General features: G+C 69.1%; 62 protein-coding genes (1 of these 62 cut by a window edge). 39 read left to right on the forward strand and 23 right to left on the reverse strand.

Annotation, left to right across the window (positions count from 1 at the left end; genetic code table 11):
• Positions 1-143: 143 nt before the first annotated feature.
• The 31 genes from rpsJ to PKE78_RS11305 all read left to right on the forward strand — a co-directional run bounded on the left by rpsJ (position 144) and on the right by PKE78_RS11305 (position 19,564).
• Positions 144-452: a 30S ribosomal protein S10 gene (gene rpsJ, locus PKE78_RS11155; protein WP_020178162.1), complete on the forward strand. Its 309-nt coding sequence runs from the start codon at positions 144-146 to the stop codon at positions 450-452.
• 25 nt (positions 453-477) lie between these two features.
• Positions 478-1,209 carry a 50S ribosomal protein L3 gene (gene rplC, locus PKE78_RS11160; RefSeq protein ID WP_271200980.1) on the forward strand — a complete coding sequence of 244 codons (732 nt, stop codon included), beginning with the start codon at positions 478-480 and terminating at the stop codon, positions 1,207-1,209.
• Positions 1,209-1,832, forward strand: coding sequence for a 50S ribosomal protein L4 (gene rplD, locus PKE78_RS11165; protein WP_271200981.1), 624 nt, complete (start codon positions 1,209-1,211; stop codon positions 1,830-1,832). The genes rplC and rplD overlap by 1 nt, the downstream gene beginning before the upstream one ends.
• Positions 1,829-2,122, forward strand: coding sequence for a 50S ribosomal protein L23 (locus PKE78_RS11170; protein WP_271200982.1), 294 nt, complete (start codon positions 1,829-1,831; stop codon positions 2,120-2,122). The genes rplD and PKE78_RS11170 overlap by 4 nt, the downstream gene beginning before the upstream one ends.
• Before the next feature lie 26 nt (positions 2,123-2,148).
• Complete coding sequence (gene rplB, locus PKE78_RS11175; RefSeq protein ID WP_271200983.1) at positions 2,149-2,985, forward strand: 50S ribosomal protein L2; 837 nt, start codon at positions 2,149-2,151, stop codon at positions 2,983-2,985.
• Between the two features lie 14 nt (positions 2,986-2,999).
• Positions 3,000-3,278, forward strand: coding sequence for a 30S ribosomal protein S19 (rpsS, locus tag PKE78_RS11180; protein WP_271200984.1), 279 nt, complete (start codon positions 3,000-3,002; stop codon positions 3,276-3,278).
• A gap of 2 nt (positions 3,279-3,280) precedes the next feature.
• Complete coding sequence (rplV, locus tag PKE78_RS11185) at positions 3,281-3,670, forward strand: 50S ribosomal protein L22 (RefSeq protein WP_271200985.1); 390 nt, start codon at positions 3,281-3,283, stop codon at positions 3,668-3,670.
• A 10-nt stretch (positions 3,671-3,680) separates the two neighbouring features.
• Entirely contained in the window at positions 3,681-4,388 is a 708-nt protein-coding gene (gene rpsC, locus PKE78_RS11190) for a 30S ribosomal protein S3 (RefSeq protein WP_271200986.1), read from the forward strand.
• Positions 4,389-4,411: 23 nt separating this feature from the next.
• A complete protein-coding gene (rplP, locus tag PKE78_RS11195) occupies positions 4,412-4,825 on the forward strand; it encodes a 50S ribosomal protein L16 (protein WP_271200987.1) in 414 nt (137 codons plus the stop codon).
• 11 nt (positions 4,826-4,836) lie between these two features.
• Positions 4,837-5,046, forward strand: a complete 210-nt coding sequence (gene rpmC, locus PKE78_RS11200) for a 50S ribosomal protein L29 (protein WP_271200988.1) — start codon at positions 4,837-4,839, stop codon at positions 5,044-5,046.
• 10 nt (positions 5,047-5,056) lie between these two features.
• Positions 5,057-5,329, forward strand: coding sequence for a 30S ribosomal protein S17 (rpsQ, locus tag PKE78_RS11205; RefSeq protein WP_271200989.1), 273 nt, complete (start codon positions 5,057-5,059; stop codon positions 5,327-5,329).
• 87 nt (positions 5,330-5,416) lie between these two features.
• The gene (gene rplN / locus PKE78_RS11210; protein WP_271200990.1) at positions 5,417-5,785 is read left to right on the forward strand and encodes a 50S ribosomal protein L14; all 369 of its coding nucleotides are present in this window, start codon (positions 5,417-5,419) and stop codon (positions 5,783-5,785) included.
• Positions 5,785-6,102: a 50S ribosomal protein L24 gene (gene rplX / locus PKE78_RS11215; RefSeq protein WP_271200991.1), complete on the forward strand. Its 318-nt coding sequence runs from the start codon at positions 5,785-5,787 to the stop codon at positions 6,100-6,102. The genes rplN and rplX overlap by 1 nt, the downstream gene beginning before the upstream one ends.
• Positions 6,095-6,652 carry a 50S ribosomal protein L5 gene (rplE, locus tag PKE78_RS11220; protein WP_271200992.1) on the forward strand — a complete coding sequence of 186 codons (558 nt, stop codon included), beginning with the start codon at positions 6,095-6,097 and terminating at the stop codon, positions 6,650-6,652. The genes rplX and rplE overlap by 8 nt, the downstream gene beginning before the upstream one ends.
• Positions 6,653-6,664: 12 nt before the next feature.
• Positions 6,665-6,970, forward strand: coding sequence for a 30S ribosomal protein S14 (gene rpsN / locus PKE78_RS11225; protein ID WP_271200993.1), 306 nt, complete (start codon positions 6,665-6,667; stop codon positions 6,968-6,970).
• A 13-nt stretch (positions 6,971-6,983) separates the two neighbouring features.
• A complete protein-coding gene (rpsH, locus tag PKE78_RS11230; protein WP_271200994.1) occupies positions 6,984-7,382 on the forward strand; it encodes a 30S ribosomal protein S8 in 399 nt (132 codons plus the stop codon).
• A 42-nt stretch (positions 7,383-7,424) separates the two neighbouring features.
• A complete protein-coding gene (gene rplF / locus PKE78_RS11235; RefSeq protein ID WP_271200995.1) occupies positions 7,425-7,958 on the forward strand; it encodes a 50S ribosomal protein L6 in 534 nt (177 codons plus the stop codon).
• Positions 7,959-7,970: 12 nt separating this feature from the next.
• Positions 7,971-8,333 (forward strand): 50S ribosomal protein L18, encoded by a 363-nt coding sequence (rplR, locus tag PKE78_RS11240; RefSeq protein WP_271200996.1) that lies wholly within the window; start codon positions 7,971-7,973, stop codon positions 8,331-8,333.
• Between the two features lie 27 nt (positions 8,334-8,360).
• A complete protein-coding gene (rpsE, locus tag PKE78_RS11245) occupies positions 8,361-8,930 on the forward strand; it encodes a 30S ribosomal protein S5 (RefSeq protein ID WP_271200997.1) in 570 nt (189 codons plus the stop codon).
• Positions 8,931-8,955: 25 nt separating this feature from the next.
• Positions 8,956-9,189 carry a 50S ribosomal protein L30 gene (rpmD, locus tag PKE78_RS11250; protein ID WP_271200998.1) on the forward strand — a complete coding sequence of 78 codons (234 nt, stop codon included), beginning with the start codon at positions 8,956-8,958 and terminating at the stop codon, positions 9,187-9,189.
• A 16-nt stretch (positions 9,190-9,205) separates the two neighbouring features.
• The gene (gene rplO, locus PKE78_RS11255) at positions 9,206-9,688 is read left to right on the forward strand and encodes a 50S ribosomal protein L15 (RefSeq protein WP_271200999.1); all 483 of its coding nucleotides are present in this window, start codon (positions 9,206-9,208) and stop codon (positions 9,686-9,688) included.
• Between the two features lie 52 nt (positions 9,689-9,740).
• Positions 9,741-11,078: a preprotein translocase subunit SecY gene (gene secY, locus PKE78_RS11260; protein WP_271201000.1), complete on the forward strand. Its 1,338-nt coding sequence runs from the start codon at positions 9,741-9,743 to the stop codon at positions 11,076-11,078.
• Positions 11,075-11,674 (forward strand): adenylate kinase, encoded by a 600-nt coding sequence (locus PKE78_RS11265; RefSeq protein ID WP_271201001.1) that lies wholly within the window; start codon positions 11,075-11,077, stop codon positions 11,672-11,674. Before secY ends, PKE78_RS11265 begins: the two co-directional genes overlap by 4 nt.
• Before the next feature lie 193 nt (positions 11,675-11,867).
• Positions 11,868-12,236 carry a 30S ribosomal protein S13 gene (gene rpsM, locus PKE78_RS11270; protein WP_271201002.1) on the forward strand — a complete coding sequence of 123 codons (369 nt, stop codon included), beginning with the start codon at positions 11,868-11,870 and terminating at the stop codon, positions 12,234-12,236.
• A gap of 84 nt (positions 12,237-12,320) precedes the next feature.
• Complete coding sequence (rpsK, locus tag PKE78_RS11275; RefSeq protein WP_020178186.1) at positions 12,321-12,710, forward strand: 30S ribosomal protein S11; 390 nt, start codon at positions 12,321-12,323, stop codon at positions 12,708-12,710.
• Between the two features lie 103 nt (positions 12,711-12,813).
• Positions 12,814-13,848 carry a DNA-directed RNA polymerase subunit alpha gene (locus tag PKE78_RS11280; RefSeq protein WP_271201976.1) on the forward strand — a complete coding sequence of 345 codons (1,035 nt, stop codon included), beginning with the start codon at positions 12,814-12,816 and terminating at the stop codon, positions 13,846-13,848.
• Positions 13,849-13,899: 51 nt separating this feature from the next.
• Complete coding sequence (gene rplQ / locus PKE78_RS11285) at positions 13,900-14,322, forward strand: 50S ribosomal protein L17 (RefSeq protein WP_271201003.1); 423 nt, start codon at positions 13,900-13,902, stop codon at positions 14,320-14,322.
• Between the two features lie 198 nt (positions 14,323-14,520).
• Positions 14,521-15,255 carry an acyltransferase gene (locus PKE78_RS11290; RefSeq protein WP_271201004.1) on the forward strand — a complete coding sequence of 245 codons (735 nt, stop codon included), beginning with the start codon at positions 14,521-14,523 and terminating at the stop codon, positions 15,253-15,255.
• 121 nt (positions 15,256-15,376) lie between these two features.
• On the forward strand, positions 15,377-16,780 hold the full coding sequence (locus PKE78_RS11295; protein ID WP_271201005.1) for a DegQ family serine endoprotease: 1,404 nt from the start codon (positions 15,377-15,379) through the stop codon (positions 16,778-16,780).
• 5 nt (positions 16,781-16,785) lie between these two features.
• Positions 16,786-18,090, forward strand: a complete 1,305-nt coding sequence (locus tag PKE78_RS11300; protein ID WP_271201006.1) for a replication-associated recombination protein A — start codon at positions 16,786-16,788, stop codon at positions 18,088-18,090.
• A 211-nt stretch (positions 18,091-18,301) separates the two neighbouring features.
• Complete coding sequence (locus tag PKE78_RS11305) at positions 18,302-19,564, forward strand: RluA family pseudouridine synthase (protein WP_271201007.1); 1,263 nt, start codon at positions 18,302-18,304, stop codon at positions 19,562-19,564.
• A 78-nt stretch (positions 19,565-19,642) separates the two neighbouring features.
• Here PKE78_RS11305 and glf read toward each other — a convergent pair whose 3' ends face one another.
• A complete protein-coding gene (gene glf / locus PKE78_RS11310) occupies positions 19,643-20,833 on the reverse strand; it encodes a UDP-galactopyranose mutase (protein WP_271201008.1) in 1,191 nt (396 codons plus the stop codon).
• The gene (locus PKE78_RS11315) at positions 20,826-22,112 is read right to left on the reverse strand and encodes a glycosyltransferase family 1 protein (protein ID WP_271201009.1); all 1,287 of its coding nucleotides are present in this window, start codon (positions 22,110-22,112) and stop codon (positions 20,826-20,828) included. Before PKE78_RS11315 ends, glf begins: the two co-directional genes overlap by 8 nt.
• A 229-nt stretch (positions 22,113-22,341) precedes the next feature.
• Here PKE78_RS11315 and PKE78_RS11320 point away from each other — a divergent pair, with 229 nt between their 5' ends.
• The gene (locus tag PKE78_RS11320; protein ID WP_271201010.1) at positions 22,342-23,517 is read left to right on the forward strand and encodes a beta-glucosidase; all 1,176 of its coding nucleotides are present in this window, start codon (positions 22,342-22,344) and stop codon (positions 23,515-23,517) included.
• On the forward strand, positions 23,518-25,341 hold the full coding sequence (locus tag PKE78_RS11325) for an ABC transporter ATP-binding protein (protein ID WP_271201011.1): 1,824 nt from the start codon (positions 23,518-23,520) through the stop codon (positions 25,339-25,341). It begins immediately after the preceding gene.
• Here the strand turns inward: PKE78_RS11325 and PKE78_RS11330 are convergent.
• From PKE78_RS11330 to PKE78_RS11360, 7 genes are all read right to left on the reverse strand, one after another.
• On the reverse strand, positions 25,329-26,057 hold the full coding sequence (locus PKE78_RS11330; RefSeq protein ID WP_271201012.1) for a Crp/Fnr family transcriptional regulator: 729 nt from the start codon (positions 26,055-26,057) through the stop codon (positions 25,329-25,331). The genes PKE78_RS11325 and PKE78_RS11330 overlap by 13 nt on opposite strands.
• A gap of 59 nt (positions 26,058-26,116) precedes the next feature.
• Positions 26,117-26,566: an RrF2 family transcriptional regulator gene (locus PKE78_RS11335; RefSeq protein ID WP_271201013.1), complete on the reverse strand. Its 450-nt coding sequence runs from the start codon at positions 26,564-26,566 to the stop codon at positions 26,117-26,119.
• A 175-nt stretch (positions 26,567-26,741) separates the two neighbouring features.
• Entirely contained in the window at positions 26,742-27,167 is a 426-nt protein-coding gene (locus PKE78_RS11340) for a PaaI family thioesterase (RefSeq protein ID WP_271201014.1), read from the reverse strand.
• Positions 27,168-27,170: 3 nt separating this feature from the next.
• A complete protein-coding gene (locus tag PKE78_RS11345; protein WP_271201015.1) occupies positions 27,171-28,691 on the reverse strand; it encodes a fumarate hydratase in 1,521 nt (506 codons plus the stop codon).
• Positions 28,688-29,839 carry a CaiB/BaiF CoA transferase family protein gene (locus PKE78_RS11350; RefSeq protein WP_271201016.1) on the reverse strand — a complete coding sequence of 384 codons (1,152 nt, stop codon included), beginning with the start codon at positions 29,837-29,839 and terminating at the stop codon, positions 28,688-28,690. Before PKE78_RS11350 ends, PKE78_RS11345 begins: the two co-directional genes overlap by 4 nt.
• A gap of 85 nt (positions 29,840-29,924) precedes the next feature.
• The gene (locus tag PKE78_RS11355; protein ID WP_271201017.1) at positions 29,925-31,244 is read right to left on the reverse strand and encodes an aspartate aminotransferase family protein; all 1,320 of its coding nucleotides are present in this window, start codon (positions 31,242-31,244) and stop codon (positions 29,925-29,927) included.
• A 28-nt stretch (positions 31,245-31,272) separates the two neighbouring features.
• Positions 31,273-32,256 (reverse strand): phosphotransferase enzyme family protein, encoded by a 984-nt coding sequence (locus PKE78_RS11360; RefSeq protein ID WP_271201018.1) that lies wholly within the window; start codon positions 32,254-32,256, stop codon positions 31,273-31,275.
• 45 nt (positions 32,257-32,301) lie between these two features.
• Here PKE78_RS11360 and PKE78_RS11365 point away from each other — a divergent pair, with 45 nt between their 5' ends.
• Positions 32,302-32,976 (forward strand): adenosylcobinamide amidohydrolase, encoded by a 675-nt coding sequence (locus tag PKE78_RS11365; protein ID WP_271201019.1) that lies wholly within the window; start codon positions 32,302-32,304, stop codon positions 32,974-32,976.
• 226 nt (positions 32,977-33,202) lie between these two features.
• Here the strand turns inward: PKE78_RS11365 and ggt are convergent, their stop codons facing one another.
• From ggt to PKE78_RS11405, 8 genes are all read right to left on the reverse strand, one after another.
• Entirely contained in the window at positions 33,203-34,792 is a 1,590-nt protein-coding gene (gene ggt / locus PKE78_RS11370) for a gamma-glutamyltransferase (RefSeq protein ID WP_271201020.1), read from the reverse strand.
• Between the two features lie 108 nt (positions 34,793-34,900).
• Entirely contained in the window at positions 34,901-35,899 is a 999-nt protein-coding gene (locus PKE78_RS11375) for an ABC transporter ATP-binding protein (RefSeq protein ID WP_271201021.1), read from the reverse strand.
• Positions 35,896-36,903: an ABC transporter ATP-binding protein gene (locus PKE78_RS11380; protein WP_271201022.1), complete on the reverse strand. Its 1,008-nt coding sequence runs from the start codon at positions 36,901-36,903 to the stop codon at positions 35,896-35,898. Before PKE78_RS11380 ends, PKE78_RS11375 begins: the two co-directional genes overlap by 4 nt.
• A gap of 3 nt (positions 36,904-36,906) precedes the next feature.
• A complete protein-coding gene (locus PKE78_RS11385; RefSeq protein WP_271201023.1) occupies positions 36,907-37,797 on the reverse strand; it encodes an ABC transporter permease in 891 nt (296 codons plus the stop codon).
• The gene (locus PKE78_RS11390; RefSeq protein WP_271201024.1) at positions 37,797-38,744 is read right to left on the reverse strand and encodes an ABC transporter permease; all 948 of its coding nucleotides are present in this window, start codon (positions 38,742-38,744) and stop codon (positions 37,797-37,799) included. The genes PKE78_RS11385 and PKE78_RS11390 overlap by 1 nt, the downstream gene beginning before the upstream one ends.
• Entirely contained in the window at positions 38,744-40,339 is a 1,596-nt protein-coding gene (locus PKE78_RS11395; RefSeq protein ID WP_271201025.1) for an ABC transporter substrate-binding protein, read from the reverse strand. Before PKE78_RS11395 ends, PKE78_RS11390 begins: the two co-directional genes overlap by 1 nt.
• Before the next feature lie 206 nt (positions 40,340-40,545).
• Complete coding sequence (locus PKE78_RS11400; protein WP_271201026.1) at positions 40,546-41,769, reverse strand: M20/M25/M40 family metallo-hydrolase; 1,224 nt, start codon at positions 41,767-41,769, stop codon at positions 40,546-40,548.
• On the reverse strand, positions 41,756-43,027 hold the full coding sequence (locus PKE78_RS11405) for an allantoate amidohydrolase (protein ID WP_271201027.1): 1,272 nt from the start codon (positions 43,025-43,027) through the stop codon (positions 41,756-41,758). Before PKE78_RS11405 ends, PKE78_RS11400 begins: the two co-directional genes overlap by 14 nt.
• Here PKE78_RS11405 and PKE78_RS11410 point away from each other — a divergent pair.
• A complete protein-coding gene (locus tag PKE78_RS11410) occupies positions 43,026-43,709 on the forward strand; it encodes an aspartate/glutamate racemase family protein (protein WP_271201028.1) in 684 nt (227 codons plus the stop codon). The two genes, PKE78_RS11405 and PKE78_RS11410, sit on opposite strands and share 2 nt — an antisense overlap.
• A gap of 11 nt (positions 43,710-43,720) precedes the next feature.
• Here the strand turns inward: PKE78_RS11410 and PKE78_RS11415 are convergent, their stop codons facing one another.
• From PKE78_RS11415 to PKE78_RS11435, 5 genes are all read right to left on the reverse strand, one after another.
• Positions 43,721-44,725, reverse strand: a complete 1,005-nt coding sequence (locus tag PKE78_RS11415) for an ABC transporter ATP-binding protein (RefSeq protein WP_271201029.1) — start codon at positions 44,723-44,725, stop codon at positions 43,721-43,723.
• Positions 44,726-44,888: 163 nt separating this feature from the next.
• Positions 44,889-45,941, reverse strand: a complete 1,053-nt coding sequence (locus PKE78_RS11420; RefSeq protein ID WP_271201030.1) for an ABC transporter ATP-binding protein — start codon at positions 45,939-45,941, stop codon at positions 44,889-44,891.
• Positions 45,938-46,828 (reverse strand): ABC transporter permease, encoded by an 891-nt coding sequence (locus PKE78_RS11425; protein WP_271201031.1) that lies wholly within the window; start codon positions 46,826-46,828, stop codon positions 45,938-45,940. The genes PKE78_RS11420 and PKE78_RS11425 overlap by 4 nt, the downstream gene beginning before the upstream one ends.
• A 4-nt stretch (positions 46,829-46,832) precedes the next feature.
• The gene (locus tag PKE78_RS11430) at positions 46,833-47,786 is read right to left on the reverse strand and encodes an ABC transporter permease (RefSeq protein ID WP_271201032.1); all 954 of its coding nucleotides are present in this window, start codon (positions 47,784-47,786) and stop codon (positions 46,833-46,835) included.
• A gap of 123 nt (positions 47,787-47,909) precedes the next feature.
• Positions 47,910-49,520 carry an ABC transporter substrate-binding protein gene (locus tag PKE78_RS11435; protein ID WP_271201033.1) on the reverse strand — a complete coding sequence of 537 codons (1,611 nt, stop codon included), beginning with the start codon at positions 49,518-49,520 and terminating at the stop codon, positions 47,910-47,912.
• 195 nt (positions 49,521-49,715) lie between these two features.
• On the opposite strand from PKE78_RS11435, the gene PKE78_RS11440 reads away from it, so the two are divergent.
• Positions 49,716-50,222, forward strand: coding sequence for an ureidoglycolate lyase (locus PKE78_RS11440; RefSeq protein ID WP_271201034.1), 507 nt, complete (start codon positions 49,716-49,718; stop codon positions 50,220-50,222).
• A gap of 17 nt (positions 50,223-50,239) precedes the next feature.
• Here the strand turns inward: PKE78_RS11440 and hydA are convergent, their stop codons facing one another.
• Positions 50,240-51,655 carry a dihydropyrimidinase gene (gene hydA / locus PKE78_RS11445; RefSeq protein ID WP_271201035.1) on the reverse strand — a complete coding sequence of 472 codons (1,416 nt, stop codon included), beginning with the start codon at positions 51,653-51,655 and terminating at the stop codon, positions 50,240-50,242.
• A 258-nt stretch (positions 51,656-51,913) separates the two neighbouring features.
• Between hydA and PKE78_RS11450 the strand changes: the two genes are divergently transcribed.
• From PKE78_RS11450 to PKE78_RS11460, 3 genes are all read left to right on the forward strand, one after another.
• Positions 51,914-52,348 (forward strand): Ros/MucR family transcriptional regulator, encoded by a 435-nt coding sequence (locus PKE78_RS11450; protein ID WP_271201036.1) that lies wholly within the window; start codon positions 51,914-51,916, stop codon positions 52,346-52,348.
• Positions 52,345-53,334 (forward strand): DUF808 domain-containing protein, encoded by a 990-nt coding sequence (locus PKE78_RS11455; protein ID WP_271201037.1) that lies wholly within the window; start codon positions 52,345-52,347, stop codon positions 53,332-53,334. Before PKE78_RS11450 ends, PKE78_RS11455 begins: the two co-directional genes overlap by 4 nt.
• A gap of 111 nt (positions 53,335-53,445) precedes the next feature.
• Positions 53,446-54,457 carry the 5' portion of a glycosyl transferase family 90 gene (locus PKE78_RS11460; protein ID WP_271201038.1) on the forward strand. 44 nt of this gene lie beyond the right edge of the window, so only the first 1,012 of its 1,056 coding nucleotides appear in the window; the start codon lies at positions 53,446-53,448; the stop codon falls past the right edge of the window.

A 54,457-nucleotide genomic window follows, 5' to 3' on the forward strand; every position in this document is an offset into this window, starting at 1 on the left:
CCATCCGCGAAGGCGGCCGCACCGTCGGCGCAGGCGTCGTCGCATCCATCATCGAGTGATCTCGAACTCTTTTTGAAGCTGCCGGGGCGGGCGCGCCCTGAACTCAACAGGGCGCCGCCCTTCCTCCGTGGAGACCGAGTAAAATGAACGGTCAGAACATCCGGATCCGCCTCAAGGCGTTCGATCACCGCATTCTGGACACGTCGACGCGTGAAATCGTGTCGACGGCCAAGCGGACCGGCGCTCAGGTGCGTGGTCCGATCCCCCTGCCGACGCGCATCGAGAAGTTCACCGTGAACCGCTCGCCGCACGTCGACAAGAAGAGCCGCGAGCAGTTCGAGATTCGGACGCACAAGCGCCTTCTCGACATCGTCGACCCGACGCCGCAGACCGTGGACGCGCTGATGAAGCTCGACCTCGCCGCCGGCGTCGACGTCGAGATCAAGCTCTGATCGGCGAAAGGGAAGGACGACGCAGATGCGGTCCGGAGTAATCGCACAGAAGCTGGGCATGACCCGCATCTTCACGGATGCCGGCGAGCATGTTCCGGTCACCGTTCTCAAGCTCGAGCAGTGCCAGGTCGTCGCGCACCGCACTCTCGAGGGCAACGGCTACGTAGCGCTGCAGCTCGGCGCCGGCGCTCGCAAGGCCAAGAACGCCACCCGCGCCGAGCGCGGCCATTTCGCCAAGGCGGAAGTCGAGCCGAAGCGGAAGGTCGTCGAGTTCCGGGTCTCCCCGGACGCGGTGATCCCGGTGGGCGCCGAAATCACGGCGGATCACTTCGTCGCGGGTCAGCGGGTCGACGTGACCGGCACCTCGACGGGCAAGGGCTTCGCCGGCGCCATGAAGCGCTGGAACTTCGGCGGTCTGCGCGCCACGCACGGCGTGTCGATCTCGCACCGTTCGCACGGCTCCACCGGCGGTCGCCAGGATCCGGGCAAGGTGTTCAAGAACAAGAAGATGGCCGGTCATCTCGGCGACGAGCGGGTCACGACGCAGAACCTCAAGGTGGTCTCCACCGACGTGGAGCGCGGCCTGATCCTGGTCGAGGGTTCGGTTCCGGGCGTCAAGGGCGGCTGGATCCTGGTCCGCGACGCGGTCAAGACCAAGCTGCCGGACGGCCTGCCGCTGCCGGGCTCGTTCCGCGAACGCGGCGCGGGCGCCGAGGCGCCGGCCGAGACCGCGGCCGTTGAGACGGAGAACGCGTGATGGTCGACATCGCAATCACCACCGCCGACGGCCAGGCCGGCGAGAAGATCTCGCTTTCGGACGAGATCTTCGGCCTGGAGCCGCGCGCGGACATCCTGCACCGCGTCGTGCGCTGGCAGCTCGCCAAGCGTCAGGCGGGCACGCATCAGACGCTCGGCCGCTCGGACATCGCCCGCACGGGCAAGAAGATGTACAAGCAGAAGGGGACGGGCCGCGCCCGTCACGCCCAGGCCTCCGCGCCGCAGTTCCGTGGCGGCGGCCGGGCCTTCGGGCCGGTCGTGCGCAGCCACGAGCATGACCTGACGAAGAAGTTCCGCGCCCTCGGCCTGAAGCACGCGCTTTCGGCCAAGGCCAAGGAGCAGCAGATCGTCGTGGTCGACACGTTCTCGCTCACCGAGGCGAAAACGAAGGCGCTGAAGGAGCAGATCGAGAAGCTTGGCTTCGCGAACGCCCTGATCGTCGACGGCGCCGAGGTCGAGAACAATGTGAAGCTCGCGGTCCGCAGCGTGCCTTACGTGGACGTGCTGCCGGTCCAGGGCATCAACGTCTATGACATCCTCCGTCGCGACACGCTTGTGCTGACGAAGGCCGCCATCGATGCGCTGGAGGCGCGCTTCAAATGACCGACGTGCGCCATTACGACGTCATCCGTTCGCCGGTGATCACCGAGAAGGCGACGTATGCGTCCGAGCAGAACAAGGTCGTCTTCCGCGTCGCGGACACGGCGACCAAGCCGCAGATCAAGGCGGCGGTCGAGAAGCTCTTCGACGTCAAGGTCGTGAGCGTCAACACGCTTGTCCGCAAGGGCAAGACCAAGCGTTTTCGCGGCCGCCTCGGCCAGCAGAGCGACGTCAAGCGCGCGATCGTGACCCTCGAAGAGGGCCATTCGATCGACGTGACGACGGGCCTCTGAGGCGCGCGGGATAGGGAGCCGAACAGATGGCGCTCAAGACATTCAACCCGATCACGCCGAGCCTTCGCCAGCTCGTGATCGTCGACCGCTCGGCCCTCTACAAGGGCAAGCCGGTGAAGCAGCTGACCGAGGGACTGACGTCCGCCGGCGGCCGCAACAACACGGGCCGGATCACCGTTCGCTTCCGCGGCGGCGGTCACAAGCGGACGTACCGCCTGATCGACTTCAAGCGCCGCAAGCTTGACGTGCCGGCCAAGGTGGAGCGGATCGAGTACGATCCGAACCGTTCGGCCTTCATCGCGCTGATCCGCTATGAGGACGGCGAGGTGAGCTACATCCTGGCGCCGCAGCGCCTGGGCGTGGGCGACACGGTCGTCGCCGGAGCGCAGGTCGACGTGAAGCCGGGCAACGCGATGCCGCTCGGCGCCGCGCCGGTCGGCACGATCGTCCACAATGTGGAGCTCAAGATCGGCCGCGGCGGCCAGATCGCGCGCTCGGCGGGCGCCTACGCGCAGATCGTCGGCCGCGACCAGGGTTACGTCACCCTGCGTCTGAATTCGGGCGAGCAGCGGCTCGTGCACGGCCAGTGCTTCGGCACCGTCGGCGCGGTGTCGAACCCGGACCACGCGAACATCAGCCTCGGCAAGGCCGGGCGTTCGCGCTGGCTGGGCCGCAAGCCCCACAATCGCGGCGTGACCATGAACCCGGTCGACCATCCGCACGGCGGCGGCGAAGGCCGCACCTCGGGCGGCCGTCATCCGGTGACCCCGTGGGGCAAGCCGACCAAGGGCAAGCGGACCCGTTCCAACAAGGCGACCGACAAGTTCATCCTGTCGAGCCGCCACGCCCGTAAGAAGAAGTAAGCGGAGAGCCGACAATGGCGCGTTCAGTTTGGAAGGGCCCGTTCGTCGACGGCTATCTGCTCAAGAAGGCGGACGCTGCTCGGTCGTCGACCCGGAATGAAATCATCAAGATCTGGAGCCGTCGCTCCACGATCCTGCCTCAGTTCGTGGGCCTCACCTTCGGGGTCTATAACGGGCAGAAGCATATCCCGGTCGCGGTCTCGGAAGAGATGATCGGCCACAAGTTCGGCGAGTTCGCCCCGACCCGCACCTTCTACGGGCACGCGGCGGACAAGAAGTCGAAGAGGAAGTAATCATGGGCAAGCAGGCAGCTCCCCGCGCGCTTCCCGAGAACGAGGCCAAGGCCGTGCTCCGCATGGTCCGGATCTCGCCGCAGAAGCTAAACCTCGTCGCGCAGATGATCCGCGGCAAGAAGGTCGAGACGGCGCTCGCCGACCTGACCTTCTCGCGCAAGCGCATCGCCGGCCAGGTGAAGAAGACGCTCGAGAGCGCGATCGCCAACGCCGAGAACAACCACGATCTCGACGTGGACGATCTCGTCGTGAGCCAGGCGTTCGTCGGCAAGTCGATCGTGATGAAGCGGTTTTCGCCCCGTGCTCGCGGTCGCGTCGGCCAGATCCAGAAGCCGTTCTCGCACCTGACGATCGTGGTTCGTCAGGTCGAGCGCGACGCGGCGAAGGCCTGAGGAGAAGACGATGGGTCACAAGGTCAACCCGATCGGGCTTCGGCTCGGCATCAACCGCACGTGGGACTCGCGCTGGTTCGCCGGCAAGGGCGAGTACGGCAAGCTGCTGCACGAGGACATCAAGATCCGCGACGCCCTGCTGAAGGATCTGAAGCAGGCCGCGGTGTCGAAGATCGTCATCGAGCGCCCGCACAAGAAGTGCCGCGTGTCGATCTACTCCGCCCGCCCGGGCATCGTGATCGGCAAGAAGGGCGCGGACATCGACAAGCTGCGCAAGAAGGTCAGCTCGATGACGGCCTCGGAAGTGCACATCAACATCGTTGAGGTGCGCAAGCCCGAGATCGACTCGACGCTGGTCGCGGAGTCGATCGCCCAGCAGCTCGAGCGCCGCGTCGCGTTCCGTCGCGCGATGAAGCGCGCGGTCCAGTCGGCGATGCGCCTCGGCGCTGAGGGCATCCGCATCAACTGCGCCGGCCGTCTTGGCGGCGCCGAAATCGCCCGCACCGAATGGTACCGCGAGGGCCGCGTTCCGCTGCACACGCTGCGCGCCGACGTCGACTACGGCGTCGCCACGGCGAAGACCGCGATGGGCACCTGCGGCGTCAAGGTGTGGATTTTCAAGGGCGAGGTCATGGAGCACGACCCCATGGCCCAGGATCGTCGCCTCACCGAAGATTCGAGCGGCGGCGGCCGTCCGAACCGTCGCGACGCGGCGTGATCGGGAGCCTCGGAGTCTAAGTCATGCTGCAACCGAAGCGCACTAAGTTCCGCAAGCAGTTCAAGGGTCGCATCAGCGGCGCCGCGAAGGGCGGATTCGACCTGAACTTCGGCGCCTACGGCCTCAAGGCCTTGGAGCCGGAGCGTGTCACGGCCCGCCAGATCGAGGCGGCCCGTCGCGCGATGACGCGCCACATGAAGCGCGCCGGCCGCGTCTGGATCCGCGTGTTCCCGGACGTCCCCGTCTCGAAGAAGCCGACCGAAGTCCGCATGGGCAAGGGCAAGGGCGCGAACGAGTTCTGGGCCGCCAAGGTGAAGCCGGGCCGCATCATGTTCGAGCTCGACGGCGTGCCCGTCGAGCTCGCCAAGGAAGCGCTTGCGCTCGCGGCCGCCAAGCTGCCGATCCGCACGCGCTTCGTCCAGCGCATCGCCGAGTGAGGGAGGACGTCATGGCGAAGGCTCAAGACCTGCGGACGATGTCCGTGGACCAGCTCGACGAAGAGCTCGTGAAGCTGAAGAAGCAGCAGTTCAACATGCGCTTCCAGAAGGCCACGGGCCAGCTCGACAACACCGCGCAGGTGCGGCAGGTGCGTCGCGACATCGCGCGCATCCGCACCGTCGCGACCGCCAAGCGCGCGGAAGCGCCGACGAAGGCCTGAGGAGGACACCATGCCGAAACGCGTCCTTCTGGGGACTGTCATTTCCGACAAGAACGCCAAGACCGTCGTGGTCAAGGTCGAGCGTCGCTTCACGCACCCGCTGCTGAAGAAGACCGTGCGTCGGACCAAGCACTACCACGCCCATGACGAGCAGGGCGTGTTCAAGGTCGGCGACCTCGTGTGGATCGAGGAGAGCCGCCCGATCTCGAAGCTGAAGCGTTGGGTCGTTCGTCCCGACGCGTCGGTCGATCCGGACGCCTCGGCGCCCGCTCCGACCGAGTGACGATCATCTGAAATCCAAGGCCCGCCGGGCGAGGTCCGCTCCTGCTAGCGGATACCGGTCCGGGCGAACGAGAAAGGCTTCAAGGCCATGATTCAGATGCAGAGCAACCTCGATGTCGCCGACAATTCCGGCGCCAAGCGAGTGATGTGCATCAAGGTTCTCGGCGGCGCCGGCCGTCGTTACGCCGGCGTGGGCGACATCATCGTGGTGTCGGTCAAGGAAGCGATTCCGCGCGGCCGGGTGAAGAAGGGCGACGTCATGAAGGCGGTCGTCGTTCGCACGGCGAAAGACATCCGTCGTCTGGACGGCTCGGTGATCCGTTTCGACCGCAACGCGGCCGTGCTGATCAACAATCAGAAAGAGCCGGTCGGGACCCGCATCTTCGGTCCGGTTCCGCGCGAGCTGCGCGCCAAGAACCACATGAAGATCATCTCGCTCGCGCCGGAGGTGCTGTGATGGCCGCGAAGATCAAGAAGGGCGACAAGGTCGTCGTTCTCGCCGGCCGCGACAAGGGCAAGACCGGCGAAGTGCTGCAGGTGCTCCCCAAGGACGAGCGCGCCCTGGTGCGCGGCGTCAACGTGGTGAAGCGCCATACGCGCCAGACCCAGACGACGGAAGGCGGCATCATCTCCAAGGAGGCCGCCATCCACCTGTCCAACATCGCGCTCGCCGACCCGAAGGACGGCAAGGCGACGCGCGTCAGCTTCAAGGTCCTGGACGACGGCCGCAAGGTTCGCGTCGCGGCGCGTTCGGGAGAGCAGATCGATGGCTGAGACCGCTTACGAACCGCGCCTCAAGAAGCACTACGCCGACGTCGTTCGGCCGAAGCTGATCGAGGAGTTCGGGTACAAGAACCCGTTCGAGGTTCCGACGATCGAGAAGATCGTCATCAACATGGGCGTCGGCGAAGGCGTCGCGGACTCCAAGAAGGTGACGAACGCGGTCGGCGAACTGACCAAGATCGCCGGCCAGAGGCCGGTCATCACCAAGGCCCGCACCTCGATCGCGACCTTCAAGCTGCGCGAAGGCCAGTCGGTCGGCGCCAAGGTCACGCTACGGCGCGCCCGCATGTACGAGTTCATCGACCGTCTGGTCACGATCGCGCTTCCGCGCGTCCGCGACTTCCGCGGCCTGAACCCGAAGAGCTTCGACGGCCGTGGCAACTTCGCCATGGGCATCAAGGAGCACATCGTGTTCCCCGAGATCGAGTACGACAAGATCGATCAGGTGTGGGGCATGGACGTCATCGTCTGCACGACGGCGAAGTCTGACGACGAGGCGCGCGCCCTGCTGCGCGCCTTCAACTTCCCCTTCAGGCAGTGACGGGAGGATCGCATGGCTAAGAAGAGCGCGATCGAGAAGAACAACCGCCGCCGGCAGCTCGTCGACCGCTTCGCTGCGAAGCGCGCCGAACTCAAGGCGATCGCCAACAACGAGAGCCTCGACCTCGAGGAGCGCTTCGCGGCGCGCCTCAAGCTCGCCCAGCTCCCGCGCAACGGCTCGAAGACCCGCATCCGCAACCGCTGCGAAGTCACGGGCCGCCCGCGTGCGTATTATCGCAAGCTTGGGATCTCCCGCATCGCGATCCGGGATCTGGGCTCGAAGGGCCTGGTTCCGGGTCTCCTGAAGTCGAGCTGGTGAGGAGGAGGGGTCCATGTCACTGATCGATCCCCTCGGCGATATGCTGACGCGCATCCGCAACGCGCATATGCGGAACAAGACCTCGTGCTCGACGCCGGGCTCGCGCCTGCGCCAGCACGTGCTGGACGTGCTGCAGGCGGAAGGCTACATCCGCGGCTACACGCAGACGGAGCTCGCCAACGGCCGCACCGAGTTCGAGATCGAGCTCAAGTACTACGACGGCGCGCCCGTCATCCGCGAGATTCAGCGGGTGTCGAAGCCGGGCCGGCGCGTGTACGCCTCGGTCAAGAACCTGCCGCGTGTGGCCAACGGCCTCGGCATCTCGATCCTCTCCACGCCCAAGGGCGTGATGGCGGATCACGACGCCCGCGACAACAATGTGGGCGGGGAGATCCTCTGCCGCGTCTTCTGACGCTGGGCAGGGGATTTCTCGGACGGATTTAGGAGAGCGATCATGTCGCGCATCGGCAAGAAGCCGGTCGACGTGCCGTCGGGCGTGACCGCGGCCGTCGACGGCCAGGACGTCAAGATGAAGGGACCGAAGGGCGAGCTCGCCTTTCGCGTCCACGACGATGTCGTCGTCGAGTTCAAGGACGGGAAGGTTTCCGTCCAGCCGCGGAACGAGACCAAGGGCGCGCGGGCCAAGTGGGGCATGTCGCGCACCATGGTGTCGAACCTCGTCGAGGGCGTCACCAAGGGCTTCGAGAAGAAGCTCGAGATCAGCGGCGTCGGCTACCGCGCTGCGGTGCAAGGCAAGGATCTGGTGCTCGCGCTTGGCTACAGCCACGACGTGAAGTACCCGATCCCGGACGGTATCGAGATCAAGTGCGCCAAGCCGACGGAGATCTCGGTCTCCGGCATCGACAAGCAGCGTGTCGGCCAGGTCGCGGCGGAGATTCGCGAGTTCCGCGGCCCCGAGCCTTACAAGGGCAAGGGCGTCAAGTACGCGGGCGAGTTCATCTTCCGCAAGGAAGGCAAGAAGAAGTAAGGGCCCGGAACCATGGCGAAGAATCTCGTTACCGAGGCGCGCCGCAAGGCGCGCGTCCGCCGGGCGCTCCGTTCGACCGCGAACGGCCGTCCGCGCTTGTCCGTCTTTCGCTCGTCGAAGCAGATCTACGCTCAGATCATCGACGACGCGAAGGGCGTGACGCTCGCGTCGGCCTCGACGCTCGACAAGGATTTCCGCGCGGAGAAGAAGACCGGCGCGGACATCGCGGCCGCTCAGGCGGTCGGCAAGCTGGTGGCGGAGCGCGCCGCCGCGGCCGGCGTCAAGGACGTGGTCTTCGACCGCGGCTCTTACATCTATCACGGCCGGGTCAAGGCCCTGGCCGAGGCCGCCCGCGAGGGCGGGCTCAATTTCTGACGCCCGCTCGGCTGGAGGATTTACATTATGGCTCGTGAGCCCAGAGAGAACCGCCGGAACGATCGCGAAGAGCGCGACAGCGAGTTCGTCGACAAGCTCGTGCACATCAATCGAGTCGCCAAGGTGGTGAAGGGCGGCCGTCGCTTCGGCTTCGCCGCTCTCGTCGTCGTCGGCGACCAGAAGGGCCGCGTCGGCTATGGCCACGGCAAGGCCCGCGAGGTGCCGGAGGCGATCCGCAAGGCGACCGAGGCCGCCAAGCGCGGTCTGATCCGGGTGCCGCTGCGCGAAGGCCGCACGCTGCATCACGACGTCGATGGCCGCCACGGCGCCGGCAAGGTCGTGCTGCGCGCGGCTCCGGCCGGCACCGGCATCATCGCCGGCGGCCCGATGCGCGCCGTGTTCGAGACGCTCGGCGTCCACGACGTCGTCGCGAAGTCGCTCGGCTCGTCCAACCCGTACAACATGGTGCGGGCGACGTTCGACGCCCTGAAGCACGAGGACAGCCCGCGCTCCGTCGCGGCCCGTCGCGGCCTCAAGGTTTCGACCCTGCAGTCCCGCCGCCGCGACGTCGACGCCGACGCCGTGGCCGAAGGCTGACGCCCGTTTCTGAAGGAGGCTGACCATGGCCGACGTTGAGAACAAGAAGGGCAAGGCCGCCCGCGCCGTGAAGGGCGAGAAGGTCACGGTCGTGCAGATCGGCTCTTCGACCCGCCGCCCGGCGGACCAGCATGCGACCCTCGTCGGCCTCGGCCTGGGCCGCATCGGCAAGCGCCGCGAACTCGCCGACACCCCGGCGGTGCGCGGCATGATCGACAAGGTGGCCCACCTTGTGCGCGTCGAAGACGACGCCCGCTGAGCGCTGGAGAGACGTGATGAAACTGACTGATCTCCGGGACAACCCCGGCGCCACCAAGGACCGGATCCGCGTCGGACGCGGCATCGGCTCCGGCAAGGGCAAGACCGGCGGCCGCGGCGTCAAGGGTCAGAAGTCCCGCACGGGCGTCCGCATCAAGGCGTTCGAGGGCGGCCAGATGCCGCTCTACCGGCGTCTGCCGAAGCGCGGCTTCAACAACCTGTTTGCGACCGACCTCAACGAGGTCAACCTCGCCCGTCTCCAGCAGGCGATCGACGCGGGCAAGCTCGACGCCGGCAAGCCGGTGACCGAGGCCGCCCTGATCGAGGCCGGCGTGCTGTCCAAGAAGAAGGACGGCGTGAAGGTGCTGGGCCGCGGCGAACTCAAGACCAAGCTCGACCTCGAGGTCTACGCCGTCTCGAAGGCTGTCGCGGACGTGATCGAGAAGCTCGGCGGCAAGGTGACGCTGCTCGCCCCGAAGAAGGATGCGGACGCCGCCTGAACCCCTTATTTAGGGGCGCGGATTCCGAACTTCCTGAATTACGAGGCGATCGATGGCGTCGGCGGCTGAGCAGCTTGCTGCGAACCTCAACTTCTCCGCTTTCTCGAAAGCGGGCGAACTCAAGAAGCGCATCTGGTTCACGCTCGGCGCGCTGCTGATCTACCGCCTCGGGACCTACATCCCGCTGCCGGGCATTAACCCGGCGGCGCTGGCGGAAGTCTTCCGCCAGCAGTCGACGGGCATCATCGGCCTGTTCAACATGTTCTCGGGCGGAGCGGTCGGCCGTATGGCCATCTTCGCGCTCGCGATCATGCCGTACATCTCGGCCTCGATTATCGTCCAGCTGATGACGACGGTCTCGCCGCACCTGGAGGCCCTCAAGAAGGAGGGCGAGCAGGGCCGCAAGATCATCAACCAGTACACCCGCTACGGCACCGTGCTGCTCGCGGTCGTGCAGGCGTATGGCATCGCGGTCGGGCTGGAGGGCCAGCCCAATGTGGTGGTCGATCCGGGCCTGTTCTTCCGGATCGCGACGGTGATCACGCTCACCGGCGGCACCATGTTCCTGATGTGGCTCGGCGAGCAGATCACCGCGCGCGGCATCGGCAACGGCATCTCGCTGATCATCTTCGCGGGCATCGTGGCCGAGCTTCCGGCCGCGATCGCGGGCACGCTCGAACTCAGCCGCCAGGGCGCGCTGTCGACGACGATCATCCTCGCGATCGCCGTGATGGCGATCGCCGTGATCGCCTTCATCGTCTACATGGAGCGCGCGCAGCGCCGCCTGTTGATCCAGTATCCGAAGCGGCAGGTGTCGCAGAACCGGATGACCGGCGGCGAGAGCTCGCATCTGCCGCTGAAGCTCAACACGGCCGGCGTCATCCCGCCGATCTTCGCGTCGTCGCTGCTTCTGCTGCCGACCACCATCGCGAATTTCTCGGCGCAGGGCGCCGGGTCCGGCTGGCTGGCGACGATCACGACCCATCTCGCGCACGGCCGGCCGCTGTACATGTTGCTGTACGTCGCGCTGATCGTGTTCTTCTGCTTCTTCTACACCGCGATCGTGTTCAACCCGAACGAGACGGCCGACAACCTCAAGAAGTACGGCGGCTTCATCCCGGGCATCCGGCCGGGCGAGCGGACGGCGGAGTACATCGACTACGTCCTCACGCGCATCACCGTGGTCGGCGCGGCCTACATGGCCCTGGTCTGCCTACTGCCCGAAATACTGATCTCCTACGCCGCCGTTCCGTTCTATTTTGGCGGCACCTCCCTGCTGATCGTCGTTTCGGTGACGATGGACACGGTCGCGCAGGTCCAGGGGCATCTGTACGCCGCGCAGTATGAGGGCCTCATCAAGAAGGCCCGCCTGAAGGGGAAAAGGCGATGAGATTGATCCTGCTCGGGCCGCCCGGCGCCGGCAAAGGCACGCAGTCGGAGCGCCTCGTGACGGCGCACGGGATCGTGCAGCTTTCGACCGGCGACATGCTGCGCGCGGCGGTCGCGGCGGGCACGCCGGTCGGCCTCGAGGCCAAGGACCTTATGGCGCGTGGCGAGCTCGTGCCGGACGAGGTCGTGGTCAAGATCGTCGCTGATCGGGTCGAAGAGCCGGACGCCAAGAACGGGTTCATTCTCGACGGTTTTCCGCGCACGCTGCGCCAGGCCGAGGCCTTGGAGTCGATGCTGGCCCAGAAGGGGATCAAGCTCGATTCGGTCATCGAGCTGTCGGTCGACGAGGACGCTCTGCTCGAGCGCGTCGAGCGTCGCGCGCGAGAGGCCGCGGCCGCAGGCAAGGCGGTCCGGTCGGACGACGCGCCTGAGGTCGTGAGGAAGCGGATCGGCGACTACAAGTCGGTCACCGCCCAGCTCAAGCCGTTTTATTCCGAGCGCGGCCTGTTCGCGGTCGTCGACGGCATGGCTCCGATCGAGAACGTGACGGCGGCGATCGACGGCATTCTCGCCGACACCCGCGCGTCCGCGTCCTGACGCGAACGCGGAATCGTTAAAAAGGCTTGACGCGGGCGCTACGAGGCGCTACGCGCAAACTCCTCACCGAAAGCGCCGCGATCAGCGGGGCGTCATCGCCTCGCGGTTTCGTTGTGTTTCTGTCAGCGCGCAAGGGCCGGCCTCCACCGGACGCGCGTCTATCCGGCTTCGAGCCGACATATGGAGACTGAACGTGGCACGTATCGCCGGCGTAAACATTCCGACGAATAAGCGCGTGATCATCGCGCTGCAGTACATTCACGGCATCGGCGCCCAGAAGGCGACGGAGATCTGCGAAAAGGTCTCGATCCCGGCCGAGCGGCGCGTCAACCAGCTGACCGACGCCGAAGTCATCCAAATCCGCGAGACGATCGACCGCGACTATCTGGTCGAGGGCGACCTGCGCCGCGAAGTGGCGATGAACATCAAGCGTCTCATGGACCTTGGCTGCTACCGCGGCCTGCGCCATCGTCGCGGCCTGCCGGTCCACGGCCAGCGCACGCACACCAACGCGCGCACCCGCAAGGGCAAGCCGAAGCCGATCGCCGGCAAGAAGAAGTAATCCGTTTTTTCGAACGCGCCGCGTGAGCGGCGCTTCATCCCGAGCGCCTGGCGATACGGGCGCGCCTGAAGGATAGAGAGCCATATGGCCAAGGAAGCCCAGCGCATTCGCCGTCGCGAGCGCAAGAACATCGCCTCGGGCGTCGCGCATGTGAACGCGACGTTCAACAACACCATGATCACGATCACCGACGCGCAGGGCAACACCGTGTCCTGGTCGTCGGCCGGCGCCCAGGGCTTCAAGGGCTCGCGCAAGTCGACCCCTTACGCGGCGCAGGTCGCGGCCGAGGACGCGGCCAAGAAGGCCGCCGAGCACGGCATGCGGACGCTCGAGGTCGAGGTTCGCGGCCCCGGCTCCGGCCGCGAGTCGGCGCTGCGCGCGCTGCAGGCTGCGGGCTTCATGGTGACGTCGATCCGCGACGTGACCCCGATCCCGCACAACGGCTGCCGTCCGCGGAAGCGCCGCCGCGTCTGACGCGCTTGTCGTCGCCTGCGCCCCGTCCGTGGGGCGCATGTTCGTTTCGAGGTCGGTCCATCGGGGCCGGCCGACGCGGAGAGAAGCGGACCTCCGCGTTTGACTGACGAAGGGTGCAGTCGTGATCCAGAAGAATTGGCAAGACCTGATCAAGCCGAACAAGCTTGAGGTCGCTCCGTCCGGCGACGGCAAGCGCACCGCCACGATGGTGGCCGAGCCGCTCGAGCGCGGCTTCGGTCTGACGCTCGGCAACGCGCTGCGTCGCATCCTGCTGTCGTCGCTCCAGGGCGCGGCCGTGACCTCGGTGCACATCGACGGCGTGCTCCACGAGTTCTCGTCGATCCCGGGCGTCCGCGAGGACGTGACGGACATCGTCCTGAACATCAAGGACGTCGCCATCAAGATGCAGGGCGAAGGCCCGAAGCGCATGGTGCTGCGCAAGCAGGGCCCGGGCCAGGTCGTGGCGGCCGACATCCAGGTCGTCGGCGACGTCGAGATCCTGAATCCGGACCTCGTGCTCTGCACCCTCGACGAGGGCGCCGAGATTCGCATGGAGTTCACCGTCGACACGGGCAAGGGCTATGTCCCGGCGGACCGCAACCGCCCCGAGGACGCGCCGATCGGGCTGATCCCTGTGGACAGCCTGTACTCCCCGGTGAAGAAGGTCTCCTACCGCGTTGAGAACACGCGCGAGGGCCAGATCCTCGACTACGACAAGCTGACGCTCACCGTCGAGACCAACGGCTCGATCACCCCGGACGACGCCGTGGCCTACGCCGCGCGCATCCTTCAGGACCAGCTCGAGGTGTTCGTCAACTTCGAGGAGCCGAAGAAGGAAAGCGTCCAGTCCGCGATCCCGGAGCTCGCCTTCAACCCGGCGCTGCTCAAGAAGGTGGACGAACTGGAGCTGTCGGTCCGTTCGGCGAACTGCCTGAAGAACGACAACATCGTCTACATCGGCGATCTGATCCAGAAGACGGAGGCCGAGATGCTGCGCACTCCGAACTTCGGCCGCAAGTCGCTGAACGAGATCAAGGAAGTGCTGGCGCAGATGGGTCTCCATCTCGGCATGGAAGTCGGCGGCTGGCCGCCGGACAACATCGACGAGCTCGCCAAGCGTTTCGAAGAACACTACTGAGGGTTCGGCCTCGTCAGCCTCTAGAGGCGCGGGCCTGAAGGAGAAGACACCATGTCCATGCACGGCAAGCGGGGCCGCCGCTTCAACCGTCTGCAAAGCCATCGTAAGGCGATGTTCGCGAACCTCGCGATCTCGCTGATCGAGCACGAGCAGATCGTCACCACCCTGCCGAAGGCGAAGGACCTGCGTCCGGTCGTCGAGAAGCTCGTGACGCTCGCCAAGCGCGGCGATCTGCACGCGCGCCGTCAGGCGATCGCCGAACTGCGGCACGTGCCCACGGTCCAGAAGCTGTTCGGCGCCATCGGGCCCCGTTACGCGGAGCGCAACGGCGGCTACCTGCGCATCCTCAAGGCCGGCTTCCGTCACGGCGACAACGCCCCGGTCGCGGTCATCGAGTTCGTCGACCGTGACGTCAGCGCCAAGGGCGCCGGCGATCGGGCGCGCGCCGACGCCGACGAGAGCGCCGCCGCCTGAGGCGGAGCGGCCCATTCCAACCTGATCGAAAGGCGGCCTCGGGCCGCCTTTCGTCGTTTCTGGCCCGGCTCCAGCCTGAGCCGGAGATCGGACCGTCGCGCCGCTGCTTTTCGCGGTGCGCATCCGTAGAACTGCAGTGCAGGGATGGGGCGTCGTCGTGCTATCTTGCACGCGGAACGGGGAGCGCGCGGGGGGAACGTGACGCCTCAGGCTATCGAAGCGGCGCAGGACGCCGATCTGTCCGATATCGTGACGGCGCTGGCGGGGTCGGCCGAAGCGCCGGTCCGGCGCGGCCGGGGCGGGTACCGCCTGCCGTTTCGCCCGTCGGGATCAGCGCTGCCGTTGCCGTTCGTGCTGCGCCGCGGCTCGGTGTCGTTCCGGGCCGGCGACTGGCGCGGAGCGCTCGCCGCGACCCGCGTCTTCGCCCACCGCAACGCCGCCGGCAACAGCGTCGTGATCGGGCGCAATTTCCGGTTTGACCGTCTCGAGGTCGTGTTCTGCGGCGTCGGCAACAGCCTCGTCATCGGCGACGACGTGAACTGGAGCGGCGCGATCCGCATTCGCGGCCACGGCGTGTCGGTGTCGATCGGCAGCCGGTGCGATTCAAAGGAGGGCCGCATCGTCGCGGCAGGCGCCTCGATCTCGCTCGGCACGGACTGCCTGATCGCCGAGGACGTCGAATTGCGCTCGTCCGACATCCACCGCATCTACGATCGCGAGAGCGGCGAACTGCTCAACGCGCCCGCGCCGATCGTGATCGGCCGGCGGACCTGGCTCTGCGGCGGAGCGATGGTGCTGAAGGGCGTGGAGCTAGCGGAAGGCGCGATCGTGGGTTCGCGCGCGGTGGTGGCGACCTCGGTCGAGGAGCCGCGCTGCGTGGTCGCCGGCAACCCGGCCAGGATCGTGCGCCGCGGCGTGATCTGGAAGCGATAGCGCGCTAGAACGGCTGGTCATTCGCTGCGAGGCGGACGGGCTCGCGACGCGCTTCGCTCTGTTGCGCCGCGGTCGATCACCTATCTGTCACGGCGAAAGCCCCTTTCGGACAGACGCCCCCATGCTCAATCCCCGCCAGCTTCTCGCCATCGCAGCGCTCATCGTGTTCGCCGCCGCGCCTGCCCATGCGCAGGAGCGCCGCCCGCCGGAAAGCGCCGCGCAGGTGAAGCTGTCGTTCGCGCCGGTGGTCGGTCAGGTCCGGCCGGCGGTCGTGAACATCTACGCCACCCGCACCGAGCGACGGCGTAGCGCCTTTCTGGACGATCCGTTCTTCCGCCAGTTCTTCGGCGACGGGCGCGGCCTGCCGCGCGAGCGCGTGCAGCGCTCCCTCGGCTCCGGCGCGATCGTCGGCGAGGACGGCCTCGTGGTCACGAACAACCACGTCATCGAGGGCATGACGGAAGTGCGGGTCGCGCTCTCGGACAAGCGCGAGTTCGAAGCCAAGATCCTGCTCAAGGACCCTCGCACCGACCTCGCGGTGCTCAGGATCGGGGACGGCTCCGAGCGGTTCCCGACCCTGCGGTTCGCCGATTCCGACGCCCTGCAGGTCGGCGATCTCGTGCTTGCGGTCGGCAATCCGTTCGGCGTCGGCCAGACGGTCACGTCCGGCATCGTGTCCGCCGTCGCGCGCACCCAGGTCGGGGTCGGTGACTTCCAGTCGTTCATCCAGACGGACGCGGCGATCAATCCCGGGAATTCCGGCGGCGCGCTGGTGGACCTCGACGGCCGTCTTGTCGGCATCAACACGGCGATCTTCTCGCAGTCCGGCGGCTCGGTCGGCATTGGCTTCGCGATCCCCGCGAACATGGTCCAGGTGGTTCTGTCCTCGGCGCGGAGCGGCGCCAAGGCGGTGACGCGGCCCTGGTTCGGCGCCTCGCTGCAGGCGGTCACGCCGGAGATCGCGGAAAGCCTTGGCCTCAGGCATCCGTCTGGCGCGCTGGTGGCGAACGTCGCCCCGAACTCGCCGGCGGCGAAAGCGGGCATCATCGCGGGCGACCTCGTCACGGCGGTGGACGGGCGCGACGTCGACGACGTCGAAGGCTTCACCTACCGCTTCGCCACGCGCCCGCTTGGCGGCCAGGCCGCCGTCACCCTCAGCCGCGACGGCAAGGCGCGGACCGTGCAGGTCGCGCTGTCTCCCGCTCCGGAGATCCCAGCGCGAGACGTCCGGGCGGTTCGCGGCTACTCGCCCTTCTCGGGCGCGACGGTCGCCAATCTGTCGCCCGCGCTGGCGGAGGAGCTTTCGCTGGTGGGGCCGAGCGCGGGCGTGGTGGTCATGGAGACGGAAGACGGCTCCCCCGCGCAGCAGCTCGGCTTCCAGAAGGGCGACGTCGTGCGCGAGATCAACGACTCGAAGGTCGCCTCGACCGCCGACCTCGCGCGCACGGCGGGCCAGAACCCGCGCTACTGGAAGGTGACGATCGAACGCGGCGGCCGCACCTTCACCAGCGTGTTCGGGGGCTGACGCGCGTGGCCAATCTGTTCGAGGCGGCGGGTCTTGAGCGCGAGGCACCGCGACCGCTCGCGGACCGGCTGCGGCCGACGACGCTCGACGAGGTCATCGGGCAGGACCATCTGCTCGGACCTGACGGCGCGCTCGGCCGCCTCGTCGCGGCGGGCTCGCTCGGCAGCCTGATCTTCTGGGGGCCGCCGGGCACGGGCAAGACCACCGTCGGTCGCCTGCTCGCGGACGCCACCAGCTTGGCCTTCGAGCCGATCTCGGCGATCTTCACCGGCGTCGCGGACCTCAAGAAGGTGTTCGAGGCCGCGCGCGGGCGGCGGGCGATGGGGCAGGGCACGCTGCTGTTCGTCGACGAGATCCATCGCTTCAACAAGGCGCAGCAGGACTCGTTTCTGCCGGTGATGGAGGACGGCACCGTCACGCTCGTGGGCGCGACCACCGAGAACCCGTCTTTCGAGCTCAACGCGGCCTTGCTGTCGCGCGCGCGGGTGTTGGTGTTCCGTTCGCTCGAACCGGAAGCGATCGAGCGGCTGCTTGCCCGCGCCGAGGCGATCGAGGGCCGTCCGCTGCCGCTCGACGCCGAAGCCCGCGCCGTGCTGATCCGGATGGCGGACGGCGACGGCCGCGCCTCCCTGACGCTGGCGGAGGAGCTGTGGCGCGCCGCCCGGCCGGGCGAGATCTTCGACGCGAACCGCGTTCAGGACGTGGTCCAGCGGCGGGCCCCGATCTACGACAAGTCGGCGGACGGCCACTACAATCTCATCTCCGCGCTGCACAAGTCGGTGCGGGGCTCCGACCCGGACGCGGCGCTCTACTGGTTCGCGCGCATGCTCGACGCCGGAGAGGACCCGCTCTATCTCGCGCGCCGCCTGATCCGCATGGCGTCGGAGGACATCGGCCTCGCCGACCCGCAGGCGCTGGTGGTGGCGATCGCGGCGCGCGACGCCTTCGAGCAGCTTGGGACTCCGGAAGGCGAGCTGGCGCTCGCCGAATGCGTCGTCCACCTCGCCACCGCGCCCAAATCAAACGCGGTCTACGTCGCCTACAAGCAGGCGCGGGCGGCGGCCCGCGAGCACGGCTCGCTGCTCCCGCCGCGCCACATCCTGAACGCTCCGACCAAGCTGATGAAGGCGGAAGGCTACGGGGCGGGCTACGCCTACGACCATGACGTGCCGGACGCGTTCTCAGGCCAGGACTACTTCCCCGAGACGATGGGCCGCCGGACGTTCTACGATCCGCCCGACCGCGGCTTCGAGCGCGAGCTCAGGAAGCGGATCGACTACTGGGCGAAGCTGAGGGCGGACCGCTCGTGATCCCGGCCCTCCCTTCTCCCTCGATGCGGTGACCCTTCGGGACCGCGGCGAGGTCGGCTCGCCCGCGGCTCACGCGCTCGCGTCGGTCGTAGTTTCGATCGCCGCGCTTGTCGGGGGCCTCGCGCTCGGGCGCGCGCTGGGTTAATTCAGGCGCAACGCTGGGTTAATCCGGGCGCGAAGTCCGGTTAATCCGCAGTCGAAAGCAACTCCCATGGCGCAACGCACCCCCCGCGGGCCGAAATCCACGACCGGCAACCGCCGATCCGCCGCGCCGGGGAAGCGCCCCGACGGCAAGCCGACCCGCGCCGCCCAGCGCAGCGCCGCGAGCGCGGCCTTCCGCAAGCCGGGTTCGGCCGCCGCCGGGACGCCCAAGCCGGCCGGGCATCGCACGCTGGTCGAAAAGAGCGTCGAGCTCGCCTCCCGGGTCCTGCCGGCGCTGCCCGGCAAGGCGGCGGGCGTTCAGTCGATCCCGGTGCGCGACGCCGAGGAGGGCCTCAGGCTCGACCGCTGGTTCAAGGAGCGCTTTCCGGCGCTCGCCTTCGGCCATCTGCAGAAGCTCTGCCGCACCGGCCAGATCCGCGTCGACGGCGCCCGCGCCAAGACCGCGACGCGGCTCTCGGCCGGCATGGTGGTCCGCGTGCCGCCGCTGAAGGACGAGAGCGACGGCGCTGTCGACGACGAGGGCGTCGCGGCGCCCGCCGTCCGGAAGCCCAGCGCCAGCGACAAGGACGCCGAGTTCCTGCGGTCGATCACGATCTACGAGGACAAGGACGTTCTCGTGCTGAACAAGCCGTTCGGCCTCGCGGTCCAGGGCGGCTCCGGCACGACCCGGCATGTGGACGGCATGCTGGCGGCGCTCACCGACCGCTCCGGCCAGAAGCCGCGCCTGGTCCACCGCATCGACAAGGACACCGCCGGCGTGCTGGTGACCGCGAAGACGCGGCTCGCCGCCTCCGAACTGGCGCGCACCTTCCGTTCGCGCGCCGCCCGCAAGGTGTACTGGGCGCTCGCGCCCGGCGTGCCGCGGGTGAAGCAGGGCCGCATCTCGACCTATCTCGCCAAGGGTGAGGGCGACGGACCCGAGGGCGAGCGCATGCAGGTCGCATCCCATGGCGATTCCGGCGCGAGCCACGCGCTGACCTACTACGCCGTCGTCGACCAGGCCGGGCAGAAGATGGCGTGGCTGTCGCTCAAGCCCGTCACCGGGCGCACCCACCAGCTCCGCGCGCACTGCGCCCATATCGGCCACCCGATCGTCGGCGACCCAAAATACTTCAACATCGAGAACTGGGAGCTGCCGGGGGGCATCCAGAACCGGCTGCACCTGCTCGCCCGCCGGCTCGTCATCCCGCTGCCGAGCGGCGACATGCTCGACGTCTCCGCGCCGCTGCCGCCGCACATGCAGCAGTCGTGGAACCTGCTCGGCTTCGACGCCAGCGAGTACGATCCGATCATCGACGCGCCGGAAGACTGAACCTGCCGCGTCGCCGGAACGGGAAACGGCCGCGTCAGCGCTGACGGGGCCGTTCTGGTGTTCGAAACGCGCCGCGCGTCAGCTCAGCACACGCCGATCGATCTCGACGGCGCCGGCGCCGGCGCCGGCCTCCGACTCGACGCGCTTTCCGTTCGGAGGCGCCGTCCACGCCGGCACGTTCTCCTGGATTCGGCGGAATTCGGCCAACGCCTGACCGACGACCTGGTCCATGTTGTAGTAGCGATAGGTCGCGAGCCGACCGACGAAGTGGACGTTCTCTTCCGCGATGGCGAGGGCCTGATAGCGGCGGTAGAGCTCCTGGTTCTCCGGCCGCGGGACCGGATAATAGGGATCGCCGGTCGCGGACGGATACTCGTAGGTGATGGTCGTGTTCGGGCTCGTCTGACCCGTCAGGTGCTTGTACTCGGTGATCCGCGTGTAGGCCTCCGTCATCGGATAGTTGACGGTGGCGACCGGCTGGAACGTCTCCTGCGCAAGCGACTTGTGCTCGAAACGCAGCGAGCGGTACGGCAGCTTTCCGAACCGGAACTCAAAATACTCGTCGATCGGCCCGGTGTAGATCAGCCGGCGGAACGCGGTGGTCTCCCGCACGTCGCGGAAGTCGGCGTCCAGCATGATCTTGATGTTCGGATGCGCCAGCATGCGCTCGAACATCCGGGTGTAGCCATGCTTCGGCATGATCTGGTGGGTGTCGGTGAAGTAGCGGTCGTCGGTGTTGGTGCGCGTCGGAACGCGAGCCGTCACGGACTTGTCGAGCTCCGACGGGTCGAGGCCCCACTGCTTGCGGGTGTAGCCGCGGAAGAACTTCTCGTAGAGCTCCCGTCCCACCTTGCTGACCACCACGTCCTCGGACGTCCTGATCTCCTCGACCGGCTCGGCGCGCGACTGCAGAAAGGCGTCGGCCTCCTCGTCGGTCTTCAGGTCGAGATCGTAGAGCGCGTTGAGCGTCGTGCGGTTGATGGGGATCGGAACGAGCTTGTCGTCGATCCGCGCCAGCACGCGGTGCTCATACGGCCGCCACTCCGTGAAGCGCGACAGGTAGTCCACGATCGCGTCGGAGTTGGTGTGGAAGATGTGCGGACCGTACTGGTGCATCAGCACGCCGGCGTCGTCGTAACGATCATAGGCGTTGCCCGCGATGTGCGGACGCCTGTCGACGACCAAGACGCTCTGGCGACGCTCGTTCGCTATGCGCTCGGCGAGAACGCTGCCGGCGAAGCCGGCTCCGACGATGAGCCAGTCATACATGGGCGGACTCCTTCCCGAGCGGCGCGTCGCCGCGCGCGGCCCGCTTGCGATCCGCAGCCTCGGCCGTCAGCTCATAGATGCGCGCGAAGGTCTGGTCCCACGAGTTCTCGGAGAGCTTGGCGTCGACGCGCGCCAGCCACGGCGCCCGGTCGGCGGCCATCAACCGTTCGAGCGCGGAGACCATTTCCTGCGCGTCGCCGGCGATCTCCACCAAGCCGGCCTCGCCATAGCTTCCGATAACGTCGACGATCGGCGTCGACGCCACCGGCACGCCGGCCGCCAGGAACTCGGGCGTTTTCGTCGGGCTGATGAAGCGGGTCGACTCGTTGAGCGCGAACGGCATGAAGCCCGCGTCCCAGCCTCCGACATAGGCGGGCAGTTCCGCGTAAGGCTTGCCGCCGAGCCAGTGCAGGTTCGGACGCTGCGGCAGCTCGGCCGGGTCGATCTTGACCACCGGACCCAGCATCACGAAGCTCCAGTCCGGCCTCAGGCGGGCGACCTCGCCGACCAGCGCCGTGTCCATCCGCTCGTCGATCACGCCGAAGAAGCCGATGCGCGGGCCGGGTATGCCCGCCTGATCGGCAGGCTCCGCGCCGCCATTTCGGCCCTGCCCGAAATGGGCCACGTCGATGCTGCTGGGGAAGGCGTGGATGTTGTCGTGGCGATGCTTCTTCGCCTCGTAGAGGCTGTGGCCTCCGGTGAAGACGACGTCCGCCTTGGCGAGCATCTCGTCCTCGAGCGCGATCAGTTCCGGCGGAGCGCCCCGAAAGGCCGACAGCTGATCCATGTTGTCGAACACGGTGACGTCAGCGTCGAGGTGGCGGCTGAAGAGCAGCGCCATCGGCGTGTAGTACCAAAAGATGCGTCGGGTGGTCGGGAGCCCGGCCAGCAGATTCTCGACCAGCTGGCGCTGAGCGAGGATCTTGGCGCTTTCGGAAAGGCCATGCGGGAGCACGGGCACGCCGACCTGCACGCCCTCGGGCCGCGGGCTGAGCCGAAGAACGGCCTCGTCCACATCCTCGAAAATCGGCTCCTCGATGAAAAAGACGCTATGGCGCCGAGCCGCGCGGCCGAGAAGGTGCTGCGGCCGCTGATAGACAAAATCCCAGCGAAGATGGGAAAAACAAACTATTGTCGCATCGTCGATTTCAGAATTCCCGGTCGAGGTGAGTTCAGTCGCACGGCTGGCCGACGTTCGCATGAGCTCTCCGTTTCTACTTCCGCAAAGTAAAATAAACTTGATTTTCACTGCGCTCCATAATCGGGAGAGGCTGAGCAATACGTGCAGAGTGCCTCATATCCACGGATCGTGGCGCGCCATCATTCAAACTGAAGCTAGGCGTTTCCGTTCCCTGAGAAGTGATTCAGTACGGGTCCGTACCAAAGTCTCGACGCGCGGGCCGCTTGGTCCAAACCGAAACCACGCCGGCTCGCTCGGGGGGCGAGCGCATCTGCTCGCCTTCAGGAATGAGCCGGCGCGCGAAAGTCGACATCAAAGGAGATATGCGTTGGCCGACATCACACTGCCGGACACCGCCGACCTCCGCAGTTTCTTCATTGGCGGGTTCGAGTGCGCGGCCCACCGGCGAGCCGACGGGGTCCGCCTCGATCTGATCGCCTCGACCCGCCACGACGCCTTCGCCGCCGCCGACTACGCTCGTCTGCTGCGCCATGGCGTGCGCGTCGCGCGCGACGGCGTTCGCTGGCACCTGGTCGAGCGCGCGCCCGGCTTCTACGACTGGTCAAGCCTGCTGCCGATGGCGCGATCCGCGCGCGAGGCCGGCGTCCAGGTCATCTGGGACCTCTGCCACTACGGTTTCCCAGACAAGCTGAACATCTGGTCGCCGCAGTTTCCGGAGCGGTTCGCGCGCTTCGCCAGGGCGGCCGCTGAGGTCATGCGCGCAGAGAGCGATGAGGTCCCGTACTACTGCCCGATCAACGAGATGTCCTATTGGGCCTGGGCCGGCGGCGACATGCGCCTGTTCAATCCGATGGCGCGCGGCCGCGGAGCCGAACTCAAGCGGCAGCTCGTTCGCGCGGCCATCGCCGCGATCGACGCGGTCCGGTCGGTCGACCCCCGCGCCCGGTTCATCGTCGCCGAGCCGGCCATCCACGTCGCCCCAAGCGGCTGGAGCGACGAGGCTGTCGCTGACGCGGAAGAGTATCGGCTGTCGCAATTCGAGGCCCATGACATGCTGACAGGACGGCGGGAGCCCGAACTCGGCGGATCGCCCGACAAGCTCGACATCGTCGGCGTCAATTTCTATCCCGACAATCAGTGGACGCTCGGCGGCGGAACGATCCCGCTCGGCCACCACGACTATCGGCCGTTCCGCCACATCCTGCGCGAGACGGCGGAGCGCTACGGCCGACCGGTCATCGTCTCGGAGGCCGGGGCCGAAAGCACGGCGCGGGCGATCTGGCTGCACTACGTCGCGGACGAAGTGGCGGCGGCGCGCGACGCCGGCGCGGCGGTGGAGGGCGTCTGCCTCTATCCCATCCTCGACTATCCCGGCTGGGACAACGGACGCCTGTGTGAGGTCGGCCTGTTCGGTCCCGCCAACGACGACGGCGACCGCACCACCTACCAGCCGCTCGCCGACGAGCTGCGACGGCATCTCCCGAGGTTCAACAGTGGCGCGTTGCCGGACGGGGTCGTTGCGCTCAAGCGCGGAGGCCGCTGAGTGAGCGAGGCGCCGATCTCGTTCCGCACGGACACGCGCGAAGAGACGCGCGCGATCGCGGAGTCGCTGCGCAGCCCGTCGGCCTTCCTGATGCGCTACGTCCGACGCTGGCCGGGGCATTTCGGAGGACTCATGGCGGTGGTCGTCGCCGGGTCCTGCATGATGGTCGCCACGCAATACGGCATGAAGCTGCTGGTGGACGCCATGGCGGCGCCTCCGCCCGCCAGCACGGCGGTGTGGTGGGCGCTGGCCTTCTTCGTCGCGACGACGGCGCTGGAAAGCGCGCTCTGGCGCGTCAGCGGCTGGCTTGGATGCCGCACGACCGTCGGCGTCGGGGTCGACATCCGGCTCGACCTGCTCGACCACGTGGCCGGCCACCCGATGCGCTACTTCCAGGACCAGCGCGCCGGCGCGCTTGGCCACCGCATCACCTCGACCGCCGGCGATTTCGGCGTCCTGACCAACAACATGACGTGGAACGTCATGCCGCCGATCGTGAGCTTCATCGGCGCGGTGGTGATCTTCTTCACCATCAACGTCGGCATGGCGCTCGCGCTTTCGGTGTTCGCGGCGCTGATCACCATTGGCCTGGTCGTGTTCGGCCGGCGCGGCCGGCCGCTCCACCAGCGTTACGCCGAGCAGGCCGGTCAGGTCGGCGGGGAGCTGATCGACGTCATCACCAACATCTGGGCGGTGAAGGCTTTCGCCGCGAGCGCGCGCGAGCGCTTCCGCCTGCGCCGGATCTTCGACGGCGAGGCGAGGGCGCAGCGCCGGAGCTGGATGTTCACCGAGAAGGCCCGCGTCATGCACGACGTGCTGCTCTGGTTGATGGCCGGCTCGATGATGATGTGGGCGGTGTCGCTGTGGTCGCGGGGATCGGTGACGACCGGCGACGTCGTCGTGGTGTCGACGCTGGTGTTCCGCATCCTCCATGGCTCGCGCGACCTCGCCATGGCGCTGGTCGATATGGAGCGCCATCTCAGCTACATCGCCGAGACGCTGAAGGTCATCGGCAAGGCGCACGAGGTGGTCGATCTCGACGACGCGCGGCCGTTCCAGAAGCGCGGCGGCTCGATCGTGTTCGAGGACGTGACCTTCGGCTACGACGACCGCCGCGCCGTGCTGCGCGGCTTCAACTTCGCGGTGACGGCGGGAGAGAAGGTGGGCATCGTCGGGCCGTCCGGCGCCGGCAAATCGACGCTCATCCATCTGGCCCAGCGGCTCCACGACGTCGAGAGCGGCCGCGTCCTGATCGACGGCCAGTCGGCGCGCGAGCTGACGCAGGAATCGCTGCGCTTCGCGATCGCGGTGGTGCCGCAGGAGATTTCGCTGTTCCACCGCAGCGTGATGGAGAACATCCGCTTCGCGCGGCCCGAGGCGACCGACGAGGAGGTTCATCAAGCCGCGCTCGATGCGCAATGCCACTTCATCGACGATCTCCCGGACGGCTTCGACACGCTGGTCGGCGAGCGCGGCGCGAAGCTTTCGGGCGGCCAGCGGCAGCGCATCGGCATCGCCCGCGCGATCCTGAAGAACGCGCCGATCGTCGTGCTGGACGAGGCGACCTCGGCGCTCGACACCGAGTCCGAGCTCGCGGTCCAGAAGGCGCTGAACCGCCTGACGCGCGGCCGGACGGTGCTCGCGGTGGCGCATCGCCTGTCGACGCTGGCGGAGTTCGACCGCATCGTCGTGATGGTGGACGGCCAGGTGGTCGAGGACGGCTCCGTTCAGGAACTGATGGAGGCCGACGGCGCGTTCGCGCGCATGTGGCGGCTGCAGTCGCGCGGGATATCGGTGGACGAGGCGCTGGATCAGGCCGTGTGAGAGCGCCGCTCGCTGGCCGACAGGCGCTCGCAGCCGCAGGAGCGCCGCGCGAGCCCGTCCATGTCGCGGATCTCGATCTGGCCGCGTCGGCAGCGGATCGCCTGTTCGCCTTCAAGCACGTGCAGGCCCGAGGTGATGCTGGCTCGACGCACGCCGAGGAGATTCGAGAACTGCGCGTGGGTGACGTCGAGCGGACCGCCGCCGCACAGCGCGGCTGCCTCCAGCAGCCAGCGCGCGATCCGCTGCTCGACGGTGTGGAGCGCCGCGCACACGCACAGGCGCGCGGTCTGGTCGTGCCGGTGGCCGGCGTAGGCGGAAAGGTCGCGGCGCACTTCCGGATAGAGCGCGACCACATGCTCGAGCGCCGTCACGTCGATGGCGAGGGTGCGCGCGGCCGACAGCGAAACGGCGTCGCGGCTCGCGATCCTCGATAGGCCGAGCGTCGCCGCGACGCCGATGAGGCCGCCGGGACCCACGAGCCCGGCTTCCGCCGAGGCTCCCGCCGCATCGCGCCCGACGATCGCGATCAGCCCGTGCTCGACCAGATGCACCAAGCGTATCGGCTGGCCGATCTCGGTGAGCAGCGCGCCGCGGCGATGCTCGACCGCCCGCAGGTGCGCGACGACGCGCGAACGGCCGTCTGCGTCGAGCCGCGCGAGGAGAGGGTGAAGGGGTTCCGCCTTCTGCCGTCCGATCGAGCGCATGACCGACAACATGGCGCACGGCTCGAATAAGGCAAACTACCTATCCGGTCGCGGCCTTCGCTCGATCCCGCCTAGATCTGGTAGACGAACCCGGCCATGGCGTGATCGCCAAGATCGCGCATCTCGGCCAGCGACCTCTTGTCGAGAATGGCGGAGATCGCGTCGCGGACCTCGACCATCATCTGGCGCACCTGGCAGGCTTCGATGTCCTCGCAGTCGTCGCACGGCACGAAGGCCGAGCGGCTGGCGCAGGAGATCGGCGCGAGCGGGCCGTCCAGCGCGCGCACGATCGAGCCGACCGTGATGTCTTCCGCCGGGCGGGCCAGCATGTAGCCGCCGGCCTTGCCCTTCTTGCTTGAAAGCATGCCGGCGTTGCGCAGTTCGCCCAGGATCGCGTCGAGAAACTTCTTCGGGATCGCGTTGCGTTCCGCGACCTCGGCCACGAAGGTCGACTTGCCCGGTTGCAGTCTCGCCAGATCGACCATGGCCTTGAGGCCGTATTTGGCTTTCTTCGTCAGCATCTCTATGTCCCTGCGCGCGGCGCACCGATACGCGGCGCCCCGCGCCGGAACAATATGTCGAGTCGCTTACTAGATTGCGAGAGCCGCCTGATTTTTCACGCCGGTACCGGAAGATCGCGGGCAACCTTTGCGGGCGCCTGGTTCCGAGGCCAGGGATCTTTGGAAGTCGGCGAGGTCACCGCTCCAGGATCTTCCATATCCCGCTCGCCGCCGCCACGAGCCGGTCGTCGACCTGAAGCGATCCCTTCATGAACACGAGCGTGCGGGTCAGCCGCACCACTTCGGGAGCGACGGAGACGAAGTCGCCCATCTTCGCGCTCGACAGGAACTGCATGTCGAACTGGATCGTGACGGAGGGCTTGCTGCCGGCGGCGTCCCACGCGCTGACGCCGAGGGCGCGGTCGGCGAGCGTCATCAGCATGCCGCCGTGCACCACGCCGATGAGGTTGGCGTGCTTGCGCTCCGCGACGAAGCCGAACGACCGAAGCGGTCCGTCGGCGCGGCGCGTAAAGATCGGGCCGACCAGATCGATGAAGCCTTCGTCGGGAAAGCGCTCCCAGCCCTGCGCGAGCGGATCGGGGAGAGGCGGCGCGTCGTTCAAGGTTCAAACCCTTCGCCAGAGATCGGGGCCGAGGAGGTGGATCGAAGCCCCGCCGGAATCCACGGCGACCGTGACCGGCATGTCCGAGACCTCGAATTCATGGATCGCCTCCATGCCGAGGTCGGCGAAGGCCAGCACGCGGGACGAGCGGATCGCCTTCGCCACGAGGATGGCGGCCCCGCCGACCGCGATGAGCGACGCGGTGCCATGGCGGCGGATCGCCTCGATCGCCGCCGGTCCGCGTTCCGCCTTGCCGATCATCGCCAGCAGCCCGGTCTGGCCAAGCAGGGCGTCCGTGAACATGTCCATGCGGCTGGCCGTCGTCGGGCCCGCCGGCCCGACCGCCTCGTCGCCCACCGCCTTCACCGGTCCGACGTAATAGATGACCCGGCCGTCGAGCGGGACGGGCAGGGGCTCGCCGCGGGCCAGCATCTCGACCATCCGCTTGTGAGCGGCGTCGCGGCCGGTGAGGAGCTTGCCGGACAGCAGCAGCCGGTCGCCGGCGCGCCAGCCTCGCACTTCGTCGCGCGTCAGCCGGTCGAGGTCGACCCGGCGCGCGCCCTCCGCGCTCCGCTCGACGACGATCTCCGGCCAGTCCGCGGCTTCCGGCGGGTCGAAGCGCGCCGGGCCTGAGCCGTCGAGCGTGAAGCGGACATGGCGGTTGGCGGCGCATTGCGGCATGAGCGCGACCGGCTTCGAGGCCGCGTGGGTGGGAAAGGTGCGGATCTTCACGTCGACGACGGTGGTCAGCCCGCCAAGCCCCTGAGCGCCGATCCCGAGCGCGTTGATACGCTCGTAAAGCTCAATCCGAAGCTCCTCGAGCTTCGACGACGGGCCGCGGCGGATCAGGTCGAGCATGTCGATCGGCTCGAACAGGGCTTCTTTCGCCAACAGCATCGCCTTGTCGGCGCTGCCGCCGACCCCGAGCCCGATCAGCCCCGGAGGGCACCAGCCGGAGCCGAGCGTCGGCAGCGTCTCGACCACCCAGTCCGCGACCGACGAGCTCGGGTTAAGTTGCGTGAAACGCGCCTTGTTCTCCGAACCGCCGCCCTTCGCGGCGACGATCGCCTCGACCACGTTTCCGGGCGTCAGGTCCACATGGACCATGGCGGGCGCGTTGTCGCCGGTGTTGGTCCGGTCGAACAGCGGATCGGCCACCATGGTCGCGCGCAGCGGGTTGCCGGCGTCGAGATAGGCCCGGCGCACGCCCTCGTTGACGAGCTCCTCGATCCCGCGCGCGGTCGCGAAGCGCACGCCGACGCCGACCTTCAGGAACACGGCGGCGACGCCGGTGTCCTGGCACATCGGGCGCCGGCCGAGCAGCGCCATCCGCGAGTTCACGAGGATCTGCGCGATGGCGTCGCGCGCCGCCGGGCTTTCCTCGCGCTCGTAGGCCGCGCTCAGGTGCCGGATGTAGTCCGCTGGGTGGACGTGGCTGACGAACTGCAGTGCGTCGGCGACGCTCTGGATGAAGTCGTCCTCGCGGATGACCGTCTGCGGCGCGAGGGCGGGCAGGGCGGTCACGCCGCGCCGCTCCGGACCTCTCGGACGGCGCGGAACTCCGCCCGGAGCGCGTCGTCGTGCTCGCCGAGGGCCGGCACGCGGCCGAGCGCGGGCCGGCGTCCGTCGACGATCGCGGGCGGGGCCAGAACCTCGGCGACGCCCGCCGGCGTCTCGACGGGAAGCGTGGTCGCTGCCGGATGCGCGATCAGGTCGCCGACGGTCGAGACCATGCCGTAGGCGATCCGGGCCCGGTCGAGCGCCTCCGCCGTCTCCGCGGAGGTCCGCTCGATCAGGATGCGCTGGATGTGGGCGTCGCAGGCGGGCCGGTGGCGCACGCGCTCGACATTGACGTGGAAGCGGGGATCGTCGGCGACCGCCTCGTCGCGCAGGATCTCGCGGCAGAAGATCCGCCATTCCCGCTCGCTCTGGATCGAGATCACCACCTCGCCGTCGGCGAGGCGGAACACGCCGTAGGGCGCGATCGACGGGTGCGCGAGGCCGATCCGCGGCGGCTCGACGCCGCCGTAGCGGCGGGTGAGGTAGGGGACGTTCATGAAATCCGCGAGCACGTCGAACAGCGACAGCTCGATATGCGCTCCCCGCCCGGTGCGGCCGCGGGCGATCAGCGCCTCGAGGATGGCGGCGTAGGCGGCCTGTCCGGTGGCGATGTCGCAGAGCGACACGCCGACCCGGCTCGGGCCGGACTCCGCCGTGCCGGTGATGGCGGAAAGCCCGGTCTCGGCCTGCACCAGCAGGTCGTAAGCCTTGCGCTCGTGATGGGGCGTGCCCGGCGCATAGCCGGAGATGTCGCAGCAGATCAGCTTCGGGTGGCGAAGCCTGAGCTCCGCCGCGCCGAAGCCGAGGCGCGCCATCGCGCCCGGCGCGAAATTCTGGATGAAGACATCGGCGTCGGCGATCATGCGCTCGACCAGCGCGTGGTCCTGCCGGTCCTTCAGGTCGACGCGGCAGCTCTCCTTGCCGCGGTTGATCCACACGAAGTAGCTCGATTGCCCCAGCACGAAGGCGTCGTAGCCGCGCGCAAAGTCGCCCTCCGGCCGCTCCAGCTTGATGACGCGGGCGCCGGCGTCGGCGAGCCGGGTGGTGGCGATCGGCGCCGCGACCGCCTGCTCCATCGCAACCACGAGAACGCCGTCCAGCGCGCCGGCCATGATGCCTCCGAAACCCTTGTGCCTGGCGCATGTTAGGCCGCGCCGCGGGTGTCTTAGTCAAATCGACCTTCGGGGCAGGCGGCCGTCAACCGGCGTCGAGCACCGCCTCCAGCGCGCCGACCAGCATGTCGGCGTGCTCACGGGCGAGCGTCAGCGGCGGCCGGATCTTCAGCGCCTCGCCGCGTCCGCCTGCGGCCCCGATCAGGACGCCGCGGTCGCGCAGGCCGTTGATCGCGCGCGTCACCGCGGCCGGGTCGGGCGCGCCGTCGGCGTCGGCGAGCGTCACGCCGAGGTAGAGTCCCGAGCCGCGCACCTCGTGAATGACGGGGCGGTTCCTGCGCAACGCTTCGAGGCGCGATTTCATGTGGCCGCCGACGTCGGCGGCGTTCGCGACGAGGCCGCGGTCGGCGATCTCGTCCAGCACGGCGAGACCGGCCGCCGCCGCCACCGGATTGCCGCCGAAGGTGTTGAAATACCCCACGCCCGCCGCGAAGCGCGCCATCAGGTCGGCCCCGGCCACGACGCCCGCGACGGGGAAGCCGTTGCCCATCGGCTTGCCCATGGTGGCGATGTCCGGCGTCACGCCGTGGCGCTGGAACCCCCACATGGCGGCGCCGGTGCGGCCGAAGCCGGGCTGCACCTCATCCGCGATGAACAGCCCGCCGGCGGCGCGCACGGCGTCGACGGCGGGCGCGAGGAAGCCGGCGGGGTCGGCGAACACGCCGTCGCTGGAGAAGATCGTGTCGACCAGCAGCGCGGCGACGCCGTAGCCCTCGCGGGTCAGTCTCGCGATCGCCTCCTCGACCGCGGCGGCGAAGCTCCCGCCGACGTCGCCCTCGCCGCCGGGCGCCGGCACGGCGCGCACATGCGGCGCGAGCGCGGCGGAGGGCCGGGACGACGGCGAGACCTCGGTCACGGCGGCGGTGTTGCCGTGATAGGCCGCCTCGGTGACGATCACGCCGCGCGCGCCGGTGGCGGCTCCGGCGATCCGCAGCGCGAGGTCGTTGCTCTCGCTGCCGGTGCAGGTGAAGACGATCCGATCCAGTTCTGCGGGGAAGGTCGCCAGCAGCCGCTCGGCGTAGTCGTGCGTGATCTCGTAGAGATAGCGGGTGTGGGTGTTAAACCTCGCGGCCTGCGCGGCGATCGCGGCGGCGACGCGCGAGTTAGAATGCCCGACCGAGGGCACGTTGTTGTAGAGGTCGAGATAGCGCCGGCCGTCGGCGGTCTCGATCCAGACGTCGTCGGCCGCGACCACGTGCAGCGGCTCGTCGTAGAACAGCACCGAGGTCGGCCCGAACGTGCGGCGCCGGCGTTCGACCAGCGCCTGCGTCGCCGGCGGCAGGGCGCCGGGCGCGGCGGCGTCGAAGGCGTTGAGGGCGAGGATCTGGCGGCTCGAAGCGGTCATCGCGGACGTCCTTCGCCTTGGCGCCGGATCAGGCGTGGCGGGTCAGATAGCGCTCGGCGAGCGCGAGCGTGCCATGAGTGTAGGGAACGCCCATGCTCTGCGCGGTCGGCGTCTCGGCATGGGAGGCGATCCACGCCGTCAGCAGCATCCGCCGCAGCATGAGGAAGGCCGGCATCATGGCGACGTCCTCCGCGCCGACCGGCGCTGCGCGGGCGTAGGCCGAAAGCCAGGCTTCCTGCAGCTCCGGAATGAACGGCTCGTGCTCCATGAAGGAGACGGAGGCCGCGAAGTCGTACATGAACCAGCTGAAGCCGCAGTCGTCGAAGTCGATCAGGCCGAGCCGCTCGCCGTCCACGAGCAGGTTCGCAGGCCTGAGGTCGGCGTGGATCAGCCCGAAGCGCTCGGGGGCTGCGCCATAGGCCCCGACGCGGCGCTTCAGCGCCTCCGCCGTCCGCTCGAGCAGCGCCCGGCCGGGCCCGTCGAGGCCGAGCCCCGCGCGCCAGTCGCCCCAGAGCGGGCGGTCGCCCAGCATGGCGTCGAAGTCCCACGTCTTGCGCCGGAAGCCGTCGGGCCGCCCCCAAACCCGGGCGTGGCCGTGAAGCCGCGCGGTGATCTGGCCCAGAGTCGCGTACCACGACGCGAGATCGTCCCCGGGCTCCGGCTCGCGGCCGCTCATGAAGGCGAAGGCCGCGACGTGCCGGACGGCGCCGTCGTCCTCGAACCCGCCGAGCAGGCCGCCGTCAACGGTCCGGATCGGCTCGGGCGTCGGCGCGACGCCGTCGGCGCGCAGCGCGTCGACCCAGGCGAGCTCGGAGCGAATCTCGTCGCTGGTGTGATAGTCCGGCCGGTGAACCCGCAGCACGACGGCGTCGCCCGAAGGGGCTTCGGCGAGGAAGGTGGCGTTTTCGGAGATGGTCAGCAGCCGCAGCAGCGCGTCAGCGGCGAGCCCCCAGAGCGGCAGCGCGCTCCGCAGCCCCGCTTCGAGCCGATTCAGGAAGGCGTCGTCGTACATCGGGGCCTCGCCGGGGACGCGCGGAAGGGTTTCACGGGGGCGGCCATGACGCAACGGACGGACGACGCCCTGTTCGCGGTGACGGTCGCACGGCCCTGGCTCGTGGCGGCGTTCGCGCGGCCGCAGGCCATGCTGAGCTGGGCGATGGAGAAGCCGGGCTTCCGCACCGCGCGGCGGGTGGCCTGGTTCGAGGTGCGCAACGCCGACCTGCCGCCAGAGGTGGACGCCTTCGCGCTGCTGAAGGGAAGGCTCGCGGACGAGGGGCTCGGCGACGCGGTCGCGATGATGACCTCGCGCGACGTGCGCCGCGCCCATGTGGGCGAAGCGGCCTTCGAGGACGTCGCCGCCCGTTCGCTCGCGACCGTCGGCCTGTCGAACGCGGCGCGGGTCGGCGAGGCGCCGGGGCCCGGCCATATCGGCACCATCAACCTGCTGACGGCGGTGTCGACACCGCTGTCGCAGGCCGGGCTGGTCGAGGCGCTGTCGATCGCGATCGAGGCCCGCACCGCGGCGGTGATGGATCTCGGCTGGCGCGTGGCCGGCGGCGTCGCCACCGGAACCGGAACCGACTGCGTGGTGATCGCGGCGCCGGCGGAGGAGGGCGAAGGCGCGCGTTTCGCAGGCCTCCACACCGACATCGGCGCGGCGATCGGCGCAGCTACATACCGCGCCATCTCCGCCGGCGGCCGCGAATGGCTCGCGGAACGCGCGGCCGGATAGTTTTGGATGCCTGACGGTTCCGGATCGCTCACGCCGTCAGACCTCGCGCCCCAACGAGGCCGTACGGCTCATGGTGGCGCCCCGTTGCGATCGACAAGGCGCAGCCCAATCCGTTCGTCGTCCTCCGGCTTGACCGGAGGACCCATCGTCGACGTAGCGCCCGACGTACGGCATGGATGGTCCGGTCAAGCCGGACCATGACGCCGTGTTTCGACGAGATCCGACGCTAGAACCCAAGCGCCAGACCGTCCTTGCGCGGGTCGGAGCCGGCGTGGAGGACGCCGGCCTCGCGGTCGATCCAGATCGCTTGCGCGCCGCCGATCGGGCCCGCGGCCGGCTCGACCGCATGGCCGAGCGCCTCCAGCTCGCCGACCGTCTCGCGGTCGATGGTCGGCTCGACCTCGAGCACGCCGTCGAAGGAGAACGAGCGCGGCGCGTCGATCGCGGCCTGCACGTCGAGGCCGCGGTCGATGATCCCCGACAGCAGCGCCGCCTGGCCGGCCGCCTGGTAGTGGCCGCCCATGACGCCGAACGGCGCGACGGTCTCGCCGTCCTTCCGCAGCATGCCCGGAATGATGGTGTGCATCGGCCGCTTGTTGGGGCCGATCGCGTTGGGATGGCCCTCGATCAGGCGGAAGGACGAGCCGCGGTTGTGCAGCAGCACGCCCGTCTTCGGATCGTGCCGCGCCGACCCGAACGACTTGAAGACTGAGTTGATGAACGAGACGGCGTTGCCGTCGCGATCCACGACGCAGAGATAGACCGTGTCCTGATGCTCGGGCTCGGTCCAGAGCGTCGCCTCCTGCGCGGTCTCGCGTGAGACGCGGCGGCGCAGGCTGGCGATGGTGTCGGCGGCGAGCAGCGTCGCGGTCGGGTGGGGCAGGTGGTCGATATCGCCGATGAGGTGATCGCGATGGTGGTAGGCGAGCTTGGTCGCCTCGGCGTGCAGATGCACGCGTTCGGCTTCGGAGATGTCCGGGCCGAGGTCGAAGCCTTCGAGGATGTTGAGGATCATCAGCGCGACGACGCCCTGGCCGTTGGGCGGGCATTCGTAGACGTCGTAGCCGCGGTAATTGGCATGGATCGGCGTCACGTAGTCCGCGACCGTCTCGCCGGCGGCGAAGTCGTCGAGCGTGTGCAGGCCGCCGAGCGCCTTCAGCCGGGCGACGAGGCTTTCGGCCACGGCGCCGGCGTAGAAGGCGCTGGCGCCGTCCTTCGCGATCGCCTTCAGCGTCGCGGCCAGCGCGGGGTTCGCCACCTTCGCGCCGGCGCGCGGCGCGGCGCCGGCGAACAGATAGGCCGCGGCGGCGCCCTCGTCCTGGCTCAGCGCGTCGACGCTTTTCGCCCAGTCGTAGGCGACGCGCTGGGTGACGGGGTATCCGCTCTCGGCGTAAGCGATGGCGTCGCGGAAAAGCCGGTCGAGCGGCAGCGAGCCGTGGTCGGCGTGCAGCTTCGTCCAGGCCGAGATCGCGCCCGGCACCGTGACGGAGTGCGGGCTCATCTGGGGAATCTCATCGGTCAGGCCGGCGCTCTTCAGCGCCTCGACGGTGGCGGCCTTCGGCGCGCGGCCGCTGCCGTTCAGCGCGATCACCTCGCCGCCGGCGGGCGCGTAGAGCACGAAGCAGTCGCCGCCGATGCCGGTCATCGCCGGCTCGACCACGCATTGGGTCGCGACCGCGGCTATGGCGGCGTCGACGGCGTTGCCGCCCTCGCGCAGCACGGCGAGGCCGGCCGCGGTCGAAAGCGGATGCGAGGTCGCGATGGCGGCGTTCGGGGCCAGCATCGGGCTGCGGCCGGGGCGGAACAGGTCTCTCATCGCATGGTCCTTGGGCGTCTGGTCCGGAGGGCGGGCTCCGGCGGCAGGTAAAGGCTATTGGTCCGGACGCCAAGGAAGGCGCCGGACGCGCTCGACCGCAAGCGTCGATCAGCCGAGGGCGCGGGGCCGGTCGAGCGGATGCAGGCAGGCGAAGGCGCGCGCGCCGTCGGCCCGGAGCGCCGGATCGGTCAGGCGGCAGTCGTCCCGCGCCTCGACGCAGCGGCCGGCGAAGCGGCAGCCCTTCGGCAGATCGATCGGGCTCGGGATCTCGCCGGGCAGCGGCTCGGCGATCGGCGCGAAGAACTTCGGCGAGGCGTTTAGCAGGGCGCGGGTGTAGGGGTGGGCGGGCGCGGTCAGCACCTCGCGGGTCGCGCCGGTCTCGACGATGCGGCCGAGATACATCACCGCGATGCGCTCGCAGAGATAGGCGGCGACGCCGAGATCGTGGGTGATGAAGACGAGGCTCACCCCCATGTCGCGCTGCAGGTCGCGCAGCAGCTTCAAGAGCTGCGCCTGGGTCGAGACGTCGAGCCCGGACACCGCCTCGTCCGCCACCAGCACGGAGGGGTTCGACGCCAGCGCGCGGGCGATCGCTACGCGCCGCACCTGCCCGCCCGAGAGCGCCGAGGTGTAGCGGCCCATCATCTCCGCCGGCAGCCCGACGCGCTGGAGCAGCGCCGCGACGCGGTCGCGCCGCTCGGCACGGGGGCAGAGCCCGTGATGGTCGAGCGGCTCGGCCACGAGGTCGAGCACGGTCATGCGCGGGTTCAGCGAGCCGCGCGCGTCCTGGTAGATCAGGGCGACGTCACGGGCGAAGCGGTCGCGGTCGTCGCCCTTGAGCTCGGCGATCTCCTTCTCGCGGAACAGCGCCCGGCCGTCGGTGGGCGCGGTGAGGCCGAGCAGCACGCGTAGCAGCGTGGTCTTGCCGGAGCCGCTTTCGCCGACGAGCGCGAGGCTCTCGCCGGGCTTGACCGTCAGGCGGACGCCGTCGAGCGCGGCGAGCTTGCGGCGCTTGCCCGCCCCGAACAGCGAGGCCGAGGCGCGGCCGATGTCGTAGGTCTTCTCGACGTCGAGCAGCCGGAAGATGTCGGTCGAGGTCGCGCTCATGCCACGGGATTCCAGCAGGCGAGCCGGCGCCCGCGCGTCTCTATGAGCGGCGGCTTCTCGCCGGCGCATTTCTCGAGCGCCGAGGCGCAGCGCGGCGCGAAGCGGCAGCCCGGCCGCTTTGAGGCGAAGGACGGCGAGCCGCTCGGCAGCGGCTCGAGCTCCTCGGTGTCGATCTCGAGCACGCAGGCCTTGAGCCCGACGGTGTAAGGGTGCAGCGGCTCGCGCAGCACGGTCTCGGCCGGGCCGGCCTCCATCACCTGCCCGCCATAGAGCACCACGATCTCGTCGCAGGCCTGGCTTGCCAGCGCGAGATCGTGCAGCACGAAAATGCAGGACGCGCCGCGCTTGCGCGTCTCGTCGAGGATCAGGCGCACGATCTGCGCCTGGATGGTGACGTCGAGCGCGCTGGTCGGCTCGTCGGCGAGCAGCAGCTCCGGGTTGGTCGACAGCGCGATCGCGATCATGACGCGCTGCTGCATGCCGCCGGAAAGCTGGTGCGGGTAGGCGTCGAGGCGGCTCTCGGCGTCGCTGAGGCCGACGCCTTCGAGCAGCTCGACCGCGCGCTTGCGGGCCTGCGCCTTCGACAAGCCGAGCAGGCGGCGGAGCGGCGTCATGAGCTGCGCGCCGACCGTGAAGCAGGGGTTCAGCGCGGAGGAGGCGTCCTGGAAGATCATGGAGATCCTCCGACCGCGCAAACGAAGCCAGTCGCGTTCGCTGCTCGTCGCGAGGTCGGCGCCGTCGAACAGCATCCGGCCGTCGAGCCCGACCTGCGGCCGCGCGAGCAACCCGATCAAAGCGAGCGCGATGGTCGATTTGCCGGCGCCGGATTCGCCGACGAGCGCCAGCGTCGCGCCCCGCTTCAGCGCGAAGGAGACGTCGTCAAGGATCAGCTTCTCGCCGCGCGTGAGCGACAGGTTCTCGACCCGCAGCAGGGCGTCGGCGGGCGCCGCGGCGGGGGTCGCGCCGGCGGGGTCGGACCGGGGGATGGCGAGGGCGGCGGCCATCGGTCACGCCTCCTTCTTGAGCTTGGGGTCGAACTGCTCGCGCACGCCGTCGCCGACGACGCTGAGCGCGATCAGAAGGATGGCCAGCGCCGCGCCGGGCACGCCGGCGATCCAGGGCGCGAAGCTGACGAAGCTGCGGCCTTCCGCGATCATCAGGCCCCAGTCCGGCGTCGGCGGGGTCACGCCGATGCCGAGGAAGGACAGGCCTGACGACACGAGGATGGCGTAGGACACGCGGATGGTGGCCTGCACCGCGAGCGGGAAGATGACGTTCGGCAGCACGTGCCGCCACACCACCATGAGGCGCTTCACGCCCATGAGGCCGGCGGCCTCCACGAAGGCCTGCGCCTTCACCTGCAGCACGTCGCCGCGCACGGTGCGGGAGAACGGGCCGATCAGCGCCACGCCGACCGCGAGCACCACCTTGTCGACGCCCTGGCCGAGGATGGAGATGAAGGCGATCGCCATGATCAGCGAGGGCAGGGCGAGCAGCGCGTCGACGAAGCGCATCAGCGCCCATTCGACGGCGCCGCCGGAGAGTCCCGCCGCCATGCCGATCACGAGCCCGCCGAACGCGCCGATCGCCACCGCGCCGAGGCCGATCGCGAGCGCGTAGCGCGCGCCGTAGATGGTGCGCGAGAGCAGGTCCTGCCCGAAGCTGTCGGTGCCGAGAAGGTGCGGCCCCCAGGCCGGCGGCGACATGAAGTTCATCATGTCCTGGTCCGTCGGCGCATGCGGCGCGACCCAGGGCGCGAACGCCGCGGCGAGAACGTAGGCGAGCGCCACCGCGCAGGCGATCAGGAACCACACATGCGAGCGGGCGTAGGCCCAGACCCCGGCGAGGGTCGCCGGCCGGCGGCGGAGGCCGGCGGCGGGAAGCGTGACGTCGGCCATCAGCGGGGTCTCAGGCGGGGATCGAGATAGGGATAGGCGAGATCGACCGCGAGGTTGGTCAGCACGAACAGGCAGGCGGTCATCATCACGCCGGCCTGCACCACGCCGTATTCGCGGTTGAGCACCGCGCTCGTCATCATTTGCCCGACGCCGGGCAGCGAGAACACCGTCTCGGTCAGCACCGCGCCCTGCAGCAGCGCGCCGAGCTGGAGCCCGAGAATGGTGACGAGCGGGAGCATGACGTTGCGCAGGCCATGGACCCACACCACCCGCCAGCGCGGCTCGCCGCGGGCGCGGGCCGCCGCGATGTAAGGCTGCTCCAGCGCCTCGATCAGGTTGGCGCGGGTGAGCCGCACGATCATGGCGAGGAAGTAGGTGGAGAGCGTGATCGCCGGCAGCGTCATGTGCACGATGCCGCCCCAGAGGTCGTTCCACGGCGCGACGAAGCCGAGCGTCGGGAACAGCGCGAGCTTCACGCCGAAGATCCAGATCAGCAGGATGCCGAGGTAGAAGCTCGGGAACGAGGTGCCGGTCAGCGTCAGAGTCGCGACCGCGGCGTCCCAGCCGGTGTCCTTGCGGGTCGCGGACAGCACGCCGAGCGGAACGCCGATCAGCACCGCGAGCGCGAGCGCGGAGGCCGCGAGCGTCAGCGTGACGGGCAGCGCCTCCATAAAGGCGTACTGGAAGATCGGCGCCTTGCTGATGAAGGACGTGCCCCAGTCGCCGACGAGGAACCCGCCCAGCCAGCGCAGATATTGCTCCGCGACCGGGCGGTCGAGGCCGAGCTGCGCCATCAGCGAAGCGTGCGCCTCCGGAGAGTACTCCGAGCCCAGCATGAGCTGCACGGGATCGCCCGGCGCGAGCTTCAGCAGGCTGAAGCTCGCGACCGAAACGATCAGCAGCACCATGAGGGTCTGGAGGACCTTCCTGGCTGCGAACCAGGCCATCAGGCCAGGCTCACCGTGTGCAGGTTGAGGCTGTCGACCGGGATGTACTTGAAGCCCTTCACCTTCTTGGCGAAGATCTTGAACACCGGCATGTGCGAGGTGATCGCGATCGGCGCCTCGTCCATGATGATGTCGCAGGCCTCGTTGTAGAGCGCCTTGCGCTTCTCCACGTCGAGGACGATCTGGGCCTCGTCGACGCACGCGTCGAAGCGCGCGTTCGACCAGCCGGGATAGTTCCAGGCCTGGCCGGTGCGGAACTCGGGGAACAGCGTCTCGTCCGGATCGAGATCGGCCCACCAGTTGAAGTCGAACATGTCGAAGTCGCCGGAGTTGCGGCGGCTGACCCAGTTCGCCCGCTCCACGAGCTGCAGCTTCGGCTTGATGTCGATCTGCGCCAGCATCGGCAGCACGGTCTGGGCGAGGCGAGTGCCGTAGGTGCCCTCCTCGGTGACGACGAAGATCGGCTCGATCACGCCCTTGGTCTCGGACTTGGCGCGGTGCTCCTTCGCCTTGGCGAGGTCGAAGCGCTGGCCGCGGCCGGATTCTGCGATGTTCTTGTCGTAGAAGTCGGTCATGGGCGGGGAGATCGGCGTGTAGGCCGGGATGCCCTGGCCGAAGAACGCCTGGCGGATGATCTGCTCGCGGTTCAGCGCGAAGGCGACCGCGCGGCGCAGGTTGATGTCCGCGAACGGGCCCTTCTTGCAGTTCATGGCGATGTAGACGTAGTTGCCCTCGATCTCGCCCAGCACCTGCAGGTTCGGGTTCGCCTTGAGCTGCGGGATGAACTGCACCGGGCTGTCGCTCATGCCGTCGACCTGGCCGGACATGACGGCGGCGATCGCGGCGGAGGCCTCCTTCATGATCAGGATGGTGACCTTGTCGAGCTTCGGCAGGCCGGGCTCGAAGTAATCCGCGTTCTTCTCGAGCACGATCGAGTCGTTCTCGCGCCAGCTCACGAACTTGAACGGGCCGGTGCCGACCGGGTTGCGGCCGAAATTCGCGCCGTGCTTCTGCACGGCCGTCGGCGACACGATCGTGCCCGCGCGGCCGGTGGATCCGGTCAGGGCGACCGGAAGGAAGGCGTAGGGCCGGCTGAAGATGAGCCGGACGGTCAGCGGATCGACCACCTCGACCTTCTCGAGCGCCTTGAATTTCCAAGCGTGCGGCGACTTCGGCTCGCCCTTCCACACCCGCTCCACGCTCCACTTCACCGCCTCGGCGTCGCAAGGGGTGCCGTCGTGGAACTTGACGTTCGGCTTGAGCTTGAAGACGTGGACCTTCTCGTCGAGCACGTCCCAGGTTTCGGCGAGGTCCGGCACGAACGAGACGCGCTCGCCGTCGTACTCGACCTTCAGCAGCCCGTTGTAGATGTTGTTGTGGACCTTCACCGCGCCGAGGAAGCCGGTGAAGTGCGGGTCGAGCGTGTCGATATGGTCGACCCAAGCGAGGCGGATTTCGCCGCCGGCCGCTTTCGCGCGCGTCGAGAGGCCTGCTCCGGCCGCGATGATCGCGCCGGCGCCGAGACCCTTCATCAGGTCGCGCCGATTGAGCCCTCCGAGCACGCGCTCGGTCAGGATCGCCTTGTGGTCAACCATCGTTTCGCCGTCTCCGATTCGAAATCCCGCGGCCCCGCCGGAGCCGTTCGCGCTGCATGGCAGCAAATGGCATGCCACGCCACGGACGCTGTGTTTCTTCGGAGGAAAATTTCGATCCGTCCCAATGCGTGGGCGCCGGGCGTAAAAACTAAGCACAATGACGTAGGACGGAGCGCGGATGCGCGCGGAGGGCCTGGCGACGGCCCTCAGGCCAGCAGGTCGGCGATCGCCAGCGCGACGACCTTGGTCGCCTTGTTGAGGTCGTCCAGCACCAGCTTCTCGTCGGCGCGGTGGCCGTTCGCTTCAAGCAGCGAGCGCGGGCCCGCGCCGTAGAGCACCGTGGGCACGCCCACGCCGGTGTAGAGCCGGGCGTCGGTGTAGATCGGGACGCCGTTCGCCGGAATGTCCTCGCCGAGGATCTCCCGCGCGCGCGTGCGGATCGTGTCGACGAGGCGCTCTTGGCCGGGAAGCGGCTGGAGCGGGCGCGCGAGCAGGATGCGCCGGACGGTCACCTCCACGCCCGGAAGCTCAGCGCCGGCCTGCTCGATGAAGGCGGTCAGGTCGCGCTCGGCGGCTTCGGGGCTCTCGTCCGGGATCATGCGGCGGTCGATGCGGAAACGGACGAGGTCCGGCACGACGTTGGTGTTGATGCCGCCTTCGATCAGGCCGACGACCAGCGTCGGGCTCTCGATGCCGTCCACCGCCGAAACCGTGGCCTTGTAGGTCTCGCGCAGCGCGTAGAGCTTCGACAGCAGGCTGGTCGCGGCCTCAAGCGCGTCGACGCCGGTGTCGGGGCGGGCGGCGTGCGCCGAGCGTCCCTTCACCTCGACCTCCAGATGGAGGCAGCCGTTGTGGGCGACCACGACGTTGTAGGAGAAGCCTGCGCTGATCGCGAGGTCCGGCTTGCTCAGGCCCTGTTCGAGAATCCAGCCCGGCCCGACGAGGCCGCCGGTCTCCTCGTCATAGGTGAGGTGCAGCTCGACCGTCCCGTTGAGCGGCGCCTCCGTTTCGATCAGCGCCTTCAGCGCGAAGGCGTAGGTCGCGAAGTCCGACTTCGAGACCGCGACGCCGCGGCCATACATCACGCCGTCGCGGATCTCGGCGCCGTAGGGGTCGGCGGTCCAGCCCTCGCCGGGCGGCACCACGTCGCCATGGGCGTTGAGCGCGAGCGTCGGGCCGGGGCCGAAGCGGCGTCGCACGATCAGGTTCGTGGCCGAGATCATGCCGGCCGCCCGCACCGTCGCCGCCGGCACGGGATGGCGCTCGACCTCGAAACCCAACGCCTCCAGCGCCTTCGCCGCGACCTCGGCGTGGGCGGCGCAGTCGCCGGGCGGGTTGTCGGAGGGCGTTTTCACGAGCTCCGCCAGGAAGGCGGTCTGCGCGTCGCGCAGGGCGTCGATCCGGGCGATCACGGTTTCAGTCGAGGACATCAGGACGGGTCTCGAAACTCTTCAGGACGCGGAAAAGGGTGACGGCCCCGGCCTCGACGTCCGCCGGCTCGGCGTGTTCGGCGGGGTTGTGGCTGATCCCGTCGCGGCAGCGGACGAAGATCATGCCCATGGGCGCGATGCGGGCCATGACCATGGCGTCGTGGCCGGCGCCGCTCGCGAGCCTGAGCGGCTCGAGGCCGAACTGGGCGATGGCGGCGTCGATGCGGTTCTGCAGGTCGCGCGAGCAGGCCGCCGCGGGCTCGTCGTGGATGCGCGCGATCGACACGCCGAGGCCGCGCGTCGAGGCGATCGCCATGATGGATTCCTCGATCCGGCGCAGCGTCTGCAGCCGCTGGCCGTCGGTCGGCGCCCGCACATCGACGGTGAAGGCCGCGAGCCCGGGCACGACGTTCGCGCCGCCGGGCTCGATCGCGAGCTTGCCGACGGTCGCCACCAGCCCGCGGCTCGCCGTCGCCGCCTGCTCGACGGCGAGCACGCTCGCGGCGGCTCCCGCCAGCGCGTCGGCGCGGTGGTTCATGGGAGTCGTGCCGGCGTGGCTCGCCGTGCCGGTGAGCGTCACCGCAAGCCGCGTCGCGCCGCAGATCGATCCGACGCAGCCGACGGGCAAGCGGTAGGCCTGCAGCGTCGGGCCCTGCTCGATGTGCAGCTCGAGATAGGCGACGAAGTCCTCGGCCGAACGCTTGGCCTCGCCGATCCTGTCGGGGTCGAAGCCCCGCGCCCGCATGGCGTCCGCCATGCTGATCCCGTCGCTGTCGCGCAGCCGCAGCAGCTCGGGCGCGAAGTCGCCGACGAGCGCGTGGCTGCCCAGCATGGTCGCGCCGAAGCGGGTGCCTTCCTCGTCCGAGAAGCCGACCACCTCGATGGCGTAGGGCAGGCGCACGCCCTCCGCCGAAAGCGCCGCGACGCATTCGATGGCGGTGACGACGCCGAGAATGCCATCCCACCGGCCGGCGTTGCGCACCGTGTCCAGATGCGAGCCCACGAGGATGGCCTTCGCGGCCGGGGTCGCGCCCTCGTAGCGGCCGATGACGTTGCCGATGGCGTCCACGCGGGTCGTCATGCCGGCCTCCGCCATCCAGCCGAGCGCGAGCTCGGTGGCGCGCGTCTGCTCCGGGCTCATGAACACGCGCGTGATCGCGCCGACGTCGGCGGAGATCGCCGCAAGCGCGTCCACGCGTTCGCAGATGCGTCGCGCCATGCCGGCGGGCGCGGGAGTCGTGCTAGGTGCTGTGGGCATGGAGAAATCGGGAAGGGACGTCGTGTCGGGCCAAGCGCGCATCCTACTCGTCAATCCCAACACTGCGGAAGCGGTCACGGCGCTGCTGGCCGCGGAAGCCCGCCGTCACGCGGGCGAACGGGCCGCGATCGTGGCCGTCACCGCCGCCTTCGGCGCCCCGGGAATCCAGACGCCTGAGGAGGCGCAGGTCGCCGCGCGCGCCGTGGCTGAGGCGGTGGACGCCCACCGGACCTGCGACGCCGCGATCGTCGCGGCCTTCCTCGATCCGGGCTTCGAAGAGGCCGAGGCGCTGCGGATCATGCCGGTGGTCGGATTCGGGCGCGCGGGCCTGCGGGCTGCGGCCGCGGGAGGCCGGAGGTTCGGCCTCGTCACCGCCGGCCCCGCCATGGAGGACGCCGTGCGGACGCGGATCGGCGAACTTGGGCTCGCGCCGCAGCTCGCCGGCATGCGGCTCGTCAACGCCGGCGTGCGCGACCTGATCGCCGACCGCGCCCGCCACCGGGACGAGGTGCTCGCCGCCGTCCGAGCCTGCGCCGTCGAAGACGGCGCGGAGGCGGTGCTGCTCGGCGGCGCGCCGTTCGCAGGCTTCGCGGCCGAGATCGCGAACGCGGCGGACGTCGCCGTGCTCGACGGCGTCGCGGCCGCTGTCGACGCGGCCATCGCGGCGGCGCGCGGCGGCTGAGCGGCGGATCATCACGCGGTTACGGATTCGAACGCCTCCGCCGCGCGGCGCGTGCGGATGCAGCGCGCGAAGTGGGCGGGGCCGACGTCGGCGGCGGGCGGCGCGGCTTCCGCGCAGTCGTCGATCGCATGCCCGCAGCGCGGCCGGAACGCGCAACCCGGCGGCAGGTCGCTGAGGTCCGGCGGCGCGCCGGGAATCGCGGCGAGCCGTGCGCCCGGCGTCGGCGCATGGCTCGCCCGCGACAACAGCAACCCCTGCGTGTAGGGGTGCCGCGGATCGCGGATGACGTCCCGGCACGGGCCCATCTCGACGATGCGGCCGGCGTACATGACGGCGATGCGGTCGGCGACCTCGACCGCCACACCGATGTCGTGCGTCACGAACACCACCGCGAGGCCGAGCTCGCGCTGCAGCTCGCGCAGCAGAAGCAGGACCTGGATCTGCACCGTGGCGTCGAGCGCGGTGGTGGGCTCGTCCGCGAGCAGCACCTTGGGGCGGCAGACCAGCGCGAGCGCGATCATGGCGCGCTGGCGCATGCCGCCGGACATTTCGTGCGGGTAGTTGTCGAGCCGCTTGTCGGGCGAGGGGATGCGCACCCGCTCGAACAGCTCGAGCGCGCGCTTGCGCGCCTCCGCCTTCGACAGCTTCTCGTGGCGCCGCACGGCTTCGACGATCTGGTCGCCGATCCGGTAGACCGGGTCGAACGCCAGCCCCGGATCCTGGAAGATCATCGAGACCACGGGGCCGCGGAGTCCCGCGAGCTCGCGCGATCCCATCTTCAGCACGTCGCGCCCGTCGACCTCGACCTTGCCGCCGATCTTCGCGGAGGAGGGGTGGAGCCGCATCAGCGAGCGCAGCGTCACGCTCTTGCCGGAGCCGGATTCGCCCAGCAGCGCCACGGTCTCGCCGCGCCGGAGATCGAGATCGACGCCGTCGACGGCGCGGATCGGGCCCTTCGGCCCCTTGAAGTCCACGGTCAGGCCCTGGACGTCGACCATCTTCGCCGTCGCATTCATGCCGCGATCCTCTTTCTTTCACCTCTCCCCGGCGGGGAGAGGTCGCGAGGCGAAGCCGAGCGGGTGAGGGGGAGCGAGGTTGGTTTGAGAGGGCGCGGCCCCCTCACCCGGCGCTGCGCGCCGACCTCTCCCCACAGGGGAGAGGTGAAGTTGGCGTGGTGCCTCATGCCGCGATCCTCGGATGGCCGGAGGCGGGGTCGACGAGCCAGCAGGCGGCCCGGTGGTCCACGCCCGCGTCGAGCAGGGTCGGCTCCTTGTGCCCGCACAGCGCCGCGCTTTTGGCGCAGCGCGGGTTGAACCGGCAGCCCGGCGGCGGGTTGATCGGGTTGGGCGGATCGCCGGTCAGCGGCGCGGTTTCGGTGCGCGCGTCGGGGTCCATGGAGGGCATCGAGGCCAGCAGCGCGCCGGTGTAGGGGTGCTTCGGCGTCTCGAACAGCGCCTCGGACGGCCCGAACTCGGCGACCTTGCCGAGATACATCACCATCACCCGGTTCGACATGAACCGCACCACGTTGAGGTCGTGGCTGATGAACATGTAGGTGAGGCCGAACTCGTCCTTGAGGTCGAGCAGCAGGTTCAGCACCTGCGCCTCGACCGACTTGTCGAGCGCGGACACCGCCTCGTCGAGGATCAGCAGCCGCGGGTCGAGCGCGAGCGCGCGGGCGATGTTGACGCGCTGGCGCTGGCCGCCGGACAGCTCGTGGGGGTAGCGGCCGGCGAAGCGGGCGGGCTCGAGGCCGACGCGGTGCAGCAGGTCGTGGGCGCGGGTCGTGGCCGCGCGCCCGCTCGCGCCGTGGACCTTCGGGCCGAACGCGATCGTATCCTCGACGGTGAGGCGCGGGTTCAGGGACGCGTAGCTGTCCTGGAACACCATCTGCACCTGCTTGCGGAAGCCGTTCAGGCTGAGCGCCTGGGAGCCCACGCGCTCGCCGTCGAACAGGATGTCGCCGGCGTCGGGCGCGATGATCTGCATGACGAGCCGCGCGGTGGTCGACTTGCCGCAGCCGCTCTCGCCGACGATGCCGAGCGTCTCGCCCTTGACCACGTCGAAGTCGACGCCGTCGACCGCGCGCACGATGGGGCCCGCCTTGGTCAGGAAGCCCTTCTTGACGCCGAAGTGCTTGACGAGGCCCTTCACCGACAGCAGCGGCTGGCCGGGGCCGCCCCGGTCGCGGGGGAAGCCGCCGGGCGGCGGGGTGGGCGCGCCGATGATCACTGGCGGACCTCCATGGCCGAACGCAGGCCGTCCGAGAACAGGTTGAACGAGATCGAGGTGAGGAAGATCATCACCCCCGGCAGCGCGGCGACCAGCGGCTGGTTGTAGATCGCGGTCCTCAGCGTGTTCAGCATCAGGCCCCATTCCGGCTCCGGCGGGCGCACGCCGAGGCCGAGGAACGACAGGCCGGAGGCGAGGATCATCGACACGCTGATCAGGCTGGTGGCGTAGACGAAGATCGGCCCGAGCACGTTGCCGAGCACGTGCACCCGGACGATCGTGAAGCCGCTTGCGCCCGAGATGCGGGCCGCCTCCACATAGTCGCGGGTGCGGATCTGGGTCGTCACGCTCTCCGCCACGCGTGCGATCTGCGGCACGAACACGACCGTCAGCGACACGATCGAGTTCAGGATGCCGGCGCCGAGCGCGCCCGACAGCGCGATCGCGAGCAGCACCGACGGGAACGCGAAGAACACGTCGATGGTGCGCATCGTCACCGTGTTGATCCAGCCGCCGAGATAGCCGGCCACGATGCCGATGGTGGACCCGATGCCGAAGGCGAGGATCACGGGCATGACGCCGAGGAACAGCGACAGCCGGCCGCCGTAGAGCAGGCGGCTCAGCATGTCGCGGCCGAGCTCGTCGGAGCCGAGCAGGTAGCCCGGCGTCCCGATCGGGCGCAGCCGGCGGATCATCGAGCCCTTGAACGGGTCGGCCGGCGCGATCCACGGCGCGAACACCGCCGCGAGCACGATCAGCAGGATCACCGCGAGCGCGACCATCGCGACCGGATCGCGCCTGAGGCGCAGGAGCACGCTTCCCCAGTAGCCGCGGCCCCGTTTCGTGGGAGCCGGTTTGAGGGCGACGCTGTCGGCGATGGGGGCCATGGCGTCAGGCCCTCTGGATGCGCGGATCGAGCGCCGTCTGGGCGACGTCCACGATCAGGTTGAGGCTCACGAAGAACATCGCGAGCACGAGGATCGTGCCCTGCAGCAGCGGCAGGTCGCGCTGGAAGATCGCGGCGTTGAGCAGGAAGCCCGCGCCTGGCCAGGCGAACACGGTCTCGATCAGGATCGAGCCGCCGAGCAGATAGCCGAGCTGCAGGCCCATGACGGCGAGCGCGGTCGGGGCGGCGTTGGTGACGACGTGCTTGAACACGCCCCATTCGCCGAGGCCCTTGGCGCGAAGCGCCTGCACGAACTCCTGCGAAAGGATGTCGGCGACCAGCGCCCGAACGGTGCGGGCGATGATGCCCATCGGGATCACCGACATCGTGATCGCGGGCAGGATGATGTAGCGCAGATGCTCGAAATCCGGCCGCCAGTCGGCGGAGCCGCCGGGGCCCGCGCCGGTCGGCGGCAGCCAGTTGAGCTGGGCCGAGAAGATGATGACCATCACCATGCCGAGCCAGTAATGCGGCACGGAGACGCCGAGCACCGAGATCGCCGAGGCGAGCCGGTCCATCACGCTGTTGCGGAAGTAGCCGGCGACGAAGCCGAAGAACGAGCCGAGCGCGAAGCCGATAAGCGTGGCGACGGCGGCGAGGATCAGCGAGTTCTTGACCGCCCGCGCGACCTCGCCCAGCACCGGCCGCCCGGTCGCGATCGAGACGCCGAGGTCGCCGGTCAGCACCTTGCCGAGCCAGAGCCCGAACTGCACCGGCAGCGGCCGGTCGAAGCCGTAGATCGTCCGCATCTCCGACTGCTGCTCGGCGGTGGCGTCCACCGGCATGATCGCGGTGAGCGGATCGCCCGGCGCGAGGTGGACCAGCATGAAGCAGACGAGGCTGACGCCGAGCGCGACCGGCGCGACGTAGACGATCCGCTTCAGGATGTAGAGCAGCATGAGGCGCTGTCCTCGTATCGGGTCGGTGAGCCTCGGGGTCCCGGCTCCGGGCCGGCGCCGGGCCCCCGCGGCGTCGCGTTCATGCGCCCCGGCTTAAGGGCCGGGGCGCCGCAGCATCACGGATTACGGCTCGACCGTGATGGTCCCGAAGTTCTGGAACCAGTTCTGCGCCTGCACGAAGCCCTTCACCTTGGCGCTCATGGCGCGCGGGGCGACGTCGTGGGTGACGAACAGGAACAGCGCGTCGTTGACGAACTTCTCGTGCACCTTCTTCAGGATCTCGGTCTGCGCGGCCGGATCGAAGGTGTTGCGCACCTGCTCGAACAGCTTGTCGGTCTCGGGGTCGCAGTAGTAACCCCAGTTCACGCCGGCGGGCGCCGACAGGCTGCACTGGGTCTGCCGGATGAAGCCGCTGAACGGGTCCTGGATGAAGTAGGAGTAGTTGATCGCGGTGGTGCCGCGGGCGGAGGGGTCCTTCGCGCCGGCGCGCCAGATGTTGATCATCTGGTTCCACTCGACCACCTCGTAGTCGACCATGATGCCGACCTCGGCGAGGCTCTGCTGGATGAACTCGTTCATCGGCAGCGGCAGCATCTGGCCGGAGCCCGAGGGCGAGATCAGGATCTTGGTCCGGATCGGCTTGTCCGGCCCGTAGCCGGCCTCGGCCAGCAGCTTCTTGGCCTGCTCGACGTCATAGGTGACCTTGAAGGTCGGCTCGCCGAACCACTGGTGCCCGGGCGGCAGCCAGCCCTGCGCCGGGATCATCATGCCCGACAGCAGCTCCTTCATGCCCTCGCGGTCGATGGCGAGGTTCGCGGCCTTGCGCACGCGGATGTCGTTCCACGGCGAGCCTTCGATGCGCGACAGGTGCCAGGTCCAGTTGTGCGGGTAGGCGTTGGTGACGATCTGGAAGCCGGCACCCTTCAGCGACTCCACGGCGTCCGGCGCCGGGGCCTCGATCCAATCCACCTGGCCGGCGCGCAGCGCCGCGACGCGGGCGTTCGGCTCCGGCAGCGGCATCAGGATCAGCTTGTCGAGCTTCGGGACGCGGGTCTTGTCCCAGTACTCCTTGTTCGGAACCATCTCGGCGCGCTCGCGCGGGGCGAAGCCGGTCAGCTTCCACGGGCCGGTGCCGGACGGCGTCTTGGCGAAGGCCTCCCAGCTCTTGCCGAGCTTCTCCCACTGGGCGGGGGAGGACATCATGATCCAGGCGAGCTGGTAGGGCAGGGTGGCGTCGGGCGCCTTGGTGACGATCTCGACCGTCATCGGATCGACGACGCGGTAGGAGGCGACCGCCGGAATGCGCGACTTGCCCTGCGCCGACTGGCGCTGGTCGTACTGCGGCGCGTCCGTCTTCATCAGCTTGTCGAGGTTCCAGACCACCGACTCGGCCGTGAAGTCCGAGCCGTCGTGGAACTTCACGCCGGGACGGATCTTGAAGATCCACTTCGTCTTGCTCTCGTCGCCGGGCGCGATGCCCCATTCGGTGGCGAGGCCGGGGGTGATGTCGGAGGGCTTGTCGGCGCTGGTCAGATCCCAGTTGATGAGCCCGTCATAGACCGTGTAGCCCATGAACCGCATGCCTTCGCCGCCGTTATCGGTCTGTCCGGTCGTCAGCGGGATGTCGGACGCGGTCATGCCGATCCTGAGGGTGCCCTGGGCGTGGGCCGCTAGGCAGCTCCCCATGACGGCTAGGCCGGCGAGCGCGGCGCGCGACAAAGTCTTCCGGATCATTTCTTAGGTCTCTCCTGCGGTCCGCCCCGGCTCGCCGGGGGCTTGGTGCGACGCAGCAAGGCGCGTGCCAGCAGGCGGGCCGCAGGGTGGAGGAGTTCGACCAATGGCCAAGACGAAACGGCGCTGCATAAAAAATAGGCGCTTTGGTCAGTTCCAAAGCGCGGCGCTGGTCCTTCCGGCGGAGGGCAGGTCGTCGTGACGCGACCGTTGCGTCCCCGAGCGCTGACGGCGGCGGCTTTCGCCCCGTTCGGCGCGCCCATCGCGATCGGCTCCGGCCCGTCGCGCCCCGTGAACGGCGGCCGCGCGACCCGCCACGACGACATCGTCGCGTTCGACCGCGCCGAGGACGCGCCCGAGGCGCGCCTGGCGCTCTACCGGATCGCGCCGTCGCCGCGCCCGTTCGCGATCGACGTGCTGGAGCGCCACCCGCGCTCGAGCCAGAGCTTCACGCCGATCGTCGCGCGCGACTACCTTGTCGTGGTCGCGCCGTCCGGGCCCGACGGGGCGCCGCTGGTCGCCGAGGCGCAGGCCTTCGTCGCGCCGGCCGCGACCGGCGTGCACTACGCCCGCGGCGTGTGGCACCTGCCGCTGGTCGCCTTCGACGCCGAGGCGCTTTTCGCGATGTGGATGTGGGAGGCCGGCGACGGCGGCGACACCGAAGAGGTCCGGCTCGCCGAGCCCCTGTTCGTCGAGGGTTTTTGAGGGGTTGTGGCCGTCGCTCAGGTTTTGGTTTTTGGCCGGGCGTAGGCGGACCGCTCGCGCGCGACGTAGCCGCCCTGGCCCTTCGCGCCGACCAGCGCGCCGTCGCGCACGATCGTCTTGCCGCGCACGATGGTCGTGACCGGCCAGCCCTTCACCGGGATGCCCTCGAACGGCGTGTAGTCCGGTCCGTGGTGCAGCAGGCTCTGGCTGATGACGACCTCCCGCTCCGGGTCCCAGATCGCGATGTCGGCGTCCATGCCGATCGCGATCGAGCCTTTCCGCGTCAGGCCGTACATGTGGGCGTGGTTGGTCGCCGACAGCGCCACGAACCGCTGTAGCGTGATCCGTCCCTTGGACACCCCCTCCGAGAACAGGATCGGCAGCCGGGTCTCGACGCCCGGAATGCCGTTCGGCACCCAGCGGAAGCTGGTGCGGGCCTTCGGGTTGAGTTTGCCTTTGGGGTCGTCGTAGCGGAACGGGCAATGGTCGGAGGAGAACAGGTCGAAGATCCCCTGTTCGAGCCCCTCCCAGCAGGCCTCCTGGTGCGCCTCGTCGCGGGGCGGCGGGCTGCAGACGTACTTGGCGCCCTCCATGTTCAGCCCGTCCATGTCCTTCTCTGTCAGCACGAGATATTGCGGGCAGGTCTCGCCGTAGACCTTCAGGCCGCGCCGGCGCGCCCGCGCGATCTCCTCCATCGCCTCGCGATTCGAGACGTGGACGATGACGACCGGCACGTCGACGATCTCGGCCAGGCTGATGGCGCGGTGTGTGGCCTCCCGCTCCACCGGGATCGGGCGCGAGGGGCCGTGGAAGAACGGCGCGGTCTTGCCCGCGCGCTCCAGCCGGTCGGCGAGGAAGCGGATGGCGTCGTAGTTCTCGGCGTGCACCATCACCAGCGCGCCGGTCTCGCGCGCGGTCGACATCACCTCGAGCATCTCGATGTCGCTGAGGGCGAGGCCCTCGTAGGTCATAAACACCTTGAACGAGGTGTAGCCGTCCTCGATCAGCGCCGGCAGGTCCTGACCGAGCGTCTGGGCGTTCGGTTCGGAGATGACGAGGTGGAAGCTGACGTCCACGAAGCACTCGCCGTCCGCCTTGGCGTGGTAGTCGGCGAGCGTCGCGCGCAGCGGCGCGCCGCGCTCCTGGATGCAGAACGGCATCACGGTGGTGTTGCCGCCGAAGGCCGCGGAGCGCGTCGCGCTCTCGAAGTCGTCCGCCATCACGATCCCGTCGCCGCTCGGCTGGGCGATGTGGACGTGGCTGTCGACGCCGCCTGGAAGGACGAGCTTGCCAGAGGCGTCGATCACCTCGTCCGCGTCGCCGAGATCAAGCCCGAGCGCCGCGATGACGCCGTCGCGCACGCCGACGTCGGCGCGGAACACGTCGGAGGCCGTGGCGACGACGCCGCCTTTGATCATGAGGTCGAAGGACATGAACGCTCCAGGCACGGAAACGCGGCGCGCGGCGGCCTCTGTCGGCTTGAGCGCCGAAGGTCGCCGATGGGATCGGACGCCGATTGAAGGCTTTCGGCCGCAAGTTAAGCCGAGCGCGCGCCCGCGTCACCCGGCCATGCGCTCAAAGCGAAAAGGGCGGGGTCAGCTTCCGGAAATACGAAGTGCGTCCATTGCCGCCTTGCTTTTCGCGGTCGACGCGCTGCAATGAAGAGACTTGGCAACGGAGCGCCTTAGCAAATGAGCGCAGATTCGGGTTTCGTCATGCTCGCGGCTGACATCGTCGGCGCTTATGTCAGCAACAATTCGGTGCCCGCGGCGGAATTGCCCGCGCTCATCAGGACGGTCCACGACGCGCTGGCGGCGGTTGCGGCCGGGACGGCCGAAACGCCGGTCGTCGAGCTGAAGCCCGCCGTGCCGATCCGCAAGTCCGTCACGCCCGACTACGTGATCTGCCTGGAGGACGGCAAGCCGTTCAAGTCGCTGAAGCGGCACCTGCGCACGCAGTACGACTTGAGCCCCGAGGACTACCGCGCCAAATGGGGCCTGCCGGCGGACTATCCCATGGTCGCGCCGAACTACGCCGCCGCCCGGTCCGAGCTCGCCAAGAAGGCCGGGCTCGGCCGCGTCCGCTCGGACCCCGCTCCGAAGCGCGGCCGCAAGGCCGCTGCGTGAGCGTCGGTCTTCTCGCGCTCCTCGACGACGTCGCGGCGATCGCGAAGGTCGCGGCGGCTTCCATCGACGACATCGCGGGGCAGGCCGCCAAGGCCGGCGCCAAGGCCGCCGGCGTGGTGATCGACGACGCGGCGGTGACGCCGCGCTACGTGGTCGGCTTCAAGCCCGAGCGCGAGCTCCCGATCATCGCGCGGATCGCCTGGGGCTCGCTCAAGAACAAGCTGCTGTTCCTGACGCCCGCGGCGCTGGCGCTGAGCTTCTTCGCGCCATGGTTGATCACCCCGCTGCTGATGCTGGGCGGCGCCTATCTCTGCTACGAGGGCGCCGAGAAGGTGTTCGAGGCCGTGTTTCCGCACGCGGCGCACGCGCATGAGGCGGAGGCGGGCGCCGCCCCCGACGCCGCGGCGCTCGAGGAGCAGAGGGTCGCGGGCGCGATCAAGACCGACTTCATCCTCTCGGCCGAGATCATGGCGATCACGCTCGCCACGCTGCCGGACAGCAGCCTCGTGGGCCAGGCGGTGGTGCTGACGGTGGTCGGGATCGCGGTCACCGTCGGCGTCTACGGCGCCGTCGCCCTGATCGTGAAGGCGGACGACCTCGGCGTCGCGCTCGCGAGCGGGACGTCGCCCACGGCGCTGGGCGCGGCCGGACGCGCGATCGGCCGCGGCCTGGTGAAGGGCATGCCGGTGTTCCTCAAGCTGCTCGCGATCGTCGGCACCGCGGCGATGATCTGGGTCGGCGGCGGCATCCTGCTCCACGGCCTCGAAGAGTATGGGCTCGGCGGGCCCGCCCACCTGGTCCACGACTGGGCGGCCGCGGCCGGCCGCGCGGTTCCCGCGATCGGCGGCGCGGTCGAGTGGATCGTCGGCGCGGCGGGCGCGGGCGTGGTCGGGCTCGCGGTCGGCCTCGCGCTCATCCCCGTGGCGGGGAAAGTGCTCGCGCCGCTCGCCGGCGCCGTGCGCGGCCTGTTCGGGCGCAAGGCGTGAGACCCACGCGGGACGACGTCAAATTGATCCGATCGCGCGGACGGATTATGAGGTGCCCGCCGCGCGGTGGCCGGGCGGGTGTTGGACGGCGGTTGAGAGGCGAGGCGCGGAATGGCGATTGATCGGTTGGCGTTTTACGCCGGCGCCCTGGCCAAGACCGACCGCGCTGTCTACCAAATCACGGACTGGGCCGCCGGCATCCTGGCGCCGACCTACCTGACGCGCGTGGCCGAGACCGAGCGCGAACGGTACATCCCGAAGAAGTTCGGCCAGCATGACGGCTGGCTGTTCCTGAACTACTTCGACCAGATCGCGCCCATCGTCGACCAGTTCGCCGGCCGGAAGCTCGCGTTCCTGCTGAAGCACGGCGACGTCACGGCGAACACGATCCTGCCGAGCTTCGCCAAGACCCGGCCCGTCGGCTCGTACGGCAATTCGATCATCCTCAAGCTCAACACCAACCGGCACTGGTCGCAGGCGGACTTCGACGAGGTCAAGGCGAACGACATGCCGTTCGCCGAGAAGGCGAAGCGGGTGGTCTGGCGCGGCGTCAGCTCCGGGCACTGGTACGCGGACCCGAAGTCCCGCCACAGCGACTACCAGTCCGCGCGCTTCAACCTGGTGCTGGACTGGGCGCTCGCGAACGAGGACTGGGTGGACGTCGGCCTTACCAAGACGACGCGCCAGTTCGACAACCCGAAGTCGGGCTACCTGCCGACCGGCGCGGTGCAGAAGTACCGCAAGCCGCCGGTGTCGATCGCCGAGCAGCTGAAGTCGAAGTACATCCTCGTGCCCGAGGGCAAGGACGTCGCGACCGGGCTGAAATGGGCGCTGACCTCGCGTTCGGTCGTGATGATGCCGAAGCCGACCATCTCGAGCTGGCTGATGGAAGAGAAGCTCGAGCCGTGGAAGCACTTCATCCCGGTGAAGAAGGATTTCTCCGACCTCAGGGAGAAGTTCGAGCTCGCCAACGAGAACCCCGATCTCTGCGAGAGCATTCTCGACGAGGCCAACGCCTATATGCGCCAGTTCGAGGACGAGGCGCAGGAGAAGGCGCTGCAGACCAAGCTGTTCGAGATGTATCTCGAGCGGATCAAGTTCAAAGTCGCGCCGGGCCTCGGCG

The organism is Methylopila turkensis (assembly GCF_027922325.1).
Taxonomy (GTDB): Bacteria; Pseudomonadota; Alphaproteobacteria; order Rhizobiales; family Methylopilaceae; genus Methylopila; species Methylopila turkensis.

Excerpts from the sequence above, each read along its gene's own strand:
- rpsJ (WP_020178162.1), top strand. The coding sequence starts at position 144 with ATGAACGGTCAGAACATCCGGATCCGCCTCAAGGCGTTCGATCACCGC.
- rplC (WP_271200980.1), top strand. The coding sequence starts at position 478 with ATGCGGTCCGGAGTAATCGCACAGAAGCTGGGCATGACCCGCATCTTC.
- rplD (WP_271200981.1), top strand. The coding sequence starts at position 1,209 with ATGGTCGACATCGCAATCACCACCGCCGACGGCCAGGCCGGCGAGAAG.
- PKE78_RS11170 (WP_271200982.1), top strand. The coding sequence starts at position 1,829 with ATGACCGACGTGCGCCATTACGACGTCATCCGTTCGCCGGTGATCACC.
- rplB (WP_271200983.1), top strand. The coding sequence starts at position 2,149 with ATGGCGCTCAAGACATTCAACCCGATCACGCCGAGCCTTCGCCAGCTC.
- rpsS (WP_271200984.1), top strand. The coding sequence starts at position 3,000 with ATGGCGCGTTCAGTTTGGAAGGGCCCGTTCGTCGACGGCTATCTGCTC.
- rplV (WP_271200985.1), top strand. The coding sequence starts at position 3,281 with ATGGGCAAGCAGGCAGCTCCCCGCGCGCTTCCCGAGAACGAGGCCAAG.
- rpsC (WP_271200986.1), top strand. The coding sequence starts at position 3,681 with ATGGGTCACAAGGTCAACCCGATCGGGCTTCGGCTCGGCATCAACCGC.
- rplP (WP_271200987.1), top strand. The coding sequence starts at position 4,412 with ATGCTGCAACCGAAGCGCACTAAGTTCCGCAAGCAGTTCAAGGGTCGC.
- rpmC (WP_271200988.1), top strand. The coding sequence starts at position 4,837 with ATGGCGAAGGCTCAAGACCTGCGGACGATGTCCGTGGACCAGCTCGAC.
- rpsQ (WP_271200989.1), top strand. The coding sequence starts at position 5,057 with ATGCCGAAACGCGTCCTTCTGGGGACTGTCATTTCCGACAAGAACGCC.
- rplN (WP_271200990.1), top strand. The coding sequence starts at position 5,417 with ATGATTCAGATGCAGAGCAACCTCGATGTCGCCGACAATTCCGGCGCC.
- rplX (WP_271200991.1), top strand. The coding sequence starts at position 5,785 with ATGGCCGCGAAGATCAAGAAGGGCGACAAGGTCGTCGTTCTCGCCGGC.
- rplE (WP_271200992.1), top strand. The coding sequence starts at position 6,095 with ATGGCTGAGACCGCTTACGAACCGCGCCTCAAGAAGCACTACGCCGAC.
- rpsN (WP_271200993.1), top strand. The coding sequence starts at position 6,665 with ATGGCTAAGAAGAGCGCGATCGAGAAGAACAACCGCCGCCGGCAGCTC.
- rpsH (WP_271200994.1), top strand. The coding sequence starts at position 6,984 with ATGTCACTGATCGATCCCCTCGGCGATATGCTGACGCGCATCCGCAAC.
- rplF (WP_271200995.1), top strand. The coding sequence starts at position 7,425 with ATGTCGCGCATCGGCAAGAAGCCGGTCGACGTGCCGTCGGGCGTGACC.
- rplR (WP_271200996.1), top strand. The coding sequence starts at position 7,971 with ATGGCGAAGAATCTCGTTACCGAGGCGCGCCGCAAGGCGCGCGTCCGC.
- rpsE (WP_271200997.1), top strand. The coding sequence starts at position 8,361 with ATGGCTCGTGAGCCCAGAGAGAACCGCCGGAACGATCGCGAAGAGCGC.
- rpmD (WP_271200998.1), top strand. The coding sequence starts at position 8,956 with ATGGCCGACGTTGAGAACAAGAAGGGCAAGGCCGCCCGCGCCGTGAAG.
- rplO (WP_271200999.1), top strand. The coding sequence starts at position 9,206 with ATGAAACTGACTGATCTCCGGGACAACCCCGGCGCCACCAAGGACCGG.
- secY (WP_271201000.1), top strand. The coding sequence starts at position 9,741 with ATGGCGTCGGCGGCTGAGCAGCTTGCTGCGAACCTCAACTTCTCCGCT.
- PKE78_RS11265 (WP_271201001.1), top strand. The coding sequence starts at position 11,075 with ATGAGATTGATCCTGCTCGGGCCGCCCGGCGCCGGCAAAGGCACGCAG.
- rpsK (WP_020178186.1), top strand. The coding sequence starts at position 12,321 with ATGGCCAAGGAAGCCCAGCGCATTCGCCGTCGCGAGCGCAAGAACATC.
- rplQ (WP_271201003.1), top strand. The coding sequence starts at position 13,900 with ATGTCCATGCACGGCAAGCGGGGCCGCCGCTTCAACCGTCTGCAAAGC.
- PKE78_RS11295 (WP_271201005.1), top strand. The coding sequence starts at position 15,377 with ATGCTCAATCCCCGCCAGCTTCTCGCCATCGCAGCGCTCATCGTGTTC.
- PKE78_RS11305 (WP_271201007.1), top strand. The coding sequence starts at position 18,302 with ATGGCGCAACGCACCCCCCGCGGGCCGAAATCCACGACCGGCAACCGC.
- glf (WP_271201008.1), bottom strand. The coding sequence starts at position 20,833 with ATGTATGACTGGCTCATCGTCGGAGCCGGCTTCGCCGGCAGCGTTCTC.
- PKE78_RS11330 (WP_271201012.1), bottom strand. The coding sequence starts at position 26,057 with ATGTTGTCGGTCATGCGCTCGATCGGACGGCAGAAGGCGGAACCCCTT.
- PKE78_RS11335 (WP_271201013.1), bottom strand. The coding sequence starts at position 26,566 with ATGCTGACGAAGAAAGCCAAATACGGCCTCAAGGCCATGGTCGATCTG.
- PKE78_RS11350 (WP_271201016.1), bottom strand. The coding sequence starts at position 29,839 with ATGGCCGGCGCGCTGGACGGCGTTCTCGTGGTTGCGATGGAGCAGGCG.
- PKE78_RS11355 (WP_271201017.1), bottom strand. The coding sequence starts at position 31,244 with ATGACCGCTTCGAGCCGCCAGATCCTCGCCCTCAACGCCTTCGACGCC.
- PKE78_RS11360 (WP_271201018.1), bottom strand. The coding sequence starts at position 32,256 with ATGTACGACGACGCCTTCCTGAATCGGCTCGAAGCGGGGCTGCGGAGC.
- PKE78_RS11365 (WP_271201019.1), top strand. The coding sequence starts at position 32,302 with ATGACGCAACGGACGGACGACGCCCTGTTCGCGGTGACGGTCGCACGG.
- ggt (WP_271201020.1), bottom strand. The coding sequence starts at position 34,792 with ATGAGAGACCTGTTCCGCCCCGGCCGCAGCCCGATGCTGGCCCCGAAC.
- PKE78_RS11375 (WP_271201021.1), bottom strand. The coding sequence starts at position 35,899 with ATGAGCGCGACCTCGACCGACATCTTCCGGCTGCTCGACGTCGAGAAG.
- PKE78_RS11380 (WP_271201022.1), bottom strand. The coding sequence starts at position 36,903 with ATGGCCGCCGCCCTCGCCATCCCCCGGTCCGACCCCGCCGGCGCGACC.
- PKE78_RS11385 (WP_271201023.1), bottom strand. The coding sequence starts at position 37,797 with ATGGCCGACGTCACGCTTCCCGCCGCCGGCCTCCGCCGCCGGCCGGCG.
- PKE78_RS11390 (WP_271201024.1), bottom strand. The coding sequence starts at position 38,744 with ATGGCCTGGTTCGCAGCCAGGAAGGTCCTCCAGACCCTCATGGTGCTG.
- PKE78_RS11395 (WP_271201025.1), bottom strand. The coding sequence starts at position 40,339 with ATGGTTGACCACAAGGCGATCCTGACCGAGCGCGTGCTCGGAGGGCTC.
- PKE78_RS11400 (WP_271201026.1), bottom strand. The coding sequence starts at position 41,769 with ATGTCCTCGACTGAAACCGTGATCGCCCGGATCGACGCCCTGCGCGAC.
- PKE78_RS11410 (WP_271201028.1), top strand. The coding sequence starts at position 43,026 with ATGGAGAAATCGGGAAGGGACGTCGTGTCGGGCCAAGCGCGCATCCTA.
- PKE78_RS11405 (WP_271201027.1), bottom strand. The coding sequence starts at position 43,027 with ATGCCCACAGCACCTAGCACGACTCCCGCGCCCGCCGGCATGGCGCGA.
- PKE78_RS11415 (WP_271201029.1), bottom strand. The coding sequence starts at position 44,725 with ATGAATGCGACGGCGAAGATGGTCGACGTCCAGGGCCTGACCGTGGAC.
- PKE78_RS11425 (WP_271201031.1), bottom strand. The coding sequence starts at position 46,828 with ATGGCCCCCATCGCCGACAGCGTCGCCCTCAAACCGGCTCCCACGAAA.
- PKE78_RS11430 (WP_271201032.1), bottom strand. The coding sequence starts at position 47,786 with ATGCTGCTCTACATCCTGAAGCGGATCGTCTACGTCGCGCCGGTCGCG.
- PKE78_RS11435 (WP_271201033.1), bottom strand. The coding sequence starts at position 49,520 with ATGATCCGGAAGACTTTGTCGCGCGCCGCGCTCGCCGGCCTAGCCGTC.
- hydA (WP_271201035.1), bottom strand. The coding sequence starts at position 51,655 with ATGTCCTTCGACCTCATGATCAAAGGCGGCGTCGTCGCCACGGCCTCC.
- PKE78_RS11450 (WP_271201036.1), top strand. The coding sequence starts at position 51,914 with ATGAGCGCAGATTCGGGTTTCGTCATGCTCGCGGCTGACATCGTCGGC.